This is a genomic window from Actinomadura soli, assembly GCF_005889715.1.
Taxonomy (GTDB): Bacteria; Actinomycetota; Actinomycetes; order Streptosporangiales; family Streptosporangiaceae; genus Spirillospora; species Spirillospora soli.
In genome coordinates this window covers 1-45,789 of sequence record NZ_VCKW01000039.1, presented here as the reverse complement: position 1 = coordinate 45,789, position 45,789 = coordinate 1, and the positions used below count along the sequence as shown (strand labels likewise).

Genomic DNA, 45,789 nt, shown 5'->3' with positions numbered 1-45,789 from the left:
GGGAATGGGTCCGTGCGGAACGCACCTGGCGGGCCGTCGCGGACGGCTACCGGTCCGCATACGCCATCACCTAGGCATACGGCGCCGCCGAGGCGCGTGCGCCCTCACATAGATGCTGGAAGGGAGCCTCCGGCGTGGATCTGGTGGTCATCGGACTCGGCTACGTGGGACTGCCGCTCGTGCGGGAGGCCTGCCGGGCCGGCCTGCGGGTCGCCGGTCTCGACCGCGACGCGCGCGTGGTCGCCGGGCTCAAGGCCGGGCTGTCGCACATCGACGACGTCTCGCCCGCCGAGATAGAGGAGATGCTGGAGACCGGGTTCGTCCCGAGCCTGCAGGAGGACGTCCTGGACGGCGCCCGCACCGTGGTCATCTGCGTGCCGACGCCGCTGTCGCCCGAGGGCGGCCCCGACCTCACCGCCGTGCGCGGCGCGTCCGAGACCGTCGCCCGGCACCTGGAGCCGGGCGCGCTCGTGGTCCTGGAGTCGACGACCTACCCGGGCACGACGGAGGAGGTCGTCCGGCCGATCCTGGAGACGTCCGGCCTGGTCGCGGGCGAGGAGTTCCACCTGGCGTTCTCGCCGGAGCGGATCGACCCGGGCAACCCGGTGTACGGGGTGCGCAACACGCCGAAGATCGTCGGCGGGCTGAGCGCGGCGTGCGCGTCGGCCGCGTCGGCGTTCTACGGCAAGTTCGTCGAGCGGGTCGTGCTGGCCAGGGGCACCCGCGAGGCGGAGATGGCCAAGCTGCTGGAGAACACCTACCGGCACGTGAACATCGCGCTGGTCAACGAGATGGCGGTGTTCTGCAACGAATTGGGCATCGACCTGTGGGACGCGATCGACTGCGCGGCCACGAAGCCGTTCGGGTTCCAGGCGTTCCGGCCGGGCCCCGGCGTCGGCGGGCACTGCATCCCGATCGACCCGAACTACCTGTCGTACAAGGTCCGCTCGCTGGGCTACCCGTTCCGGTTCGTGGAGCTGGCCCAGGAGATCAACGACCGGATGCCGCGCTACGTCGCCGAACGCGCGCAGCTGCTGCTCAACCGGGAGGGACGCGCGCTGAAGGGCGCCAAGGTCCTGCTCCTCGGCGTCACCTACAAGGCCGACATCGCCGACCAGCGCGAGTCGCCGGCCCGTCCGGTGGCGCGGCGGCTGGCCCGGCTCGGCGCCGACCTGTCGTTCCACGACCCGTTCGTCGAGTCCTGGGACGTCGACGGGACGGCCGTCCCGAACGCGGGCGGCGACCTGCGCGCGGCGCTGGAGGCGGCCGATCTGGCGATCGTCCTGGCCGACCACGCCGCCTACGACGCGGCCACGCTGACCCGGCACGCGCCGCTGCTGTTCGACACCCGCGGCCGGACGCGGAACACCCCCGCGGACACCGTGGAACTGCTCTGAGCGCGCGTCGTGGCGCGGTGCCCTGGCACACGCGGCGCCCTGACACAGGTGCCCTAGCACAGGGGACGGATTGGCCCGGCATCGTCCACGCCATGGACAGCGGGAATTCATCGGCAATTTCCATCGACGCCCAAGACTCGGCCCAAAGGGCATGATTCGGCGTCCGAGTCTTTTTCGTCCGGCCCGGTGCGGGAACCCGCACGGTACGGCCGCCGAGGGCGAAAGGGACTCGCTACGGAGTGAGTGATAATGCGGGTCTGTGTATGCACGGTCGTGCACCATCCCGAGGACGCGCGCATTCTGCACCGGCAGATACGCGCGCTGCTCGATGCCGGCCATGAAGTCACATATATCGCTCCATTTCGGGCATGTAATGCGACCCCGTGGCGGGAGATCAGCCCGGTGGACGTGCCGCGCGCCACCGGACGGCGCCGCATCCGTGCCTTGCGCGCGGCCCACCGGGCCCTCGCCGAGCACGCCGCGTACGCCGACGTGATCCTGCTGCACGACCCCGAGCTGCTGGTGTCGCTCCCGCGCGAGGTGCGCAGGCGCACCGTCGTGTGGGACGTCCACGAGGACACCGCCGCCGCGCTCAGCGCCAAGGGGTGGTTGCCGGGCCCGGCGCGTCCCGTGCTGCGGCCCGCCGTCCGCCACCTGGAGCGGCGCAGCGAGCGGCGGCACCGGCTGCTGCTCGCCGAGCACGGCTACCGGTCCCGGTTCAGCGAAGATCATCCCGTTGTCCCCAACACCACCTACGTCTCCGACAGCCGGCCCCCGGAGCCGGACGGCCGCCGCGCCGTCTACGTCGGGCAGCTCTCCCGGGCGCGCGGCGCGCTCGACATGATCGAGATGTCCCGCCCGCTGGCCGCCGAGGGCGTGCTGGTCGAGCTGATCGGGGCGGCGGACGCCGACGTCCGGGACCCGCTGCGGGCCGCGCAGCGCGAGGGGATCCTGCGCTGGTACGGGTTCGTCCCGAACGACCGGGCGCTGCGCATCGCCGAGGGCGCGATGGCCGGGCTGGCGCTGCTGCACGACGAGCCGAACTACCGGCACTCGATGCCGACCAAGGTCGTGGAGTACATGGCCCGCGGCGTCCCGGTGATCACCACGCCGAACCCGCCGGCCGTGGACATCGTGGAGCCCGCCGACTGCGGGCTGGTCGTCCCGTTCGGCGACCCGGAGGCCGCCGCGAAGGCCGTCCTGCGGCTGCGCGACGACCCGGGCCTGCGCACCGGCCTCGGCGAGCGCGGCTACCTGGCCGCCCGGGCGCGGTTCCACTGGCCCGTCCACGCCGAGCGCTTCGTCGCCCAGCTGGAGGCGTGGGCGGGGCGCTCCCCCGCTCAGGCCCCGGAGCACGAACCCGAGCCGGAGCCCGAACCGGAACCGGGCCCGAAGCCCGTCCCCGAGTACTGACCCCGGCGGGCCCGTCTCAGGACGGGTTGTTCAGCCGGTACGCGATGGACCGGGCGAGGCGCGCCGCCGCGCCCGCCGGCCGCTCCGCCTCCACCACCACAACGTACCGGCGGACGCGCAGCGCGATCATGCCCGCGGTCGGGCCGATCTCGTACGCCTCGTCGGCGCGGATGTCGCGGCGCCGCCGGGCCTGGGCCTGCGTGGCCTGCAGCGCGTCCAGCATCCGTGAGGCGGCGTGGTCCGTCCGGGCGACCCAGCGGACGCTGACGGTGATGCTCCCCACGGCCGTGTCCGGCCCGGTCGTGCCCACCGGGCCGGCGGTGCCCGCCGGACCGGTCGCGCTCGGCGTCGCCGACGCCGAGGACGACGGAGACGCCGAACCGGGCGACCCGGTCGGCCCGGGTTCGGGCGGGTTCCTCCGCTTCCCCTCGGGATCCTTCGGCTCGCCCTTGGACGGCTTGCCCTTGGACGGCTTGTACGTGCAGGACACCGCGCGCGGAAGCCGGACCGTTCCCGCATTGGCGCGGACGGGTTCGGCGACATGGCCCGCCATGTGCGCCGCCGCCAGGTCGGCCTTCTCCAGCAGGGAGCAGGCGTCCGGCCAGTCGCCCGCGGGGACGCCGTCCAGCTCGGCCGGTCCGGCGCCGGTGAGCCCGCCGCGGAGCGCGACCAGCCGTGCGGCGCCGTCCGGGCGCGGCGCGGCCTGCGGGACGCCCGCGTACAGCAGCCCGCCCGCCGCCGCCAGCCACGGCCGCGCGCCCGGCAGGTCGGTGTTCAGCGCGAACGGCGCGGGCGCGGTCGTGATGGTCCCGCCGCCGGGTTCGACGATGTCGACGCCCGCGGGCAGCAGCCGCTCCGACAGCCGGGGGCGCAGCGCGAACACGCGGCCGCCCGCCTGCGCGAGCGCCGCGTACGCGGGCACGTCCCGCTCCCATTCGACCTTCCCGGACGGGACCCGCCGCGCCTCCATGCGGGTCACGCTCCGCCTCTCCCCGTCCGGGTGGTAGACGATCATGAGCCGTCCGGCCGTCAGGACGGCCTGGCACATCGCGTCGCCGCACACGCCGTCGCCCTTCCACTCGGCGAACGCCCCGCCGCGGTCGTCGAACGCGCGCAGCGCCGTGCCGTCGGACGCCAGCGTCACGCCGTCCAGCATCGACACCTCGGGTGACTCCGGGGAGCCGAGCGGCCGGTTCCAGCGGACGGAGCCGGTCGCCGGCGCGACCGCGAGGAGCCGGCTGTGGCGGTCGCCTCCGGCGCACTCCAGGGCCAGCGCCGCGAGGGACTCCCGCCCGTCGGACGGGCGCGCGCCGCCCTCGAACAGCCGGCAGCCGCGCGGCAGCGCCAGCCGCCACACCCGCTTGCCGGACACCGCCGAGACCCCGAACAGCGTCCGGCGGGGCTCGTCGGTGGTGAGCAGCACGTCCGAGCCCGCGGGCCAGCGCAGCGTCGCCCGGGACACCGCCGCCGGGCGTTCGCCCTCCCGCCGCCACAGCAGCCCGCCCGACAGCGCGTCGAACGCGACGAGCAGCCGGTCGGTGCGGTCGCCGTCCCGCTGGAAGTGGGCGACCAGCCGGGACCGGGTGGACGCCCAGCCGAGCAGCGTCCACCCGGAGCGGCGGTAGCTCCAGCGGGGCGCGCCGGTCCGCGCGTCGCGGACGTCGAGGCCGTGCCCGGACGCCGTCACGACCTGGCCCTGCGCGACCGCGTAGGCGACGCCGTCATGCCCGGCGACGGCCCCGTGGTGCGTGCGGGTCGTCTGCTCCCAGCTCACGGCGAGCGGGCCGGGCGGCGGGCCCGTCTCGCTCTGCGGCGTGACGGGCTCGGCGGTCACGGTGTGCCGGACCTGCCACCATTCCGCGCCCAGCACGAACCGGTCGACGAGGACGGCGCACAGCGCGATGGCCACCGCTCCGGAGACCAGGCCGAGAGCGACGCGGACACCGCCCACGGACTCCGGCCGTCCACCGGGCCGCTGCCGGCTCGCGACCACGACCGCGCCGCCTCCCTCCGCGTACTGTGCCTGCAAGACGACACCCACCATGCCCTGTGGCGGGCGTCGGCGCGACAGAACGGAGCGGAACGTGAAGGTCTTCACCCATTGGCGAACCTGGGACGAGGCCCGGACCTCCCTCGCCGGGGGCGAGATCGACGTGGACGCTCTCGCCAGGGCCGCCGCCGCAGCGGAGCGCTGGCACGGCGACCAGCTCCGTCCGACCGGCGACCCGTACGTCCAGCACCTGCTGGAGGCGCTGGAGGTGCTGGTCAGCGGGCCGGGCGTGACCGATCCCGACGTCCTGTCCGCCGCGCTGCTGCACGACGTGGTCGAGGACACCCCGGCCACCCTCGCGGACGTGGAGGCCGGGTTCGGGCCCGTGGTGACGGAGCTGGTCGACTGGGTGACCAAGCCGCCGTCCACGGGCACGGGCCGCCAGGCGAAGCGCGCCGCCCGTGCCGCCTACCTGCGCCGTCTCGGCGAGGCGCCGCGGGAGGCCGTGCTGGTGAAGCTCGCCGACCGCGCCAGCAACGTCCAGACCCTCGACCGGATGCCGCCCGACTTCCAGCGCCGCTACTACGCCGAGACCGTGACCTACATCGTCCCGCTGGCCGAGTCCGACCCCTGGTTCAAGGACTGGTACGCGTCCTGGCGCCGCCATTTCGCCCACCTGATGTGACCGGACGGTCATGGAGTGGGAGAATCCCGCGCATGGAGCGGGAGTGGGTCGTTGAGGAGAGCGTGGCCGTCGAGGCCGAGGCCAGAACGGTGTACGCGGCGGTCGCCGACCTGCGCCGAATGCGCGAGTGGAGCCCGGAGCTGTTCGCCACCTGGATCCGCGGCCGGAGGATCGCGCCGGGCACGAAGTTCGTCGGCTTCAACCGGATCGGCTGGCGCGTCTGGTTCACGACCTGCCAGGTGACGGTCGCGGTGCCGGGCGAGGCGTTCGCGTTCCGCGTGTCCACCTTCGGGATGCCGGTCGCGCTGTGGGGCTACCGCATCGAGGACATCGCGGACGACCCGTCCGCCCCCCGGACGCGGCTCACCGAGTACTGGGAGGACCTGCGGCGCGACCGCCGGAGCGCCGCGGTCACCTCGCTGCTCGGCAAGGTCTTCACCGGCGTCCCCGCCGAGCGGCGCGCCGCGGCGAACCGCGAGAGCATGCGCGCCACCCTCGCCCGCATCGGGAAGGCCGCCGAGATCGCACGGCGATGAACACCGATTAGGCTGTTTCCTTCGGCCCTTCGGGGTACCGGGGGGACGTCCCCGGCGTCACATACGTGCGAGGAGCAGCCTGCATGTCGTCCCAGGTCACGGGGCTCACGACCGGTTCCGGCGGCACGGTGAAGGATCAGGAGATCGCCGCCGAGCAGCGCTATGTCGACATCGCGTACGCGCGGCTGGAGGAGATGCGCGCCGACGCCCAGGCCATGATCCGCGAGGGCTACCGGCAGTCGCTCGCGGGCACCAAGGGCTCGCTCGTGGACCGGGACGCGATGGTCCACCAGGCGGCGCTGCGCGCCCGGGCGCTGGACATCGCCGACGACGGCCTGGTCTTCGGACGCCTCGACCTGGCCCGCGCCGACCACGACCCCGCCGAGCACGCGTCCGGGGAGGTCCGCTACATCGGCCGCGTCGGCGTCCGGACCAGCGAGCACGACTCCCTGGTGATCGACTGGCGGGCGCCCGCCGCCGAGGACTTCTACCGCGCCACCCCGGAGGATCCGCGCGGCGTCGTCCGGCGGCGCGTCCTGCACTCGCGCGGGCACACGGTCGTCGACCTGGAGGACGACCTCCTCGACCCGGACGCGGCGGACGGCATGACGGTCGTCGGCGACGGCGCGTTCCTCGCCTCGCTGGCCCGCACTCGCGAGGGCGCGATGCGCGACATCGTCGCGACGATCCAGCGGGAGCAGGACGAGGTGATCCGCGCGCCCGCCGACGGGACGATCCTCGTCCGCGGCGCCCCCGGCACCGGCAAGACGGCGGTCGCGCTGCACCGCGTCGCGTACCTGCTGTTCCGGCACCGGCGCCGGTTCGGCTCCCGGGGCGTGCTGGTCATCGGGCCGAACCGCCGGTTCACCGCGTACATCGAGCGGGTGCTGCCCTCGCTCGGCGAGGGCTCGGCGACGCTGCGCTCGCTCGGCGACCTGGTGGACGGCGTGACCGCGACCGTCCACGACGCGCCCCGCCTCGCCCGGCTCAAGGGCGCGGACGAGATGGCGGCCGTGCTGCGCCGCGCCGTGACCGACCACGCGCCCGGCGCCCCGGACGAGCTGCGCGTCGTGTTCAAGGGCGTCGTCGTGACGCTCGACCGCGCCCGGCTCGACCGGGTCAGGAACGAGGTCCACCGGCGCAGCCGCGGCAGCGTCAACGCCGCCCGGGGCCGCGCCGCCGAGCTCCTCCTGGACGCCCTCTGGGAGCGGTTCACCGACGTCGGCGGCCAGGAGGCGGCCGAGGCGGCGGAGGGCGCCGAAGCGGGGCTGTGGAACGCGATCCTGGCCGCGGACGGCCTCGCCGCGCTCGACGACCCCCTCGACCAGGCGTCCGGGCGCGAGAACGGGAGCGGGCGCGAGAACGGGAGCGGCGACCCCAAGCGCACCCGGTTCGAGACGCGCGTCCGCGAGCAGCGCGCGTTCACCGACTTCCTCGTCGCCTGGTGGCCGATCCGCCGACCGCTGGACGTGCTGCGCTCGCTCGGCGACCCGTCCCGGCTGCGCCGCGCCGCCGGACGCGACCTCGACCGCGCCGGCCTCGACGCCCTGGCCGCCTCCTGGAAGGGCGAGAACGCGCCGCTCAGCTACCAGGACGTCGCCCTCCTGGACGAGATCGACGCGCTGCTCGGCTCGCCGCCCCGCCCGTCCCGGCGCAAGCCCGCCCCCGCCGACGACGACCCGTTCGTCGTGGACGGCGTCAACATCCTCACCGGCGAGGACGTCGTGGACGACACGTGGGAGCCGGAGATGCAGGAGCTGACGACGTCCATCGAGCGGCTGGAACGCTCGCGGCGCGTCGACGACGGCGTGGTCGAGGAGCGCCCCGAGTACGCGCACATCGTCGTGGACGAGGCGCAGGACCTCTCGCCCATGCAGTGGCGGATGCTCGGCCGCCGCGGCCGCCAGGCCAGCTGGACCATCGTCGAGGACCCGGCCCAGAGCGCCTGGGAGGATCTGGACGCCGCCCGCCAGGCCATGGAGGTCGCGCTCGGTGGCGAGCGGCCCGCGTCCAGGTCCCGGGGCCGGGGCAGGGGCCGCCGCGGGCGCGGCGGCGCCGCGCGCAAGCCCGCCCCCGCTCGCGTGCGGCACGAGTACGAGCTCACCACCAACTACCGCAACTCGACCGAGATCGCCGCCGTGTCCGCGCGGGTGCTGGCCGTCGCGCTGCCGGAGGCCCGCCCGGCGCGCGCCGTCCGCACGTCCGGCATCGAGCCGGTGGCGCGGGTCGTCCCGGAGCCCGGCCTGCCCGCCGCCGCGCGGGAGGCGGCGGAGGAGCTGCTCGGCCAGGTGGAGGGCACCATCGGCGTCATCGTCCCGCTGTCCCTCGACCAGTCCGGCGCGCAGGCGAGCCTGTTCGACGAGCCCGTCACCGCCTGGACGGCGTCCGACCGGGACCGGCTCGCCGAGAGCCTGCCGGACCGCGTCCAGGTCCTGGACGTCCTTGAGGCCAAGGGCCTGGAGTTCGACGCGGCGGTGATCGTCGCGCCGGAGACGGTGGCCGCGCAGTCCCCGCGCGGGCTGCGCGTGCTGTACGTGGCCGTGTCGCGGGCGACGCAGCGGCTGACCGTCCTCACCGCCGACCCGGACTGGCGCGACCGGCTCTTCGAGGACTGACCTCCGCGCGTCCGCGCAGCTCAGAGAGGCCGCGTCCGTCCGGCCGTGAAAAGCGCCCGGGCGCGCGGGTTAGGCTGACGCTGCCCCATTCGGACGGGTGGACGGAGATCGATGAGCGGTCGGAATCCCGCCCCCAGGCGGAGCTACGGCGGCCGGTCCGCCGAGGAGCGCCGCGCCGAACGGCGGGAGCGCCTGCTGGCGGCCGGCCTCGAACTGTTCGGCACGCGCGGCTACGCGGCCACGTCCATCGAACGGCTGTGCGCGACCGCGAGCGTGTCGACCCGCAACTTCTACGAGGAGTTCTCCGGGCGCGAGGAACTGCTCACCGCCCTGCACCGGACCATCAACGAGCGCGCCTCGCGGGCGCTGTCCACCGCGTTCGCCGAGGCCGCGGGCGCCGCCCTCGCGACCCGGGTGGAGCGCGCCGTCCGCGCGTTCGTGACCGTCACCGCCAGCGACCCGCGCTGGGCCCGCATCGCGTTCGTCGAGGTCATCGGCGTGAGCGCGAACCTGGAGCGGCACCGGCTGAACTGGCACGGCCAGTGGGAGGACGCGCTGCTCGCGATGACCCGCGAGGCCGTCCGGCGCGGCGAGGCCGTCGACCGCGACCACCGGCTCACCATGATCGCGATCATCGGCGCCGCCAACAACCTCGTCCACCACTGGTCCGCCCGCGACCAGGACATCCCCGTGGACGACATCACCGCCGAGCTGACCCGCCTGGTCCTCGCCGCCGTCACACGCCCCTAGATGATCGGGGGCCGTCCGGTGCGGGTCATGCGCCAGGCGGTCCGGTACGAGATGGGGCGGCGCGGGCCCGCCGGTTTGCGCCAGCCTTCCGTGAAGCCCCTGAACCAGGGCTTGAGGGCGCTCGGCCTGCGTTCGCGGACGACGGTCATGCCGACCCACACGGCGAGGTAGGTGAGGGCGAGGGGCCACGGGAGGTTGCGGCGGGCCAGCCAGACGCGGTTGCGGGCGTTGTAGCGGTAGAACATGTCGTGCCGCGTCGGCAGGACGGCCGGGTGGAACATGACCGCGGACGAGTCGTAGACGATCCGGTACCCGGCGTTGAGGATCTGCCAGGCGAGGTCGGTCTCCTCGTGCGCGTAGAAGAAGTCCTCCGGGAGGCCGCCGCCGGCGTCGAACGCGGCGCGGCGGATCGCGCAGGCGCCGCCGAGGAACGTCGTCACCGCGGAGGACCGTTCCGGGTCGCCGGCGCGCAGCCGCGGCACGTGCCGGCGCTCGCCGCGCCCGCCCTCGGGATCGCGGACGCGGAACGAGATGACGCCGAGATCGGGCTCGGCGGAGAACCGGTCGCGCAGGTACGTGCCGAGGCGGGTGGAGCGGTACCAGCCGTCGTCGTCCAGGAAGAGGACGACGTCGCCGCAGGACGCCGCCACGCCCCGGTTGCGCCCGGCGGGGATGCCGACGTTCTTCGGAAGGGCGAGGGTCTTGACGCGCTCGTCGTCGAACGGGGCGACGTCCGCCTTGCCGCCGAGGGGGTCGACGCCGTTGCCGACGAGGACGACCTCGACGTCCACGTGGTCCTGCTCCAGGGCGCTGCGGACGGCGCGGGCCAGCTCGTCCGGACGGTTGCCCATGGTCAGCACGACGACGGAGAGTTTCACTTCAGCCTCCGCGAGGCCAGGATGCTGACCAGGTGAAGGAGCGTCTGCAGGACGGCGACCGCCGCGACGGTGACCATCAGCACCCGCACCGCGACGGGGCCGTCGGCGCCGAAGACGGAGTCGAGCAGGGCGGCGGCGAGGATCAGCAGCGACAGCTCGACCGCGCCGATGATGCGGTGGAAGCGCAGCGTGGACGCGGCCTGCCGGGCGAGGGCGATGCCCGTCGAGCGGGGGCGCAGCGCGCGGTCGCCACCGGACGGGTCGGCGGGCAGGCCCGACTTGGCCCGCGCGACGACGACGTTGTCGGTCTCCGCCTTGATCAGCGCTGCCCCGAGCGCGGCGACGAGGCCGAGCTCGGCCCAGCCGCCGTTCTCCCAGCCGCCCTGCGCCATGAAGCCGAGCCCGATGAGCAGCGACACCTCGGATAGGTAGTGGCCGATGCGGTCGAGGAACACCCCCGCCACGGACGTCTGCCTGAGGTAGCGGGCGACCTCGCCGTCCACGCAGTCGAGCAGCAGGTAGATCTGGATGAGGACGGCGCCGGCGACTGCCGTCCACACCGGGGAGGCGGGCAGCGACACCACGACGCCCGCGGCGACGCCGCTCAGCATCATCAGATAGGTGAGCTGGTTGGGGCTGAACCCGAGGCGCAGCGCGATCCACGCGAAGTACGGGGACAGGGCGCGCATGTAGAGGCGGCCGGCCCAGTGCTCCTCGTTGCGCCGGTCCTTCAGGCCGGGCGGCTGCCCGTACCGGCGGACGTCGGCGACAGCGGCGCCTTTGCGGTGCGGCCGGGGCTCGCCACCGGAGGGCTCACCGCCGGGAGACTCACCACCGGGGGGTCCTGCGTCGCCGGGGGGTTCGGGGGAGCGGCTTCGTCCGGGGATCTCAGCCTCCATGGGCCTGGACATACTCTTCCACCGCCTTGAGGGTCGCGCCCTTGTCGAGGCCGAGGTGTTCCAAGATCGTATAGCGGCCGGGGCGGGTCTGCGGGGCGTGACAGACGGCCTCCGCGAACTGGTCGACCGACAGCCCGATATCGCTCGGCAGGCGCGGCAGGCCGTGCCGGCCGAGGCACGTGAGGATCTCGGCCAGCCGGTCCGCGCCGGAGCCGAGATGGGTGGCGCGCAGGTGGTAGCAGAACGCGGCGCCGATCCCGGCCAGCTCGCCGTGGTTGGCGGTGCCGGGGAAGAGCTGGTCGATGGCGTGCAGGATCTCGTGGTCGCCGCCGCTCGCCGGACGGGAGTCGCCGGCGAACGCCATCGCCATCCCGGACAGGACGAGCCCCTCCGCGAGGACGGTCAGGAACCGGTCCGACTCGATCGACGCGGGCTGGTGCAGCAGCGCCTCCGCGGCGGTGCGGGCCACGGTGAGCGCCATCCGGTCGACGCGCTCGCCGCATTCGTCGGCGGCGAGCAGCCAGTCGTCCACGGCGGAGAAGTTGCTCACCACGTCGCCGATCCCGGCGCGGACGAGGCGGGGCGGCGCGGCGTGCACGTAGTCGAGGTCGACGATCATCGCCAGCGGCATCACCACGCCGAACGAGCCCTTGCCCTTGTCGTGGACGAGCGAGGCCACCGGGGAGCAGATCCCGTCGTGGGACAGGTTCGTCGCGACCGACACCATCGGGATGCCGGACAGCGTCGCCGCGTACTTGGTGGCGTCGATCGTCCGGCCGCCGCCGATCCCGACGACGGCCTCGTACGACCCGGCGCGCAGCTTGGCGCCGAGGCCGACGGCGGCGTCGACGCTGCCGTCCTCGACCCGGTACACCTCGCAGGCCGACAGGGAGTGCCGGACGTGCTCGGCGATCTGGTCGCCCTGCCCGGGGCCGACCGCGATCGCGACCCGCCCCTCGGTGGCGATCCGCTTGTCGGCGAGCAACTCGCCGAGGCCCGCGACGGCGCCGCGCCGCACGTCGATGGACAGCGGCGCGTTCAGCATCCGCGTCAGCAGGGGCATGAGCCTCCTCGCTCGGGTCGTCCCGTGCTTCCGGTCAGTGGCCCTTGTCAGTAGCCCTTGGCGATCCGGCGGGCCTTCTCCAGGTCGTCGTGGTCGTCGACCTCGACCCACTCGATGTCGCCGATCGGGGCCACGCCGATGCGGCCGCCCCGGTTCACGTGCTCCTGGTAGCCGTCCTCGTAGTAGAGGTCGGGGTTCCGCTCCCAGGTGGCCTTGAGGGCGTCGGCGAGCGGCTCGGCGGCGGCGGGCTCGATGAGGGTGGCGCCGATGTACTCGCCGTTGGCGGTGGAGGGGTCCATCAGCTTGGTGATGGTCTTCAGGTGCCCCGCGTCGTCGAGGATGATCTTCATCTCCTCGTCAGCCAGAGTTTTCACATCGTCCACGGCGAGGAGGATGTCAGGCCCGCGGTTCGCCAATAGTGTCTTTTCGACGCTCACCGGATGGACCGTGTCCCCGTTCACCATGAGGACGCCCTTGGAGAAGTGATCCCGAGCCAGCCACATGGAGTAGGCGTTGTTCCACTCCTCGGCCTTGTCGTTGTGGACGAGCGTGATGGACACGCCGTACCGCTCCTCCAGCCCGGCCTGGCGCTCCTCGACCGCGCCGGCGCGGTAGCCGACGACGATGACGACGTCGGTCAGCCCGACCTCGGCGAAGTTGCCGAGCGCGATGTCGAGGACGGTCGTCGCGCCGTCCGCGTTCTCGACCACGGGGACGAGGGCCTTGGGGAGGGTGTCGGTGTACGGCCGCAGCCTCCGGCCCGCGCCCGCCGCCAGCACCATGCCGATCATGCTTTGCCTCTCTCTTCATTGTGGGGGCCGCCCCCCACACCCCCGGACCAGTGCTCCCGCGAGTCGACGATCACATCAGCGTCACGGCCGCGATCGCGCCGCGTCCACGTGAGGACGCTCTCACTGCCGAACAACACGCCAAGGTAGGCGGCCAGCGCCGCGTACGCGAACGGGAGGGACCCGGACAGGCCCGCGAGAGCCACGAGCAGCATCCGGCCCTCCCAGCCGAGCCCGGCGAGGACGACCCACTCCTGCGGCCGGGCCCCCCGGCGGACACGGCACATGGTGTCGTAGTGATGGAGCGCGAGCACCGCGATCAGCACGTAGACGAGCGGTGCCGACACGGAGTGCGCGAACCCCAACACGGCGAGGTAACCATACTCGATCCCGCGGAATATGGGCGGTGCGAGCCAGTCCAGCCGCCCGCTGTGCGGGTGCGCGGAGGACGGCCCGGTCAGCAGCAGGACGACGACCGGGGCGAACAGCGCCGGAGCCGGTCCGCCGTCAGCGCGCAGCGCCGGGAGCACGCCCGTCACGGCGGCGGCGAGGACGGCGGCGGGCAGCGGCGGGAGCCGTCCGGCGGCCATCCGGCCGAGCGCGCGGGACGCCGGGCCGTCGTCCCGGAAGGCCCACAGCGTCCTGGTGGTCAGGGCGGCCCTCATCGCACGAGAGACCTTGCCGCGCGTCCGGCGAGGACGACGGTGGACGCGGCCGAGGCCCACGCGAGGAGCACGGCGAACGTCGGCCGGGCGCCCGCGACGGCGGCCGTGACCGAGACCAGCGCGAGCCGCTCGCCGGGCGGCAGCCCGAGGCCCTTCCCGACCCGCCGCAGCACGCCGCCCCAGCCGGTCGCGCCCTGGCCGGACGGCTCCCAGTGGCCGGGCCGGGTCGCCGCGTAGGACGCGTCCATCATGTCCCGGACGGACAGCAGCGCCACCGCGCCCGTCGCCGCCCACCACAGGTTCGCGCCGGGCACGGCCGCTCCGGCGGCTCCGACCGCCCCGGCCGCGCCGGCCGTCAGGCCCGCGTACACGGCGAACTCACCGGCCCGGTCGAGGACGCCGCCGTCCGGCCGGAAGGCCCCGAGGACGACCGAGGCGCACAGCAGCAGCGCCCCGGCGACCAGGCCGCCGCGCGTGCCGTCCGAGAACCACACCGCGGCGAGCACCGCGAAGGCCAGGGAGATCGCCGATACGGTGTCCGGCGTGAGGTCGTCCACGGCATCGGCCGCCTCTCGGTCTGGGCGGATGGTCGCGGGGCGTGCGCCGGGCGGAGCCCGGCGGTACGTTGAGCGTGACCGGCCGAACGCGCGGGGACGCCTGGAGCATCGGGCCTCCGGCCGGTCGGAACGACTATGGGCAGGTGCACAGCGTAGTGGCCCGATGACCGGGTGTCGCGGGAAATCGAGGAGAGATGGGGACGCGGACGGTCGCGGTGGTGCTCGCCGGCGGGGTCGGCGCGCGCATGGGCGCCGGGCGCCCCAAGCAGCTCGTGGAGGTCGGCGGGCGGCCGATCCTGGCGCACGCGGTCGGCGCGTTCGACGCGCATCCGGGCGTCGGCGAGGTGGTGGTCGTGATGGCGGCCGGGCACCTTCGCGCGGCGGCCGCGATCGCCGCGCCGTTCCGGAAGACGGCGGCCGTGATCGAGGGCGGCGACACCCGGACCGCGTCCACGGTCGCGGCGCTGCGCGCGCTGGACGGCCGTCCCGACGACACCCGGGTGCTGTTCCACGACGCGGCCCGGCCGTTCGTGGACGCCCCGGTGATCGACCGCGTCCTGGACGCGCTGGACGCCCATGACGCCGTCGCGGTGGGCGTGCCCTCGTCCGACACGATCGTGGTGGTCGAGGACGGCCTGATCGCCTCCATGCCGCCGCGCGAGACGATGAGCCGGTTCCAGACCCCGCAGGGGTTCCGGCTCGGCACGATCCGCAAGGCGTACGAGCTGGCCCTCGCCGATCCGGAGCTGCGCGCGACCGACGACTGCGGGATCGTGCACCGCTACCTGCCGGACGTCCCGATCCGGGTCGTCGCGGGCAGCGAGCGCAACCTCAAGGTCACCCAGCCTCTCGACGCCGTCGTCGCCGAGCATCTCGCCACCGGCCATCCCACCACAGGCCATCCCACCACCGGGGACATCCCTTGATCTTCGAGAGCACGCCCACCGTCATCGGCCACCGCGGCTACGGGTCGGGCGACCTCACGCCGCCGGGCGCGCGGGCGCCCGTCGCCGAGAACACGCTGCCGTCGATGCTCGCCGCCGTGGAGGCGGGGCTGGCCTGGATCGAGATCGACGTGACGCGGACGGCCGACGACGATCTCGTCCTGCGGCACGACCCGACGACGTCCGAGGGCGACCACGTGGTGGACCTGCCGGCCACGGCGAGCGGCCTGCCCCGGCTCGCGGACGTCTTCGACGCGCTGCCCCCGGACGTGGCCGTCGACGTGGACGTCAAGACCGTCCTGGAGGACGCGGTGGACGACCCGTCACGCCGCACCGGCGCGCTGCTGCTGCCGGTGCTGAAGCGGGAGGCGAAGCGGCGCAGGCTGCTCGTCACGTCGTTCGACCCGTCGCTGCTGGCGTTCCTGCGGGACGGGCTGCCCGGCGTCCCGCTGGGCCTGCTGACGTGGCTGCGGTTCCCGCTGTGGCACGCCGTCCCGGCCGCGGCCGGTCTCGGGCTGGACGCCGTCGGCGTGCACACCGGGTCGTGCGGCATCGACCATCCCGACACGCGGCTGCGTCCGCTGGAGCACTGCGTGGACGTCGCGCACAAGGCGGGCCTGGAGACCGTCGTCTGGTGCCCGACCGCCGAGACCGCCCCGGACTACGCGGCCGCCGGGTTCGACGCGATGGTGGTCAACGACGTCCCCGGCGTGCTCGCGGCGCTCTGAGCGTCAGCGGCGCTGAGCGTCAGCGGTTGCCGCCGTACATGCGCGTCCACTCGCCCGGCTCGTCGTCATCGTCCGACCCGGGTCCTGAGGACGGCTTGGGCCTCTCGGACGCGGGCGGCAGCGGAGGCGGGTTGGACGCGGCGGGCGCATGGCCGTACTGGGGCGTCCCCTGCCAGGGCGGCGAACTCTGTCCCGGCGCCTGCGGTGCTTGCGGTGCCTGATGCGGCTGGTGCGGCTGGTGCGGCTGGTGCGGCTGGTGCGCCCCCATGGGCGGCGGGGCGCCGTGCATGGGGGGCGGCCCCATCGGCGCGGGCGGCGGCGCTCCGTACCGAGGCGCGGCGCCCATCCCGGCACGCGCCTGCCAGCGGGACGGCGCGACGGACGCCACCACGAGCGCCACGCCGAGCACCAGGAAGAGACCGAGGGGGCCGAGCGTCAGGTACCCGTAGCGGAGGTCCTTGGGGAGCACGTCGCGTCCGGCGTGCTCGAAGCTCCAGCGCGGAGCCAGGACCCAGAGAAGGCCGACGACCCCGTAGACGGCGCCGGGGATCAGCGAGGCCAGCGGCGACACCCGCGAGCCCGCGACCAGCCCGATGAGCACGGCCGCGAGCAGCATCACGCCCGCTCCGATCCACCGGTCGTCTCCGTGGAGGGAGAAGGTCCGCATGAAAGAGCTGAGCCTCATCGTCCCGTACATCAGGCAGGCGGCGATGATCGGCGTCACGACCAGGCCGACCATCGCACCTAGGCCGTGGCGTGCTCCGTTGGACATGGCCACCCTCCAAACCGGGTCGGCGGGCGAGATCCCGCCAAACCTAACCCTGAGACGGGCGCGAAGGCACGCGGGTTCGGAGGTCGATTTGGGTTTTCTGCCCGTTACTGCACTGACTCGCCCGGTTTGACCGGAGATGGCTGGCCGAGCCGCGGCGGGCTCGTCAGGAAGCCGACGCCCCAGGTCACGTGCATGGTGGCGTACACGAGCGGCAGGCGCGCCCAGGCGGACGGCGGCAGCCCGCGCCCCTCCACCACCGCCCCGGCGATCATCGCGGCCGCGTACCCGCCGGGCACGATCCAGCCGGGCCAGAACCCGAACGCGCCGGCGACCGCGCCGGCGGCCATCGCCACCACGGCGATCGGCGGCGCCAGGTAGCGCAGGTTCAGCGTGCCCTGGTGCTCGCGCCCGACGACGCGCCGCCAGCGGCCCGTGTGGAAGTACTGCTTGGCGAGGGCCCGCAGGTTGGGGCGCGGACGGTAGGTGACCCGCATCCGCGGCGTGAAGAACACCCGGCCGCCGGTCTGCCGGATGCGGTGGTTCATCTCCCAGTCCTGCGCGCGGGTGAACGTCTCGTCGTAGCCGCCGACGCGGTCCAGCGCGCTGCGGCGGAACGTCCCGAGGTACACGGTCTCGACGTCGCCCGCCTCGCCGCCGGTGTGGAAGCGGGCGTTCCCGACGCCCAGCTTGGACGTCATCGCCCGCGCGACGGCCTTCTCGAACGCGGTGACGCCCTCGGCCGCCATGATCCCGCCGACGTTGTCGGCGCCGGTCTCCTCCATCGTCTCCACGCCGGCGCGGACGTAGTCGGCCGGGAGCAGCGAGTGCCCGTCCACCCGGACGATGATCGAGTACTGCGACGCCTTGATCGCGATGTTGAGGCCCTGCGGGGTGCGGCCGGTCGGGTTCGCGACCACCAGGACGCGCGGGTCCTCGGCGGCGAGCTTGCGGGCGATCTCCTCGGTCCGGTCGCGGGACGGCCCGACCGCGAGGACGAGTTCGAGCTCGCCCGGGTAGTCCTGGGTCAGGATGCCGCGGACGGCGTCGGCCAGATGCCGCTGCTCGTTGAGGACCGGCATCACCACCGACACCGCCGGCCAGGTGCGTTCACCGGAATCGCTGCGGGGTTTCACGGCGTGCTGTGTTTCCTGCTTCGTTTCCTGCTGCGTGGCGCTCTGGGCATGGGGAGACGGGTTCATATGTGCTCGCGGGGCGCAGAGTGGGCAAGACGGCGCCACGTTACTGCACGGACACGATGTCCAGGTAGCGAACGGACGGGTGTCCCCCACTTTAGAGTGGTGGGGATTCGCGTCAGAACGACGTCTTCGGGAGGCGGCGGCCGGCATGGCAGACGGGTACGACTCGGGTCGCGGCGCGGGCGACCCGCCGGACGCCGACCCGCTGGAGCGCTATTTCCGGCCGCGTCCGGGCGCGCAGGGGGCGGCGGGCCCCGCGGCGGACGGCGACATCGAGGGCGTGACCATCGAGGGGATGCCCGCGCCGCGCGTCTCGGTGGAGGGCCCGCGCGGCCCGCGCCGTCCCGGCCGCGGGCTGAGCCCGCGGGCGGCGATGAGCGCGCGGCGGCAGAAGCGGTTCCTCACGCTCACCGGGACGATGTCGGTGGTCGTCCTGCTGACCTCGGGCGGCGCGTGGGCGTTCCAGAACTACGTGACCGGCCTGATCGACGAGGTGTCGGTCGGCGGGCTCGGCCGCGGCAAGGACGCCCCGAAGGGCGCGATGACGATCCTGGTCGCCGGGGTCGACCGCCGCGACGGGCTGACGAGGGAACAGCAGAAGGCGGCGAAGCTCGGGCACCAGCCCGGCGAGCGGTCCGACACGATGATGCTGGTCCACATCTCCCGCGACCACGACAGCGTGTCGGTCGTGAACCTGCCCCGCGACTCGTACGTGACGATCCCGGCGCACAAATCGAACGGCTCGGAGGGCGCCAAGGGGGCGCGGATCCCGGCCCGTCCGGGCAAGCTGACCTGGGCGTACCAGTTCGGCGGGCCCGACCTCACGGTCAGCACCGTCAAGCGCGCGACGGGCGTGTCCATCGACCACTACGTCGAGGTGAACTTCTTCGGGTTCGTGCGCATGGTGGACGCGCTCGGCGGCGTGGACGTGTGCACCGAGGTGCCGGTCAACGACCCGAAGAGCGGGCTCCGGCTCCCCGCAGGGAAGTCGCACGTGGACGGCCTGAAGGCCCTCTCGTTCACCCGCGCCCGCTACACGCTGTCGGACGGCAGCGACCTCGGCCGCATCGACCGGCAGCAGCAGTTCATGGCGTCGATGATGAAGCAGGCGCTGTCGACGAAGACGCTCAGCGACCCGGTGAAGTCGACAAGGTTCCTGAAGGCGTCGCTGAAGTCGCTGCGCGTCGACTCGGAGCTGGCCGACAACCTGCCGGAACTCGCCGAGCAGATGAAGGACCTGAAGACCGACGACCTGACGTTCGCGAAGATCCCGCTCGCGAATCCCGGGTACAACGCCGTCCTGTGGAACACGCCGGCGCCGCAGTCGGTCGTCCAGTGGAACCAGGACAGGGCGCGCGACCTGTTCACCAGGATCCGGCGGGACCAGCCGCTGGACGAGCACACGAAGAAGCCGAGCGCGCCGCCCACGCAGAAGCCCGAGGACCGGCTCACCGTGCCGCCGGACGACATCTCCGTCCGGGTCCTGAACGCGGTCGGCACGCAGGGCCTGGCGACGAGGGCGGGCGGGCAGCTGCGGGAGCAGGGCTTCCGCACCACGGTCGTGCCCGGCGTGGCGCGCCGCGGCCTGCAGACGACGCAGATCCAGTACGGACCGGCGGGCGCGGAGTCCGCGAAGACCCTGGCCGCCGCGATCCCGGGCGCCAAGCTGAAGCGCATCGACGCGCTCGGGTCGAGGCTGCAGGTCCTGGTCGGCGCGAACTGGTCCGGCACGCGAAAGGTCGAGGCGGGCGGCGCGTCGCCGAGCGCCTCCCCCACCGCGGGCATCGACACCGACACCGCCACCCAGAAACTCTGCGGCTGACCCTGATCTAGAATGATGTTCTAGACGCGAAGGGAGCCCCATGAGCGACGCACCCGGCGAGGCTGAGCCCGGCGAAAGCCCGCCCGGCGAGATGTTCTACGAGCCGCTCGGCGGCGGGCGCTTCGCCGCCACCCCGGCCACGGCGGGACCGTGGTCGCCGGACCTCCAGCACGGCGGGCCGGTGTCGGGCCTGATGGGACGGGCCTTCGAGCGGCACGAGCCCGTCCCCGGGACGCGGGTCGCGCGGGTGACGATCGAGATCCTCAGCCCCGTACCGGTGGCGACGCTGGACGTCACGGTCCGCGTCGTCCGTCCCGGCAGGCGCGTCGCGTACCTCGAAGGGGAGATCAGCCACGAGGGCCGCCCGGTCGTCCGCGCCGGCGCGTGGCGGATCATGGGGGCGCCGTCCCACCTGGAGCCCGTCGTCCACGCGCCCGCGCCGCCGCCCCGCCCCGAGGTCACTCCCCCGTTCGAGCAGTGGCAGGACCTGCACGTGCACGGCTACCTCGCGGCGATGGAATGGCGTCCCGTCCGCGGCTCCTTCGGCGAGCCGGGGCCCGGCGCGGCGTGGGCGCGGTCCCGGATCCCGCTGGTCGCCGGCGAGTCCGACACGCCGCTGGTGCGCGCGCTGACGCTGGCCGACAGCGCGTCCGGGGTCGGCAGCCAGCTCGACTTCGGCAAGTGGCTGATCATCAACACGGACCTGACGGTGGCCCTGCACCGCGACCCGGTGGGCGAGTGGCTGTGCATGGACGCGTCGCTGGACGCGAGCCCCGGCGGAAGCGCCCTCTGCGGCGCGTCGCTGGCCGATTCGTCCGGTGAGTTCGGTCGCGTCCTGCAGACACTTCTTGTGGACGAACGTCCGCTTGCGTAGAAAACCCGCGGCGACACGCCGCATCACGGCGTGTTCTTGATCGAACACTGTGGGTAACAATCGGTGTTGACAGAGAGTAGTCACTCGTCAGGAGCTCACAGAATGTCGACAAGGAAACTCGGCCTGCTCACGACGACCGCCGCGCTGGCGCTGACCGCCTCCATCGGCACCGCCAGCGCCGCCCTCGCCGCACCGCCGCCGTCTCCGCCGGACGCCACCAGCGCGTCCAACTCCGACCCCGTGCCGAACCTGGAAGCGGCACCAGAGGAACAGACGCAACCTAACGACCAGAGTCCGACGGACGAGCAAGCACCGCCGGACGCCCAAGCACAGCCGAACGCGCAGGACCAGCCTGAGGCGCAGAACCAGCCGAACGCGCAGGACCAGCCGCAGGCGCAAGACCAGCCGCAGGCGCAAGACCAGCCGCAGGCGCAAGACCAGCCGCAGGCGCAAGACCAGCCGCAGGCGCAAGACCAGCCGCAGGCACAGGACCAGCCCAACGCTCAGAACCAGCCGCAGGCACAGGACCAGCCCAACGCTCAGAACCAGCCGCAGGCACAGGACCAGCCCAACGCTCAGAACCAGCCGCAGGCGCAGAACCAGGCCAAGCCCGCCAAGCCGGCCGCGAAGCCCGCCAAGCCCGTCGCCAAGGACGGCACCAATCTGCAGGCGTGCGCGGACGGGAAGTGTGAGGTCCAGGTCAGGGACGGCCAGGAGATCCCGCTCGACAGGAAGTACGGCATGGGCCCGATCCAGATCGGCGTCGAGGGAAGCCAGGTGACCTTCACCGTCAGGAAGGGCAACTCGGAGTCGAAGACGTCCGCCAACGCGGCCCAGCCGGGCTCGATGGCGTCGTACGACGGCCTGATGCTGAGCCCGCGCATGGCGCCGGACGGCAGCATCGTCCTCAAGGTCTCCCGCGCCTGACGGAGACCGAGGAAGACAGCACTGACAGGGTGGTGGCCGCCGGCCACCACCCTGTCGGCTGTCGCCGTACGATTCGAGCAGGTGCACCGCTCCCGTTTACCGGCCAGTACACTGCCGCGGTCGATGTACCGACCCGCCCAGAGTGGGCACCTGTTCAGAGAGGCCGCTAGTCGGCGACAGCGAAGCGAGAGGAGCCAGGCCTTGTCCTACCGGCTGACGGTCATCGGAACCGGTTACCTCGGCGCCACCCACGCGGCCTGCATGGCGGATCTGGGCTTCGAGGTCCTGGGGCTCGACGTGGACGAGGAGCGCATCGCCCGCCTCGCGGCCGGTGACCTGCCCTTCTACGAGCCGGGGCTGGAGCCTGTGCTGCGCCGCGGGCTGGAGAGCGGGCGGCTGCGGTTCACCTCGTCGTACGCGGATGCGGCGGAGTTCGGCGACGTCCACTTCCTGTGCGTCGGCACCCCGCAGAAGGCCGGGGAGTACGCGGCCGACCTCTCCTACGTGGACGCCGCGATCGGCTCGCTCGCGCCGCTGCTGCTGCGGCCGTGCCTGATCGTCGGGAAGTCGACCGTGCCGGTCGGGACGGCCGCGCGGCTCGCCGAGACGCTCGCGAAGACGGCCCCGGCGGGCGGCGACGCCGTCCTCGCGTGGAACCCCGAGTTCCTGCGCGAGGGCTTCGCCGTCCAGGACACCCTGCACCCGGACCGGATCGTCGCCGGGCTGCCCGCCGACCAGGGCGCCGCCGAGCACGCCGAGAAGGCGCTGCGCGAGATCTACCGGACGATGATCGCGGCCGGCACCCCGTTCATCACCAGCGACTACGCGACCGCGGAGCTGGTCAAGGTGTCCGCGAACGCTTTCCTCGCCACCAAGATCTCCTTCATCAACGCGATGGCGGAGGTGTGCGAGGCCGCGCACGCCGACGTGACGAAGCTCTCCGAGGCGCTTTCCTACGACGACCGGATCGGCGGCAAGTTCCTCGGCCCGGGCCTCGGGTTCGGCGGCGGCTGCCTGCCGAAGGACATCCGCGCGTTCATGGCCCGCGCCGGCGAGCTCGGCGCCGACCAGGCGCTCTCCTTCCTGCGCGAGGTCGACGAGATCAACATCCGGCGGCGGATCCGGATGGTGGACCTCGCCCGCAAGCTGCTCGGCGGCTCGTTCGCCGGACGGACGGTCGGGGTGCTCGGCGCCGCGTTCAAGCCGAACTCCGACGACGTCCGCGACTCGCCCGCGCTGGACGTGGCCGCCTCGATCCGCGCCCAGGGCGCGACGGTGACGGTGTACGACCCGCAGGCGATGCGGAACGCGCGCCGCGCCCAGCCGTCCCTGGAGTACGGCGACTCGGCCCTGTCCGCGGCGCGCGACGCCCATGTGGTGCTGCTGCTGACCGAGTGGGCGGAGTTCCGCGACATGGACCCGTCCGCGCTCGCCGAGGTCGTCGCCGAACGCAACATCGTGGACGGGCGCAACGCGCTCGACCCCGAGCGGTGGCGCGCCGCCGGCTGGAACTACCGGGCGCTGGGACGTCCCTGAGGGCGTCCCTGAAGGGGAAGTAAAGGGCCGCGAAGGCTGTTGTCGTGGTCATGGTTGATGCCTTCGCCGACCAGGACGTGATCCGGCGGCTGCTGAACGAGTCGAAGACGTGGGCGTTCGTCGGGCTCGGCGACAATCCCGACCGCGAGGTCTATACCCAGGCCAGGCTGCTGCAGGAGCGCGGCAAGCGGATCATCCCCGTCCACCCGGCGGCCCGGGAGGTGCTGGGCGAGCGGGGGTACGCGTCGCTGGCCGAGGTCCCGGACGTGGCTGACGTGGACGTCGTGGGCGTCTACCGGCGCGCCGAGCACGCCGGGCAGGCGGTGGACGAGGCGATCGCGGCCGGCGCGAAGGCGGTGTGGCTGCCGCTCCAGGTGATCGACGAGGCGGCGGCGCGGCGGGCGAAGGACGCCGGGCTCGACGTCGTCATGAACCGGTGCCCGGCCGTCGAGTGGGCCCTGCGCCGCTGACCTGCGAATCTACAGCCTGCGGACCTGCGGCTTCGCGGGTGGCCCCGAGGTCGCCGTGACGCCTGGGCGGCGCTCAGAGCCTTTCTCGGAGCCGCGTGCCCTTCGCCTTGGCCTGGCCGTAGAGGTCGCGCTGGAAGACCTTCATCTTGGCGCGCAGATCCTCGTCGGACGCGGCCAGGATGCGGACGGCCAGCAGCCCCGCGTTGCGGGCGCCGGCGACCGAGACGGTCGCGACGGGCACGCCGGCGGGCATCTGCACGATCGACAGCAGCGAGTCCATCCCGTCGAGGTACTTCAGCGGGACGGGCACGCCGATCACCGGCAGCGGTGTCACCGAGGCCAGCATGCCGGGCAGGTGCGCCGCCCCGCCCGCGCCCGCGATGATCACGCGGAGGCCGCGGGCCGCCGCGTCCTCCCCGTAGGTGATCATGTCGCGCGGCATCCGGTGCGCGGACACCACGTCGGCCTCGTACGGGACGCCGAACTCGGCGAGCGCCTGGGCCGCGTCCTGCATCACCGGCCAGTCCGAGTCGCTGCCCATCACCACGCCGACCAGCGGCTCCGGCTCGGTCATCGCCGTTCCTCCCGCTCTTTCATCCGGGTGCCCCACCGCAGGTAGCCGGCGGCGTGGCGGGCGCGCTCGCGGACGTCCGCGAGATCGTCGCCGAGCGCGGTCACATGGCCGATCTTGCGGCCGGGGCGCGGCTCCTTGCCGTACATGTGCACCTTGACGGCCGGGTCGTGCGCCATCACGTGGATGTAGCGGGAGTAGACGTCCGGGTCGTCGCCGCCGAGCACGTTGGCCATGACCGTGTACGGGGCGGTCGGCTCGGTGGACCCGAGCGGCAGGTCGAGGACGGCGCGCAGGTGCTGCTCGAACTGCGACGTCCGGGCGCCCTCGATCGTCCAGTGGCCGGAGTTGTGCGGGCGCATCGCCAGCTCGTTCACCAGCAGGCCGGCCCGGGTCTCGAACAGCTCGACCGCGAGGAGGCCGACGACGTCCAGCTCGGCGGCGACGGCCAGGGCCAGGCGCTGCGCCTCGGCGGCCGCGCCGGCGGGCAGGCCGGGCGCGGGCGAGATCACCTCGACGCAGATCCCGCCCTCCTGGACGGTCTCCACGACCGGGTACGCGGCGCCCTGCCCGTACGGGGAGCGCGCGACGACCGCGGCCAGCTCCCGCGTGAACGGCACGTGCTCCTCGACCATCAGGTCGACGCCCTGGGACAGCAGCTCGTCGATCAGCCCGGCGGCCGCGCCGTCGAGGGCGTCGAGCACCCACACGCCCTTGCCGTCGTAGCCGCCGCGGGTGGCCTTGATCACAAGCGGGAACCCGTGGTCACGGGCGAAGTCCTCCAGCGTCCGCAACGGCGCGGACTTCGGCACGTGCACGTACGCGGGGCACGGGACGTCCATGGCGGTGAGGCGCTCGCGCATCACGAGCTTGTCCTGCGCGTGGGCCAGCGCGGCCGAACCGGGACGGCACGGGACGCCCGACGACTCCAGCTTCTGGATGTGCGACCCTGGGACGTGCTCGTGGTCGAAGGTCACGACGTCGCAGCCCCTGGCGAACGACAGGAGGTCGTCGAGGGAGCGGTCGTCGCCGATCCGGGCGCGGGAGACGACCTTGGCCGCCGAATCGTCCGCGGAACCGGCGAGCACGCGCAGCGACACGCCGAGGCCGATCGCGGCCTGCTGCGTCATCCGGGCCAGCTGGCCGCCGCCCGCCATTCCCACCACGGGTTTGTCGGCTGGATTCGTCACGTCAGCAGGTTATCGGCCGAATGGGGCGAACGAACCGTCCGGGCGCCGCGTCGAACCTGGGTGTGTGGGGGACGCGGTTATGGGCATGGAACGCTCGGACGGCGTGAAACGTTCATGTTCCGACGTCCCACGGGCCGCATGCGTCTATCCTCGTGATGCTCCCGCAGTCGCCGCCGCGCCGGACGTGGCGCACAGACGAAGTCCGGAAGGACGGTTCCCCTTCGTGAGCCTGGTCGCCAAGATCCATCGGCAGTTCGCGCACCTCGTGCGGGAGCTGGCCAAGTTCGGCAGCGTGGGCGCGATCGCGTTCGTCATCACCGTCGCGATCGGCAACGGCCTGCACACCGGCCTTGGGGTGGGGCCGCTGACGTCCAACGGCGTGGCGACGGTGATCGCGACGACGTTCTCGTACCTGGCCAACCGCTACTGGACGTTCCGGCACCGCGACCGCACCGGCCTCGGCCGCGAGTACGTCCTGTTCTTCGGCCTGAACGGCGTCGGGCTGGTCATCACGGAGCTGTTCATCGGGTTCACCCACTACGTCCTCAAGCTGGACGGCCCGATCTCCTACAACGCCGCCCTCGTCGTCGGGACGGGCGTGGCGACGCTGTTCCGCTTCTGGTCGTACAAGAAGTGGGTGTTCCTGCCGGCGAGCGCGCCGCAGGTCGACCCGGCGTCCGGGCTGCCGGAGGCGCCGTCCGCCGACCCCGCCGACCCCGTCGCGGAAGGTGCGGGCGCGCACCGCGCGAGCGGCGACCGCCCCGCGCCCTCCCCGCGGCTCGGCCACCCCCTCGACCGCGCCGCCGAGGACTACGCCGAGATCTAGGCGGCCCCCGCGATGGTCTGAGCGGCCCCGCGATGATCGGCGGGCCCGCCGTTCACGCCGGGCCCATCACCACCCGCTCGGCGGCCAGCCGGGCCTCCGCGGCCTGGCGGAGGAACACGCCGAACACGGCGGGACGCGACTGGATCAGTTCGAGCCGCCCGCCGTCCACGATCGCGAGGGAACGGGCCAGGTAGAGCCCGAGCCCGGTGCCGCGGCCGCCGCTGACGCTCCGTTCGAAGATCCGGGGCTCCAGCTCGGGCGGGATGCCGGCGCCCTCGTCACCGACCTCGACGACCACCCCGCTCGCGCCCGGCTTGGTGTGGATGGTCACGGTCCCGGCGCCGTGCATCAGCGAGTTGTCCAGGAGCGTGGCGACGATCTGGGAGAGGCCCTCGGGGTTGGTCATCCCGACGAGGCCCTGCTCGCCGACGATCCGCACGTCGCGTCCGTCCCGCCGGAAGATGGGCCGCCACTCCTCGACCTGCTGCGCGATGATCTCGTCGATGGGCGAGGCGACCGCGCCGCCGGTGCGGTCGTGCCGGGCGCGGGCGAGCAGCTGCTCGACGACCGCGACGAGCCGTTCGGCCTGCGTGACGGCGGCGGCGCCCTCCTCCCGGACGACGTCGGGATAGTCGGCGGCCTCGATCATCTCCTCCAGCCGCATGGACAGCGCGGTCAGCGGCGTGCGGAGCTGGTGGCTGGCGTCGGACGCGAACTCGCGGCTGGACGCGACCAGATCGGCGATGCGGACCGCGCTGCGGTCTAACACCTCCGCGACCCGGTCGACCTCCGGGACGCCGTAGCGGCGCCGGCGCGGCCGGGCGTTGCCGGTGCCGAGCCGGTCGGCGGTCTCGGCGAGGTCGATCAGCGGCAGCGTCAGCTTGCGGGCCTGGACCATCGCCAGGCCGACGGTGACGGCGACGCCGAGCAGCGCGAGGCTGCCGATGAGCAGCATCAGCCGCAGCGCGTCGGCGCGGATCTCCGCCTCCGGCCGCGACACCCGGACGCGCACCGCGCCTTCCGTCTGCGTGGCGGTGAGGACGGGCCCGCGCCGCGGTGGTCCCGCGGTGAGCGTCCGGCCGTCCGGCAGGGTGATCGAGATGTGCCGGCCCGGGTACTCCCGCGCGATCATCTCGCCGGTGACGGGACGGCGCGTCTCCAGGCTGAAGCCGACGCCGCCGGCGATGGAGGACGCCTCGCGGTACAGCGACCGGCCGGCCTCCTCGTAGACGAGCTTGTGGGCGGCGTAGGCGAGGGGTATGCCGAGCGACAGGATCGCGACCACCGCCACCGCGAGCGTCGACAGGAGGAGTCGGCGCCTCATCAGGGGCTCCTTCGAGGGTGGGGCCGCGGAGCGTGCGGCACGTCATTCCGGGGGCCTCTCGGGAAGGCCCCCGGCGTCCCGCACGACCGCGGCGGCCGGTGCTAGTCGCCGCGCTCGAACCGGAAGCCGACGCCCCGCACCGTCGTGATGTAGCGGGGGCTGCCGGCGTCGTCGCCGAGCTTGCGGCGCAGCCAGGAAATGTGCATGTCGAGCGTCTTCGTGGAACCCCACCAGTTGGTGTCCCACACTTCGCGCATGATCTGTTCGCGGGTCACGACCTTGCCCGCGTCGCGGACGAGGACGCGCAGCAGGTCGAACTCCTTCGTGGTGAGCTGCAGCTCCTGGTCGCCCATCCAGGCGCGGCGCGACTCGGCGTCGATCCGCACCCCCTGGACGATCGGAGTCTCGGTGCTGCCCCGGCGCAGCAGTGCCCGCACCCGTGCGAGCAGTTCGGCCAGCCGGAACGGCTTGGTCACGTAGTCGTCGGCGCCCGCGTCCAGTCCGACGACGGTGTCGACCTCGTCGGCACGGGCGGTCAGGATCAGGATGGGCACGCCATGTCCTTCGGCCCGTACCCTGCGGGCCACCTCAAGGCCGTCCAGCTCGGGTAGGCCGAGATCAAGGACGATCAGGTCCACACCACCGCCGAGCGCCCGCTCCAGCGCCTGCGGGCCGTCCGGGCTGACTTCGACGGTGTACCCCTCGCGACGCAGCGCACGGGCGAGAGGCTCGGAGATGGACGTGTCGTCCTCGGCGAGCAGTACTGAGGTCATGAACCGATCGTATGACCATTCTTGAACATTGCCCCGCTGCCGCCGCGCTCTTGACCTGCGGTTTGCCACTCATAGTACATCCTCGAACACCGCATATCCGGTGGAATCTGGATGCACCCGGCATTCGACCACCCGGGCGTGGCGCGGCATCAGGCCAGGACGGCGGCCGACGCGCCGGGCAGTTCGACGAATGCCGTTTCGGAATCGCCGAATTTGTCGGCGTCGAGGCGAATAGCCGGGTCTGAGGCGAGCAGGAGGCGGGGCCGGGGCGCTCCGGGGGCGGCCGCGGGCAGCACGACGGGCTGCCCGCCGAGGTTCGCCGCGACGCACACCCGGCCGCGCCGCATCATCAGCCAGCGGGCGGTGTCGTCGTCCACCTCGACGGTCGTCTCGGTCAGGCGCGGGTCGTTCAGCTCGGGCCACGAGCGGCGCAGCGCGAGCAGCGACCGGTGCCATTCGAGCAGGTCGCGGTGGTGCGGGCGGTCGGGTTCGGTCCAGTCGAGGACGGAGCGCCGGAAAGTTTCCACAGCCTGTGGATCGGGCACCGCGTGGGTCCAGCCGTGCCGGGCGAATTCCCGGCGGCGTCCCTCGCTGACGGCGCGCGCGAGTTCCGGGTCCTGGTGGTCGGTGAAATAGCACCACGGGGTGGACGCGCCCCATTCCTCGCCCATGAACAGCATCGGCGTGAACGGCGCGAGCAGCACGAGCGCCGCGCCCGCCTTGAGCATGGACGGGGATATCCCGGAGGACGCCAGGACGGCTCCGATCCGGTCGCCCGCCGCGCGATTCCCCACCTGGTCGTGGTTCTGCAGGAACCCGAGGAACCGGTGCGCGGGCGTCTTCTGGACGTCGACCGGACGCCCATGGCGCCGCCCCCGGTACGTCGACCAGTTCCCGTCGTGGACGAAGACGTTCGTCAGCGCTTTCTTGAGCGTCTCAAGGGGCCCGAAGTCGCAGTAGTAGCCCTGCCGCTCGCCGGTCAGCGCGGCGTGCAGCGCATGATGGAAATCGTCGCTCCACTGGGCGTCCAGCCCGTACCCGCCCGCTTCCCAGGACGTCACCAGGCGCGGGTCGTTCAGGTCGGATTCGGCGATGAGGAACAGTTCACGTCCAAGGTGCGCCGACAAGCAGGCCACAGCGCACGACAGGTCCTCCAGAATGTGGACGGCGCTGTGGTCGGTGATGGCATGGACGGCGTCCAGGCGGAGCCCGTCGAAGTGGTAGTCGCGCAGCCACATCAGCGCGTTCTGCACGACGAAGGCGCGGACTTCCTCCGAGCCCTCCTGGTCGAAATTCACCGCGTCGCCCCAGGGCGTGGGATGGACGTCCGTGAAATACGGGCCGTAGGCGGCTAGTCGGTTACCGTCCGGGCCCAGGTGGTTGTAGACGACGTCCAGGACGACGGCGAGGCCGCGCGCATGGGCGGCGTCCACAAAACGCTTCAATCCGTCGGGACCGCCATACGGCTCGTGCGGCGCCCACAGGTGAACGCCGTCGTAACCCCATCCGTGGCGGCCGGGAAATGCGGCGACGGGCAGAAGTTCCACGGCGTCTATGCCCAGGGCGACGAGATGGTCGAGTTGCTCGGCCGCCGCGTCGAACGTCCCTTCCGGCGTGAACGTGCCCACGTGCATTTCGTAGAGGACGCTTCCGGGGAGCGGCCGTCCATGCCAGTGCTGGTCCGTCCAGGCGAACCGGTCGTGGTCGTAGACGCGGCTCGGCCCATGGACGCCGCCCGGCTGCCATGGCGAACGCGGGTCGGGGAGCAGTTCGTCGCCGCCGTCCAGGACGAAGCCGTAATCCGTTCCGTGGGCGGCGTCTGGGATCTCGGTGCGCCACCAGCCGGAATCCACTGCGGTCATGGGGCTGCGCACAGCCCCGCCGGTCACGACCCCGGTGACGACGTCCACGCGGTCGGTGCGGGGCGCCCACACCTCGAACCGGGTGCTCACCGGTTCATCTCCCTGGGGACGAGCAGCGCCACGGGCAGGTGCTCGAAGATCCGGGCGGCGTCCAGGAACGGGCCCATGTGCGTGCAGCCCGTGAGGACGTCCCGCCAGCCCTGGCGGCGGACGTCCACCCGCGTCCGGCCCCAGCCGCCGCGCCGCTCCAGGCCGACGGGCAGGCGGGTGGCGAGCGCGACGGCGTCGCCGCGGGCGAACCCGATGACGTGCTCGGCGGCGGGACCGCGGGACGCGATCGGCTCGTGCCCGGCGCCCGGGCCGAACCATTCGGGGTGCGACCGGCGCAGCCGCAGCGCCCGCGACGTCACGAGCAGCTTCTCGTCGTCCACCTCCTTCGGCTGCCGGCCCGTGTCGAGGCGGAAGAGGTGCTCGCGGCGCCGCCCGTAGTCGACCGGCCGCCGGTTGTCGGGGTCGACCAGCGACAGCCCCGTCAGCTCGCAGCCCTGGTACACGTCCGGGACGCCCGGCATCGCAAGCTGGACGAGCTTCTGCCCGAGCGTGTTCACGCGCGCATAGGGAGCGAGCCTGCTGACGAACGAGGTCATGTCGGTGACCAGGTCGGGATCGGCCAGGACGCCCCGCGCGTACTCCAGGACCGCCTCCTCGTAGGCGGGATCTCGGTCGAGCCAGGACGTGCGGGTCTTGGCCTCGCGCATCGCCTTGACGAGGAACTCTTCCAGCCGTCCGGAGGTGAGGGGCCATGCGCCGACGAGCGTCTGCCAGAGCAGGTATTCAAGGTCCGGTTCCAGCGGGGATGGGGCGGAACCCCAGTTTCGCCAGCGCTCCACTTCCTCCGCCCACTCGCCCGGCAGCTCCGACAGCACGGACAGCCAGGCCCGTACGTCCTCCTCCCGCTTCGTGTCGTGCGTGGACAGCGTCGTCATCGTGGACGGCCAGTCGCGCGCCAGCCTCCTGCAATGCGAATGGAACTCTTCGGCGCTGACGGAGAACCGTCCCGGGTCGCCGCCGACCTCGTTCAGCGCGGCCATGCGGTTCCACCGGTAGAACGCCGTGTCCTCAACGCCTTTGGCCGCGAGCGGGGCCGACGTCTGCTGGAACCGGACGATGAACTCGGCGTCGGTGCGTTCGCCGCGTCCGAGGGCCAGGTCCACGACCGTCTCAAGGTCCGCGTGCAGTTCCTCTGGCAGATGCGCGCGTGCACGGCGAGCGGCCTCGTCCAGGACGTTCACGGCCTGCTGCGGCGCGTCCTCCCCAGGGACGACGTACGCGCGGTAGACGGGCATGGCGACGAGCAGCTCGACCAGTGCCCGCTCCAAACCGGGCCTCTGCTCGCCCACGACCCGCCGCAGGACGCGCAGAAGCCGGTCGATCTCCGGTCTGAGGCCGTGCGACGCGGCATGGTGGCGGGAGTCGCGCTCGACCTCGTCGAAGTCGCGCGGGCCGCCCGTCAGCGCCACGTAGTACTCGGTGAGCGGCTTCTCTCCCGCCGGGTCGACGAACAGGCCGCCGATCATGCCGAGCGAGTCGTAGCCGGTGGTGCCCGCGCACGGCCAGTCCGGCGGCAGCCGCTCCTCCCCCTCGGTGATCTTCTCGACCAGCACCCAGGCGTCCGGGGCCGCGTCCGCCAGCCGCCGCAGGTACCCGCGCGGGTCGGCGAGCCCGTCCGGGTGGTCGACGCGCAGGCCGTCCACCAGGCCCTCCTCGACCAGGCTCAGCAGCAGCGCGTGCGTCCGCTCGAACACCTCCGGGTCCTCCTGGCGGAGCCCGATGAGGCCGTCGATGTCGAAGAACCGCCGGTAGTTGGGTTCGCCCTCGTCGCGGAGGACGAGCCGGCCGCCGCCCGCCTCCCAGTCGACGTCGAACCACTTCGCGAACGGCGACCCGGCCCCGTCCGGCCCGTCCGCGAGGACGGCGGCGAGCGGCAGGTTCAGCTCGTGCGGCACCGGGACCGCCATGTGGTTCGGGACGACGTCCACCAGCACCTTCAGCCCGTGCGCGCGGAACCGGGCCGCCATGGCGCCGAACGCCTCGGACCCGCCCAGCTCGTCCGCCAGCCGGGAATGGTCGATCACGTCGTAGCCGTGCGCGGACCCGGGCGCGGCCTGCAGGATCGGCGACAGGTGCACGTGCGACACGCCCAGGGACGCCAGGTAGGGGGCCAGCGCCGCCGCCTCGGCGAATCCGAAGCGCCTTTCCGCCGTCCCGCGGAGCTGGAGCCGGTACGTCCCGGACGGCGGCGCGGCGGTCTCGTCCTCCGCCGGGTCGGCCCTGTTGTCTTCGGTCAGGTTCTCTTCGGCCAGGTGGTCCTCGGACACGGTCTCCTCATCGGGGGGTTCGTCGCCGGGGAGCGGTTCCTCGGGAGCGGGTTCGGCGTACATGGCGTCGACGTGCATGGGCAGGACCTTCACGTGCATGGCTCAGCCGCGGCGCAGGACCTGGACCGAGCGCGCGCCGACCTGGACGGTCTCCCGGGCCTTCACGGCGGGCGACTCGTCCTCGGCGAGCAGGGGGTCGGCGGTGTCGAGGGTCTTCATCCACATCTCCCCGTAGGCGGCGGGCGGCAGCGTGAACGCCAGGTCCCCGTCGTGGGCGTTGAACAGCAGCAGGAACGAGTCGTCCGCGACCCGCCTGCCCCGCCGGTCGGGCTCGGAGATCGCGTCGCCGTTCAGGAACACCGCCAGGGACTTGTTGAACCCGGCCGACCAGTCCGTGCCCGCCATCTCCGCGCCGCCGGGGGTGAACCAGACGAGGTCGGGCAGTTCCTCCGGTCGCGCGGCGGCGCGGGTCTTCTTCGTCCGCCGGTCGCCGAGGAAGAAGCGGCGCCGCCGGAACACCGGATGCTCGGTGCGCAGCCTGGACAGCCGCCGGACGAAGTCGAGCAGCGTGCCCTGCTCGGCGAGCGTCCGGTCCGTCCAGTCGACCCATGAGAGCTCGTTGTCCTGGCAGTAGGCGTTGTTGTTGCCGCGCTGCGTCCGGCCGATCTCGTCGCCGTGCAGCAGCATCGGGACGCCCTGGGACAGGAACAGCGTGGTCAGGAGGTTGCGTTTCTGCCGTTCGCGCAGCGCGACGACGTCCCGGTCGCCGGTCGGGCCCTCGCGGCCGCAGTTCCACGACCGGTTGTCGTCGGTGCCGTCCCGGCCGCCCTCGCCGTTGGCGTCGTTGTGCTTGCGGTCGTAGGAGACGAGGTCGTCCAGCGTGAAACCGTCGTGGCACGTCACGAAGTTGATCGAGGCGCTCGGGCGGCGGCCGTCGTCGGCGTACAGGTCGGACGAGCCCGTCAGCCTGGAGGCGAACTCGGGCATCGCGCCCGGCTCGCCGCGCCAGTAGTCGCGCATCGTGTCGCGGTACTTGCCGTTCCACTCCGTCCAGAGCGGCGGGAAGTTGCCGACCTGGTAGCCGCCCTCCCCCACGTCCCACGGCTCGGCGATCAGCTTCACCTGCGAGACGACGGGGTCCTGCTGGACGAGGTCGAAGAACGCCGACAGCCGGTCCACCTCGTGCAGGTCGCGGGCCAGCGTCGCCGCGAGGTCGAAGCGGAACCCGTCCACGTGCATGTCCGTCACCCAGTACCGCAGCGAATCCATGATCAGCTGCAGGACGTGCGGGCTGCGCATCAGCAGGCTGTTCCCCGTGCCCGTCGTGTCGGCGTAGAAGCGGGGGTCGTCGTCGGCGAGCCGGTAGTAGGCGGGGTTGTCGATGCCGCGGAACGACAGCGTAGGCCCGCGGTGGTCGCCCTCGGCGGTGTGGTTGTAGACGACGTCGAGGATCACCTCGATCCCGGCCTCGTGCAGCGCCTTCACCATCGCCTTGAACTCAAGGACCTGCTCGCCCCGCCGCCCGGACGACGCGTACTCGTCGTGCGGCGCGAAGAACCCGATCGTGTTGTAGCCCCAGTAGTTGCGCAGGCCGCGGCCGATCAGCGCGTCGTCGTGGACGAACTGGTGCACGGGCATCAGCTCCACCGCCGTCACCCCGATCGACCGCAGATGATCGACGATCACCGGATGGGCGAGGCCCGCGTACGTGCCGCGCAGCGCCCGCGGGACGTCCGGATGCCGGGCGGTGAGGCCCTTCACGTGCGCCTCGTAGATCACCGTCTCGTGGTAGGGGATGCGCGGCGGCCGGTCGTCGCCCCAGTCGAAGTACGGGCTGACGACCACCGAGCGCATCGTGTGGGCCGCCGAGTCGGCGTCGTTGCGGGAGGACGGGTCGCCGAAGTCGTACCCGAAGCAGGACTCGTCCCAGTCGACGGCGCCCTCGACGGCCAGCGCGTACGGGTCGAGGAGCAGTTTCGCCGGGTTGCAGCGCAGGCCCCGGCGCGGCTCGTACGGGCCGTGCACCCGGAACCCGTAGCGGCGTCCGGGCATGACGCCGGGCAGGTACCCGTGCCAGACGAAGGCGTCCACCTCGGGGAGCGTGAGCCTCGTCTCACGGCCGCCGCCCCTGCCATTGCCGTCGCCGCCGCCCGGCGGGTCGTCGAACAGGCACAGCTCCACCCGCTCGGCCGCCTCGGAGTAGACGGCGAAGTTCGTGCCCGCCCCGTCGAACCGGGCGCCGAGGGGGTAGGCGTCGCCCGGCCAAACCTGAGCCACTGTCCCGCCCTCCCGTCCCGCGGCCCGCGAGTCTCGCGCGACGCGCGCCCGCACCGCCGCGCGCGCGTGGGAAGCCCTTCCCCGTGAGGGGTGGATCACACCGATTAGGGGAGCTCTGGCCAGAACGAACGAACCTGAGTTACTTTAGGGGAGCCTAACCTTAATGAGGGTGCCCTAAGCTCTCCTGGTCAGGCTGTGGAGGACACGCGAACCGCACGGAAGGTCCGTCGACCGAATGTACGTCTGCATCTGCAACGCCGTCACGGAGGACGACGTTCACGGCTGCATGGCACGCGGTTGCCGGACGGCCAAGGAGGTCAAGGCCGCCTGCGGCTTCAAACCTGCCTGCGGGACGTGCACCAAGCGCATCCACACCATGGTCAGCCAGTACCGCACCGCCAGTGAGCTCGCCGACGCCCTGACCGGCGGACCGGCCGGGCTGTCGGCCGTCCCCGAGCAGGCTCCCGAGCAGATCGTCGCCGGTCCCTCCGGGGCCGTCGAGACCGTCGAAGGAGGCGCCGCTCCGCCGACCGCAGCCTGAGCCTTCCGGGCCCCGCACGGCCCCGCCCGCGAAGGGCGGACACGCGCCTTGCGGGGGTTAGTGCTGTCCCCATACCCCCCGTCATGGAAGCATGGAGGTCATGGAAGGCGACAAGGACATCATCGCGCTGCTGAACGACCAGCTCACCGCGGAACTGACGGCGATCAACCAGTACTTCCTGCACTCCAAGATGCAGGCGAACTGGGGCTTCACCCGCATCGCCGAGCACACCCGCGACGAGTCCTTCGACGAGATGAAGCACGCGGAGCGGCTGACCGACCGGATCCTGTTCCTGGAGGGCCTGCCGAACTACCAGAAGCTCGGCACCCTGCGGATCGGGCAGAACATCGTCGAGCAGCTTGAGGCGGACCTCGCCGTCGAGATGGAGGCCGTGGCCCGGCTGCGGCCCGGCATCGACCTGATGCGCTCGCGCGGGGACGTGACCTCCGCCCGGATCTTCGAGGACATCCTCGCGGACGAGGAGGAGCACATCGACTACCTGGAGACCGAGCTGAGCCTCGTCCAGGCGCTCGGCGAGCAGAACTACCTGCAGCGCCTCACCGACGCCCCCGGCGAAGACTCGATCAAGCCCGTCTGAGCAGGGCCCTCCGGCCGGCGGCCACGGTCATGGCGCGTCCAGGGCCGGGGGCTGCGTGCCGGGGGTGCGGCGCAGCACGTACGGCTGGATGATGCCGAGCCCCCGGACCGGACGGCGCACCAGCCGCGTCACCTCGTACGCCCGGCTCGACTCCAACTGGGCGGCCAGCTCGCCGTCGATCACGACGGAGCCGGGCCGGGCGAGGGACGTCAGCCGGGCCGCGAGGTTCACCGTGGTGCCGAACAGATCGCCCATCACCGGCACGACGGGCCCGTGCGCGACGCCGACCCGCACGTCCGGGACCTCGGTCTCGTCCTGGATCGCGGCCGCCACCGTCAGCGCGATCTCCGCGCCGATCTCCGGCGTCTCCGCGCTGAACAGCACCTCGTCGCCGAGCGTCTTCACCAGGCGGCCGCCGCAGGAGGCGATGATGTCGGCGGCGGTCTCCTCGAACCACTCCACGATCCGGGCCAGCTCGATCTCCTCCAGCTCCCGGCTGACCTGCGTGAACGACACCATGTCCGCGAACCCGACGGTGGCCGGGGTGCGGCCCGCCGGGTCGCCGTTGTCCCGGGTCGCCGCGGCGGCGAGGGCGCGCGTCCCGGCCGCGGCGAGCTGCCGCCGCCAGGCGTGCACGACCAGCGGCTCGAACTCGCCGATGTGCTTTTCCGCCACGTCCACGATCGTCTGGACGGCCTCGGCGGACGGCGTGTCGTGCGGATCCTGCGTCAGCATGCTGTGCAGCAGGCTGACCTGCCATTCCGCGAGGCGGGTCATGGTCTGCCCGAACGCCCGGACGAGCCGGATCACGCCCTCCTCGTCGAGGACGCCGTCGTCCATCAGGCGGCGGATGCGGTCCAGGGCGGCGATGTCGCCCTCGGTGTAGGCGACCGTCTCGTCCGGCATCGACGGGTAGCCGAACGCGCGCCACACCCGTCCGGAGAACTCTCGGGAGACCCCCGCCAGGCGCACGGCGTCGACGCGGTTGTACCGCAGCTCGCCCCCGAGGAGGAGCTCTTCGATCTCCTTCGGATCCGGCATTCCGGCCGCCATCTTCCGCCCCTCAGTCGGCCGCCGCCATGGGCCGCGGCGACGGCGTCGTGAATCGGTATCCGGACATATCGTCGCAGATCAGCAACTGATTCATGGCGTTGACCGCCGATGGCCTCCGCTTATTCACCAGAGAGGCACACCTCACCGGTGCGGCACCCCCGGTCTCACGTGCACCCCTCACCGGACGTGCACCCCTCGTCGCAGGCGCGCCCCTCATCGCACGTGCACGACGTCGCCGGCGCTGATCGCGCTGTCTCCGCCCGGGCCGGCGACGATCAGCCGTCCCGCGCCGTCGACGTCCCGGGCCGTGCCGGAAAACCGTTCGTCGCCGGGCAGTTCCACCCGCACCTCCCGGCCGAGGGTGGCGCACAGGTCCTTGTACGCGGTGCGGAGCCCGCTGGTCTCAGGGTCGCCGTCGAGCGCCGTCCACTCCCGGTACCAGGTCGCGAACTCGCGCAGGATCGCGCGCAGCAGCGGCGCCCGGTCGCTGAGCGGCGCGCCCTCGATCGCGAGGGACGTCGCCGTCTTCACCGGAAGCTCGTCCTCGCGCAGGCCGACGTTCAGGCCGACGCCGACGACGAGCCCGTCCGCGGCCTTCTCCACGAGGATCCCGGCCAGCTTCCGGTCGCCGGCGAGCAGGTCGTTCGGCCACTTGAGCCGGACGTCCACGGCCACGTCGCCGTCCCCGGCGCCGCCGAGGAAGCGCTCCCCGGTCTCCGACCAGGCCGTCATCCGGCGGACGGCGGTCGCGACGGCGACGCCGGTCAGCAGGGGCGCCCAACCGAGCATCGGCACCGGCACCCGCGGGCGCAGCAGCATCGAGAACGTCAGCCCCGAGCGGGCAGGGGCGGTCCAGACCCGGCCCAGGCGGCCGCGGCCCGCCGTCTGCAGCTCGGTGACCAGGACGGTGCCCTCGGGCGCCCCGTCCGCGGCCCGCGCCGCGAGGTCGGCGTTGGTGGAGCCCGTCTCGGGCACGACCCGCACGTCCCGCCACAGGCCGCCGTCCCGGACGAGAGCGCGCCGCAACGCCGCCTCATGCAGCGGCGGCCGGTCGAGATCGCCATAAGGTGAGTCGCTCACCCGACCCATCCAACCCCACGTGTATGACGATCGTTAGGGTGCCCTTCATGGATGGTGTGGCGTTGCGGCGCGACGGGCATGTCGCGGAGATCGTGCTGGACCGGCCCGAGGCGCTCAACGCGCTGTCCACGGCGATGGCGCGGCGGCTCGCGGCGGTCTGCGCGGAGGTGGCGGCGGACGCGTCCGTCCGCGCGGTCGTGCTGGGCGCGGCCGGGGAGAAGGCGTTCTGCGTCGGCGCCGACCTCAAGGAGCGCAACGCGATGACCGACGCCGAGATCATCGCGCAGCGGCCGGTGTTCCGGGCCGCGTTCGGCGGCGTCCTCGGCCTGCCGCAGCCGGTCATCGCGGCCGTGCACGGGTTCGCGCTCGGCGGCGGCTGCGAGTTCGCGCTGTCCGCCGACCTGATCGTCGCGGACGAGACGGCCGTGTTCGGGCTGCCTGAGGTGGGCGTCGGGCTCGTCCCCGGCGGCGGCGGGACACAGCTCGCGCTGCGCCGCCTCGGCCCCGGCAGGGCCGCCGACCTGGTGTTCACCGGCCGCCGCCTCGCGGTCGACGAGGCCCTGGAGTACGGCCTCGCCGACCGGAAGGTGCCCGCCGGAAAGGCCCGCGAGGAGGCGCTGGCGGTCGCCGGCGTGATCGCGGGGAACTCGCCGGTCGCCGTCCGCGCCGCCAAGCGGGCCCTCCGCCTCGGCGGCGGCGTGAGCCTGGAGGCCGGGCTCGACCTGGAGGAGAACGCCTGGCGGACCGTCGCGTTCTCCGCCGACCGCCGCGAGGGCATCGCGGCGTTCAACGAGAAGCGAAAGCCCGTCTGGCCGTCCTGACCCCGTGGCCGTCGCGCGGCCGCAGCCCGAACCAGACCAGGACGACGGTGACGAGCGTCATGGCCACGATCACGCCGAGCGCGAGGTGGATGCCGGCCAGCCCCGCCCCCTGGGTCGCGGCGACCGAAGCCATGATCGGGATGCCGACGGTCAGGGCCACCTGCTGGGTCATCGAGGTCAGGCCCGTCGCCAGGCCCTGCTGCTCGTCGGGCAGGCCCGACGTCGCGGTCACCGTGAACGCCACGATGGCGCTGACATGCCCGAAGAACCCGATGAACAGGGCGGGGATCAGGACGGCCAGCGCCGCCCGGTCCGCGCCGAGGAAGATCAGCGGGACGGTCGCCAGGCCCTGCACGGCCAGCCCCGCGACGAGGACCTTGCGGCTGCCGAGCCGCCCGACGACCCGTCCGGCGATCACCCCCGCGGCCACCGACGCCAGCCCGGGGACACCGAAGATCAGCCCGGTGACCAGCGGCGAGAAGTCCAGGCTCCGCTGCAGGTAGAGCGTCATCAGGAAGATCATGGCGGGCTCCAGAGCGAAGATCATGAACCCGGCGTAGTTGCCCCACTTCACCGTGGGCCGCCTGAGGATGTGCACCGGGGCGAGCGGCGCGGGCGAGCGGAGCTCGATCACCCAGAACGCGGCCAGGAGCAGCACGCCGGCCACGGCGGCCGGGACGCTCCGCTCGATGACCGCGTAGATCACGGCCAGCAGTCCGCCGGACACGGTGACCGCCCCCGGCAGGTCCAGCCGCGTCCGTCCCGGCGCCCTGCTCTCGCTGATCAGGATGGGCGTCGCCACCAGGATGGCCACGGCGACGGGGACGTTCACGAAGAACGCCGCCCGCCAGCCCAGCAGGCCGACCAGGGTGCCGCCGACCAGCGCGCCGGCGGTGAAGCCGCCCGACAGCAGCGCCCCGTTGAGGCCGAGGACGCGCTCGCGCAGCGCGCCCTCGGCGAACGTGGTGGTGAGCAGCGACAGCGTCGCGGGGATCGACATCGCGGTGGCGAACCCCTGCAGCGCCCGCGCGGTCAGCAGCATCTCCGGGTTGACGGCGAAGCCGCCGAGCAGCGAGGACCCGACGAGCAGGACCATCCCGGCGACGAACAGCCTGCGGCGGCCGAACAGGTCCGCCAGGCGGCCGAACACGAGCGCGAAGCCCGCGGCGGGCAGCGCGTACGCCGAGGCGATCCAGGGCAGGCCGGTCAGCCCAAGCCCGACGCCCGCGCCGACCTCCGGCAGCGCGACGTTCAGGATCGAGAAGTCGACGGCCATCGTGAACCCCGCCCCCAGCAGGACGAGCAGCACCATCCGCTCCCTGCCGGTGAAACGCGGCGCCGCGACCGCCTTCGTCCCGGCGCTCGTCCGGACACCGGGCTCGGCGCTCGTCCCGGCGCCGGTCTCGGCGCTCGTCTCGGCGGTCATGAGGCGGTGCCGAGGTCGTCGGAGTGCCCGGCTTCCAGGCGGGGCCATTGGGAGGCGGGACGTCCATTGATGCGGAAGAACCCGCCGTCGATCGAGCCGTCGTGCGGCCAGCCCGCGGGCGAGTCCTCCCATTCCTCCTGGCGTCCGTAGACGGTCATGTCCATGAGCGGGTAGCTGTTGTCCAGGGCCTCGACGCCGCGGCCGGTCGTCCAGTAGGTCTCGAAGACGCGGTCGCCGTCCCGCAGGTAGCAGACCAGGTGGAACATGCCGACCTGGCGTCCGACCAGCAGGGTCTCCGCGGAGTCCTGGGCCGAGTACCAGGGCATGTCCCAGCCCATGAAGTCGCGGTACCGGACGCTCTCCTCGTACGGCCCCTGGCAGAGCGTGGCATAGGTGATGTTCGCGGCGTGCAGGTAGGACAGCTCGCGGACCTTGCCGTTGTAGTACGTGCAGCCCTCGCACTGCTCGGCGGCCGGACGGCCCGTGTACCACATCATGTAGTAGGCGATCAGATGGCGGCGGCCCTCGAACGCGTCCAGCAGCGTGACCGGGCCGTCCGGGCCGATCAGCGGCGTGGTGGCGTCCACCTCCACCATCGGGAGGCGGCGGCGGGCGGCCGCGATCGCGTCACCCTCGCGCGTGTGCGCCTTCTCCCGCACCCGCAGATCGTCCAGCTGGGCCTGCCAGGTGGCACGGTCGGTGATCTCGGGCAGCGGAGGTGTCGTGTCGGTGCTCATCGGGTGTTCCTTCCTCTCGGTTGGACTTTCGCCCCACCGACGAAGGACACCCGCCCGGGATCGACATCCCCGGCAAATTCTTGGTTCAGAGTTCGCGGAGGCGCCCGGCGAGGTAGCGGCGGTCGGCCTCGGTCGGCGCGAGCGTCAGCGCCTCCTCGTACGCCGCCCTGGCCTCGGCGGCCCGGCCGTCGCGGCGGAGCAGGTCGGCGCGGGTCGCGGGCAGCAGGTGGTACCCGTCGAGCCGCCCGGACGCCGTGAGCTCGTCGACCAGCTTCAGCCCGGCCTGGATGCCGTCCGCCATCGCGACCGCGACGGCGCGGTTGAGGTCCACGACCGGGGACGGCGCCATCCGGCCCAGATCGGCGTACAGGTCGGCGATCCGCGGCCAGTCCGTGCTCGCCGCGTCGGGCGCGGTGGCGTGGCAGGCGGCGATGGCCGCCTGCAGCTGGTAGGGCCCGGCCCGCCGCGCGGCCAGCGCCCCGTCGAGCACCGCGACCCCCTCGGCGATCAGTTCCCGGTCCCACCGGGACCGGTCCTGGTTCTCCAGCGTGACGAGCACGCCGCCCTGCTTGCGGGTCGCGCGCCGCGCCTCGTGCAGCAGCATCAGCGCGAGCAGCCCGCGCGGCTCCGGCTCGCCCGGCATCAGCCGGACGAGGACCCTGGTCAGCCGGATGGCCTCGGCCGTCAGCGCCCGGCGCTCGTCCTCCTCGTCGTAGCCCTCGTTGAAGATCAGGTAGAGCACCGCGAGGACGGCCGCGAGCCGCTGCGGAAGGAGATCGGCGGGCGGGACCCGGTACGGGATCCCGGCGTTCTGGATCTTGCGCTTCGCCCGGACGAGCCGCTGCGCCATCGTCGGCTCGGCGGTCAGGAAGGCCCTGGCGATCTCGGCGGTGCTCAGCCCGGCCAGCGTGCGCAGGGTGAGCGCGACCCGCGCCGGGAACGGCAGCGCCGGATGGCAGCAGGTGAAGATCAGCCGCAGCCGCTCGTCCGGGATGTCCTCCGCGGGCTGATCGCCCGGGTCGCGGGCCAGCACGGCGAGCTGCCGCAGCTTGGCCGCGCCCGCGGCGTCCCGGCGCAGCCGGTCGATCGCACGGTTGCGGGCCGCCGTCGTCAGCCACGCCCCCGGACGGCGCGGGACGCCGTCGCGCGGCCAGCTCGCCAGCGCGAGGGCGAACGCGTCCTGCGCGCAGTCCTCGGCGAGGTCCCAGTCGCCGGTCATGCCGATCAGCGTCGCGACGACCTGACCCCACTCGTCCCGGTAGGCCGCGTCGACCGCCTCCCGGACGGAGTCGCCCGGCGTCGTCATTCCCAGACGGGACGGATCTCGATGCCGCCCCGTCGCGCGTAGGGATGGCCGGCCGCGATCTCGATGGCCTCGTCCAGGTTCGCGCAGTCCACGATCACCACGCCGCCGACGAAGTCCTTCGTCTCGGCGAACGGCCCGTCCGAGACGAGGGTCTCCCCCTCACGAACGGTGACCGTGGTCGCGTCCACCACCGGACGCAATCGCATGCCGACGATCTCCGCCCCGCGCCGCTCCAGGTCGGCCTCCCACGCCTGGTGCACCGGGTCGGCGGCCATCTCTTCGTTGCTCGGCGCGTCCGTCTCGTCATCGCAGATCAGCAGCACATACCTCACACCCCCGATTCTGCCCGACCCCCACGACATCCGGACGGAACGATCAGAGCGCTACGTGAGGGGCTTGGTCATGTGGACGATGGTGCGGCCGCCGATGTCCTCGCGGGCGGTCTCGTGGTAGCCGAGGGACGTGTACAGCGCGATGTTCCGGGTCATCAGCTCGTTGGTGTAGAGGCGCAGGCGCGGGAGGGCCAGCGAGCGGGCGTGCTGCTCGGCGAAGGCCAGGAGAGCGCGGCCGATGCCCTGGCCGTGGCGGTCGGGGGCCACGGCGACGTTCTCGATCAGGAGCACGCCGTCCTCGGGGATGAGGACGATCAGCCCGTCCGGGCCCTCCCCGGTCACGAACACGTGGCCGGCCTCGATGAACGCGGCGTAGTCGGCGTCCATGGGGATCGGGCGGGCGCCGATGAGCTCCGCCCAGGGCGTGTATGCGGCTTCGACGATCTCTTCGATGCGCGGCCGGTCGGCCGCGGCGGCCGGTCTGATCATCACTCAGCCGGTGTTCTGGAGGCCGGCGGCGACGCCGTTGACGGACAGCAGGAGCAGGGCTTCCAGGTGGGCGCGTTCGTCGTCGTTCGCGACGCCCTTGCGGAGGGCCTTGAGGGCGCGGAGTTGCAGGTGGGAGAGGGCGTCCACGTACGGGTTGCGGAGTTCGACGGCTCGGGAGAGGACGCGGCGGTTCTCCAGGAGGCGTTCATGACCGGTCACCGCCAGGACGAGGCGGCGGGTGCGGTCGTACTCGGTGAGGACGGCCTCGGAGAGCCCGGGACGCTCGCCCAGGGCCAGGTAGCGCTCGGCGATGGCGCGGTCTGACTTGGCGAGGCTCATCTCGGCGTTGTCGAGGAGGGTGTTGAACAGCGGCCACGCCTCGTACGCCTCGCGGAGTTCGGCGACGTCGCGGCCGTCGCCGGAGACGGCGGCGAGGCCGCTGCCCAGGCCGTACCAGCCGGGGAGGTTGACGCGGGTCTGCGTCCAGGCGAACACCCAGGGGATGGCGCGCAGGTCCTCCAGGCCGCGGGCGGCCTTGCGGCGGGCCGGACGGGAGCCGATGCGCAGTTCGGCGATCTCCTCCAGGGGGCTGACGCGGGCGAACCACGCGGCGAAGCCGTCGGTCTCGATAAGGGAGCGGAACGCCGTCTGCGCGGCTTCGCTGATCTTGTCGGCCAGGGGGCGGAAGCGGGCGGCGGCCCGGCGGGCCCGGTCCTGGACGGCGTCCGTGGAGGCGAGGAGGATGGCGCTGGTCACCTGCTCGACATGCCGCTTGGCGATCTCGCCGTGGCCGTAGCGGGCGAAGATGACCTCGCCCTGCTCGGTGACCTTGAAGCGGCCCGCGACCGAGCCGGGCGCCTGGGCCAGGATGGCGCGGTTGGCGGGGCCGCCGCCGCGGCCGAGCGAGCCGCCGCGGCCGTGGAACAGGGTGAGCGCGATGCCGTTGCGCGCCGCCCACGCGGCCAGGGCCTCCTGGGTGTCGTAGAGGCGGAGGGTGGCGCTGGTGGGGCCGAGCTGCTTCGCCGAGTCGGAGTAGCCGAGCATGACCTCCAGGCGGCGGCCGGTGGCGTCCAGGCGGTTCCGGACGGCCGGGATCTCCAGCATGCCGTCCAGCACGGACGGGGCGCGCTCCAGGTCCTCGCCCGTCTCGAAGAGCGGGATGACGTCGAGGACGGGCGCGCCGTCGCCCAGCGAGGCGGCGAGGGCGTGCACGTTGGCGATGTCGTCGGCGGAGCGCGTGAACGACACGATGTAGCGGTGGCAGGCGCGGACGCCGAAGCGCCCCTGGATCCAGGCCACGACGCGGAGGGTCTCCAGGATCTCCTCGGTCATCTCGGACGGCGGGCCGCCCGCGGCGACCTCCTTCAGGGCCTGCTCGTGGAGCTCGGAATGCTGCCGGATCTCCAGTTCGGCCAGGTGGAAGCCGAACGTCTCGACCTGCCAGATCAGGTGCTGGACGCGTCCGTACGCCTGCCGGGGCGCGCCCGCGCCCGCGAGGGACTCCTGGACGGTGCGCAGCTCGGCGAGGAGGTCGTCCGCGGACGCGTAGGCCAGCTCGGCGTCGCGCTCGCGGGTCGCGGCGACACGGGCCGCGGCGTGCAGGAGGAACTGGCGGTGCGGCTCCCCGGGCGAGCGCTTGGCGATCTCGTCGATCAGCCCGGGATGCGCGGTGCGCGCGGCGGCGAGGGCGGTGCGGAGGTCCTTCGACGCGGGCGTCGTGTCCTCGTGGACGGTCAGCTCGCGGCCGATCCGCGCGCAGGCCGCCTCCAGCGCCCGCAGGACGTGATCGGCCTGGATCATGACCGCGTCCCGGGTGACCTGCGCGGTGACGTACGGGTTGCCGTCGCGGTCGCCGCCGATCCAGCTGCCGAACCGCAGGTACGGGCGGGCCTTCGGGGGACGGGTGCCGGAGTTCCCGAGCGCGCGGTCGAGGGCCCGGTAGACGTGCGGGACGGCCCGGAAGATCGTCTCGTCGAACGCGGCCATCGCGGTGCGGACCTCGTCCAGGGGGTCCATCTGCGCGGCGCGGCGCAGCGCCGTCCGCCAGAGCAGGTCGATCTCCTCGCGCAGGCTCCGCTCGATCTCCTCCCGCTCGGTGGCGCCGGGCGCGCCGTTCAGCCGCGTCATCAGGTCGCTGATCCGCTGGATGGCGGTGACGACGGCGCGGCGGCGGGCCTCGGTCGGGTGGGCGGTGAAGACGGGACGGAACTCCAGGCCGTCGACGAGATCGTCCAGGCGGCCGTCGCCCGCCTGGACCTGCTGGACGGCGGCGGCCACCGACCCGGGGACGGTGTCGCCGGTATCGCGGTCCCGCAGCGTCCGGATGCGGTGGTGCTCCTCCGCCAGGTTCGTCAGGTGGAAGTACACGGTGAACGCGCGGGCGACCTGCTCGGCACGTTCCAGCGTCCAGCCGTCGACGAGGGCCGCGACCTCCTCGCCGCCGATCTCGCCGCGGCGGGCCGCGATCACCGCGTGCCGGAGCCGTTCGACGTCGTCCAGCAGGCCGGGGCCGCCGTACTCCACCAGGCCGTCGCCGAGCATCGCACCGAGCAGGCGGACGTCGCGGCGGAGCGGTTCGGGCATGTCCTGCCGGAACGTGTCGCGTGTCTTCGTGGCCACCCGCCCAAGCGTAACGACTCCCCCGGTCACGGCCCCGCCGCCTCCCTGTGGGGGGACGACCCCCCACACCCCCCGTTGAAG

General features: G+C 72.9%; 41 protein-coding genes. 17 read left to right on the top strand and 24 right to left on the bottom strand.

The window, feature by feature from the left end; genetic code table 11:
* Nucleotides 1-134: 134 nt before the first annotated feature.
* Complete coding sequence (locus ETD83_RS10490) at nt 135-1,397, top strand: nucleotide sugar dehydrogenase (protein WP_138644875.1); 1,263 nt, start codon at nt 135-137, stop codon at nt 1,395-1,397.
* Nucleotides 1,398-1,646: 249 nt separating this feature from the next.
* Nucleotides 1,647-2,810 carry a glycosyltransferase family 4 protein gene (locus ETD83_RS10485; protein ID WP_138644874.1) on the top strand — a complete coding sequence of 388 codons (1,164 nt, stop codon included), beginning with the start codon at nt 1,647-1,649 and terminating at the stop codon, nt 2,808-2,810.
* Nucleotides 2,811-2,826: 16 nt separating this feature from the next.
* Here the strand turns inward: ETD83_RS10485 and ETD83_RS10480 are convergent, their stop codons facing one another.
* On the bottom strand, nt 2,827-4,839 hold the full coding sequence (locus ETD83_RS10480; protein WP_138644873.1) for an outer membrane protein assembly factor BamB family protein: 2,013 nt from the start codon (nt 4,837-4,839) through the stop codon (nt 2,827-2,829).
* 55 nt (nt 4,840-4,894) lie between these two features.
* On the opposite strand from ETD83_RS10480, the gene ETD83_RS10475 reads away from it, so the two are divergent.
* From ETD83_RS10475 to ETD83_RS10460, 4 genes are all read left to right on the top strand, one after another.
* Nucleotides 4,895-5,485 (top strand): HD domain-containing protein, encoded by a 591-nt coding sequence (locus tag ETD83_RS10475; RefSeq protein WP_138644872.1) that lies wholly within the window; start codon nt 4,895-4,897, stop codon nt 5,483-5,485.
* A gap of 32 nt (nt 5,486-5,517) precedes the next feature.
* On the top strand, nt 5,518-6,021 hold the full coding sequence (locus ETD83_RS10470) for an SRPBCC family protein (RefSeq protein WP_138644871.1): 504 nt from the start codon (nt 5,518-5,520) through the stop codon (nt 6,019-6,021).
* Between the two features lie 83 nt (nt 6,022-6,104).
* Nucleotides 6,105-8,636: a HelD family protein gene (locus ETD83_RS10465; RefSeq protein ID WP_138644870.1), complete on the top strand. Its 2,532-nt coding sequence runs from the start codon at nt 6,105-6,107 to the stop codon at nt 8,634-8,636.
* Nucleotides 8,637-8,747: 111 nt separating this feature from the next.
* Nucleotides 8,748-9,386 (top strand): TetR/AcrR family transcriptional regulator, encoded by a 639-nt coding sequence (locus ETD83_RS10460; RefSeq protein ID WP_138644869.1) that lies wholly within the window; start codon nt 8,748-8,750, stop codon nt 9,384-9,386.
* On the opposite strand, the gene ETD83_RS10455 is transcribed toward ETD83_RS10460, so the two are convergent.
* From ETD83_RS10455 to ETD83_RS45670, 6 genes are all read right to left on the bottom strand, one after another.
* Nucleotides 9,383-10,237, bottom strand: coding sequence for a glycosyltransferase family 2 protein (locus tag ETD83_RS10455; RefSeq protein ID WP_138644883.1), 855 nt, complete (start codon nt 10,235-10,237; stop codon nt 9,383-9,385). The two genes, ETD83_RS10460 and ETD83_RS10455, sit on opposite strands and share 4 nt — an antisense overlap.
* A gap of 23 nt (nt 10,238-10,260) precedes the next feature.
* Nucleotides 10,261-11,163, bottom strand: a complete 903-nt coding sequence (locus tag ETD83_RS10450; RefSeq protein WP_230420814.1) for a CDP-alcohol phosphatidyltransferase family protein — start codon at nt 11,161-11,163, stop codon at nt 10,261-10,263.
* Nucleotides 11,153-12,208, bottom strand: coding sequence for an iron-containing alcohol dehydrogenase family protein (locus ETD83_RS10445; RefSeq protein WP_171064123.1), 1,056 nt, complete (start codon nt 12,206-12,208; stop codon nt 11,153-11,155). Before ETD83_RS10445 ends, ETD83_RS10450 begins: the two co-directional genes overlap by 11 nt.
* A gap of 65 nt (nt 12,209-12,273) precedes the next feature.
* Nucleotides 12,274-13,017, bottom strand: coding sequence for a phosphocholine cytidylyltransferase family protein (locus ETD83_RS10440; protein ID WP_138644866.1), 744 nt, complete (start codon nt 13,015-13,017; stop codon nt 12,274-12,276).
* Nucleotides 13,014-13,679 carry a DUF5941 domain-containing protein gene (locus ETD83_RS10435; RefSeq protein ID WP_205717588.1) on the bottom strand — a complete coding sequence of 222 codons (666 nt, stop codon included), beginning with the start codon at nt 13,677-13,679 and terminating at the stop codon, nt 13,014-13,016. The genes ETD83_RS10440 and ETD83_RS10435 overlap by 4 nt, the downstream gene beginning before the upstream one ends.
* A complete protein-coding gene (locus ETD83_RS45670) occupies nt 13,676-14,236 on the bottom strand; it encodes a DUF5941 domain-containing protein (RefSeq protein WP_138644865.1) in 561 nt (186 codons plus the stop codon). The genes ETD83_RS10435 and ETD83_RS45670 overlap by 4 nt, the downstream gene beginning before the upstream one ends.
* A gap of 194 nt (nt 14,237-14,430) precedes the next feature.
* On the opposite strand from ETD83_RS45670, the gene ispD reads away from it, so the two are divergent.
* Nucleotides 14,431-15,162: a 2-C-methyl-D-erythritol 4-phosphate cytidylyltransferase gene (gene ispD, locus ETD83_RS10425; protein WP_138644864.1), complete on the top strand. Its 732-nt coding sequence runs from the start codon at nt 14,431-14,433 to the stop codon at nt 15,160-15,162.
* Nucleotides 15,159-15,908 carry a glycerophosphodiester phosphodiesterase gene (locus ETD83_RS10420; RefSeq protein ID WP_138644863.1) on the top strand — a complete coding sequence of 250 codons (750 nt, stop codon included), beginning with the start codon at nt 15,159-15,161 and terminating at the stop codon, nt 15,906-15,908. The genes ispD and ETD83_RS10420 overlap by 4 nt, the downstream gene beginning before the upstream one ends.
* A 19-nt stretch (nt 15,909-15,927) precedes the next feature.
* Here ETD83_RS10420 and ETD83_RS10415 read toward each other — a convergent pair whose 3' ends face one another.
* Complete coding sequence (locus ETD83_RS10415; protein WP_138644862.1) at nt 15,928-16,680, bottom strand: hypothetical protein; 753 nt, start codon at nt 16,678-16,680, stop codon at nt 15,928-15,930.
* A 104-nt stretch (nt 16,681-16,784) separates the two neighbouring features.
* The gene (locus ETD83_RS10410; protein WP_138644861.1) at nt 16,785-17,879 is read right to left on the bottom strand and encodes a glycosyltransferase family 2 protein; all 1,095 of its coding nucleotides are present in this window, start codon (nt 17,877-17,879) and stop codon (nt 16,785-16,787) included.
* A gap of 145 nt (nt 17,880-18,024) precedes the next feature.
* On the opposite strand from ETD83_RS10410, the gene ETD83_RS10405 reads away from it, so the two are divergent.
* The 5 genes from ETD83_RS10405 (at nt 18,025) to ETD83_RS10385 (ending at nt 23,505) form a co-directional block, all read left to right on the top strand.
* A complete protein-coding gene (locus ETD83_RS10405) occupies nt 18,025-19,698 on the top strand; it encodes an LCP family protein (protein ID WP_138644860.1) in 1,674 nt (557 codons plus the stop codon).
* A 40-nt stretch (nt 19,699-19,738) separates the two neighbouring features.
* On the top strand, nt 19,739-20,572 hold the full coding sequence (locus ETD83_RS10400) for a thioesterase family protein (protein ID WP_230420813.1): 834 nt from the start codon (nt 19,739-19,741) through the stop codon (nt 20,570-20,572).
* Nucleotides 20,573-20,674: 102 nt separating this feature from the next.
* A complete protein-coding gene (locus ETD83_RS10395) occupies nt 20,675-21,499 on the top strand; it encodes a hypothetical protein (protein ID WP_138644859.1) in 825 nt (274 codons plus the stop codon).
* A gap of 201 nt (nt 21,500-21,700) precedes the next feature.
* A complete protein-coding gene (locus tag ETD83_RS10390; protein ID WP_138644858.1) occupies nt 21,701-23,035 on the top strand; it encodes a UDP-glucose dehydrogenase family protein in 1,335 nt (444 codons plus the stop codon).
* 50 nt (nt 23,036-23,085) lie between these two features.
* Nucleotides 23,086-23,505, top strand: a complete 420-nt coding sequence (locus ETD83_RS10385) for a CoA-binding protein (RefSeq protein ID WP_138644857.1) — start codon at nt 23,086-23,088, stop codon at nt 23,503-23,505.
* 73 nt (nt 23,506-23,578) lie between these two features.
* Here ETD83_RS10385 and purE read toward each other — a convergent pair whose 3' ends face one another.
* The gene (gene purE, locus ETD83_RS10380) at nt 23,579-24,079 is read right to left on the bottom strand and encodes a 5-(carboxyamino)imidazole ribonucleotide mutase (protein WP_138644856.1); all 501 of its coding nucleotides are present in this window, start codon (nt 24,077-24,079) and stop codon (nt 23,579-23,581) included.
* On the bottom strand, nt 24,076-25,266 hold the full coding sequence (locus ETD83_RS10375; RefSeq protein WP_268920437.1) for a 5-(carboxyamino)imidazole ribonucleotide synthase: 1,191 nt from the start codon (nt 25,264-25,266) through the stop codon (nt 24,076-24,078). Before ETD83_RS10375 ends, purE begins: the two co-directional genes overlap by 4 nt.
* Before the next feature lie 223 nt (nt 25,267-25,489).
* Between ETD83_RS10375 and ETD83_RS10370 the strand changes: the two genes are divergently transcribed.
* Nucleotides 25,490-26,092, top strand: a complete 603-nt coding sequence (locus tag ETD83_RS10370; protein ID WP_230420812.1) for a GtrA family protein — start codon at nt 25,490-25,492, stop codon at nt 26,090-26,092.
* A 52-nt stretch (nt 26,093-26,144) separates the two neighbouring features.
* Here ETD83_RS10370 and ETD83_RS10365 read toward each other — a convergent pair whose 3' ends face one another.
* The 5 genes from ETD83_RS10365 to glgX form a co-directional block, all read right to left on the bottom strand.
* On the bottom strand, nt 26,145-27,416 hold the full coding sequence (locus ETD83_RS10365; protein WP_138644855.1) for an ATP-binding protein: 1,272 nt from the start codon (nt 27,414-27,416) through the stop codon (nt 26,145-26,147).
* A 101-nt stretch (nt 27,417-27,517) separates the two neighbouring features.
* On the bottom strand, nt 27,518-28,189 hold the full coding sequence (locus ETD83_RS10360; RefSeq protein WP_019629095.1) for a response regulator transcription factor: 672 nt from the start codon (nt 28,187-28,189) through the stop codon (nt 27,518-27,520).
* A 149-nt stretch (nt 28,190-28,338) separates the two neighbouring features.
* Complete coding sequence (gene treZ / locus ETD83_RS10355) at nt 28,339-30,141, bottom strand: malto-oligosyltrehalose trehalohydrolase (RefSeq protein WP_138644854.1); 1,803 nt, start codon at nt 30,139-30,141, stop codon at nt 28,339-28,341.
* Nucleotides 30,138-32,528, bottom strand: a complete 2,391-nt coding sequence (gene treY / locus ETD83_RS44325) for a malto-oligosyltrehalose synthase (RefSeq protein WP_230420811.1) — start codon at nt 32,526-32,528, stop codon at nt 30,138-30,140. Before treY ends, treZ begins: the two co-directional genes overlap by 4 nt.
* Before the next feature lie 3 nt (nt 32,529-32,531).
* Nucleotides 32,532-34,706, bottom strand: a complete 2,175-nt coding sequence (glgX, locus tag ETD83_RS10345) for a glycogen debranching protein GlgX (protein WP_138644853.1) — start codon at nt 34,704-34,706, stop codon at nt 32,532-32,534.
* 235 nt (nt 34,707-34,941) lie between these two features.
* Here glgX and ETD83_RS10340 point away from each other — a divergent pair, with 235 nt between their 5' ends.
* Both ETD83_RS10340 and bfr read left to right on the top strand, forming a co-directional pair.
* Complete coding sequence (locus ETD83_RS10340; RefSeq protein WP_138644852.1) at nt 34,942-35,247, top strand: (2Fe-2S)-binding protein; 306 nt, start codon at nt 34,942-34,944, stop codon at nt 35,245-35,247.
* 100 nt (nt 35,248-35,347) lie between these two features.
* Entirely contained in the window at nt 35,348-35,845 is a 498-nt protein-coding gene (gene bfr, locus ETD83_RS10335; protein WP_138644878.1) for a bacterioferritin, read from the top strand.
* 27 nt (nt 35,846-35,872) lie between these two features.
* Here bfr and ETD83_RS10330 read toward each other — a convergent pair whose 3' ends face one another.
* Together ETD83_RS10330 and ETD83_RS10325 are read right to left on the bottom strand one after the other, a co-directional pair.
* Entirely contained in the window at nt 35,873-36,886 is a 1,014-nt protein-coding gene (locus ETD83_RS10330; RefSeq protein ID WP_138644851.1) for an adenylate/guanylate cyclase domain-containing protein, read from the bottom strand.
* Nucleotides 36,887-37,111: 225 nt separating this feature from the next.
* On the bottom strand, nt 37,112-37,978 hold the full coding sequence (locus tag ETD83_RS10325) for a biotin--[acetyl-CoA-carboxylase] ligase (RefSeq protein ID WP_205717587.1): 867 nt from the start codon (nt 37,976-37,978) through the stop codon (nt 37,112-37,114).
* Nucleotides 37,979-38,025: 47 nt separating this feature from the next.
* On the opposite strand from ETD83_RS10325, the gene ETD83_RS10320 reads away from it, so the two are divergent.
* Nucleotides 38,026-38,799, top strand: a complete 774-nt coding sequence (locus ETD83_RS10320) for an enoyl-CoA hydratase/isomerase family protein (protein WP_230420810.1) — start codon at nt 38,026-38,028, stop codon at nt 38,797-38,799.
* On the opposite strand, the gene ETD83_RS10315 is transcribed toward ETD83_RS10320, so the two are convergent.
* The 6 genes from ETD83_RS10315 to ETD83_RS10290 all read right to left on the bottom strand — a co-directional run bounded on the left by ETD83_RS10315 (nt 38,765) and on the right by ETD83_RS10290 (nt 45,672).
* Nucleotides 38,765-40,225, bottom strand: coding sequence for an MFS transporter (locus tag ETD83_RS10315; protein ID WP_205717586.1), 1,461 nt, complete (start codon nt 40,223-40,225; stop codon nt 38,765-38,767). The two genes, ETD83_RS10320 and ETD83_RS10315, sit on opposite strands and share 35 nt — an antisense overlap.
* The gene (locus tag ETD83_RS10310) at nt 40,222-40,962 is read right to left on the bottom strand and encodes a DUF899 family protein (protein WP_138644848.1); all 741 of its coding nucleotides are present in this window, start codon (nt 40,960-40,962) and stop codon (nt 40,222-40,224) included. Before ETD83_RS10310 ends, ETD83_RS10315 begins: the two co-directional genes overlap by 4 nt.
* An 85-nt stretch (nt 40,963-41,047) precedes the next feature.
* Nucleotides 41,048-42,268, bottom strand: coding sequence for an RNA polymerase sigma factor (locus ETD83_RS10305; protein WP_138644847.1), 1,221 nt, complete (start codon nt 42,266-42,268; stop codon nt 41,048-41,050).
* On the bottom strand, nt 42,265-42,600 hold the full coding sequence (locus ETD83_RS10300; RefSeq protein ID WP_138644846.1) for a YciI family protein: 336 nt from the start codon (nt 42,598-42,600) through the stop codon (nt 42,265-42,267). Before ETD83_RS10300 ends, ETD83_RS10305 begins: the two co-directional genes overlap by 4 nt.
* A 51-nt stretch (nt 42,601-42,651) precedes the next feature.
* Nucleotides 42,652-43,089 carry a GNAT family N-acetyltransferase gene (locus ETD83_RS10295; protein WP_138644845.1) on the bottom strand — a complete coding sequence of 146 codons (438 nt, stop codon included), beginning with the start codon at nt 43,087-43,089 and terminating at the stop codon, nt 42,652-42,654.
* A gap of 3 nt (nt 43,090-43,092) precedes the next feature.
* Nucleotides 43,093-45,672: a phosphoenolpyruvate carboxylase gene (locus ETD83_RS10290; RefSeq protein ID WP_138644876.1), complete on the bottom strand. Its 2,580-nt coding sequence runs from the start codon at nt 45,670-45,672 to the stop codon at nt 43,093-43,095.
* Between the last annotated feature and the right edge of the window lie 117 nt (nt 45,673-45,789).

Excerpts from the sequence above, each read along its gene's own strand:
- ETD83_RS10485 (WP_138644874.1), top strand. The coding sequence starts at position 1,647 with ATGCGGGTCTGTGTATGCACGGTCGTGCACCATCCCGAGGACGCGCGC.
- ETD83_RS10470 (WP_138644871.1), top strand. The coding sequence starts at position 5,518 with ATGGAGCGGGAGTGGGTCGTTGAGGAGAGCGTGGCCGTCGAGGCCGAG.
- ETD83_RS10465 (WP_138644870.1), top strand. The coding sequence starts at position 6,105 with ATGTCGTCCCAGGTCACGGGGCTCACGACCGGTTCCGGCGGCACGGTG.
- ETD83_RS10460 (WP_138644869.1), top strand. The coding sequence starts at position 8,748 with ATGAGCGGTCGGAATCCCGCCCCCAGGCGGAGCTACGGCGGCCGGTCC.
- ETD83_RS10455 (WP_138644883.1), bottom strand. The coding sequence starts at position 10,237 with ATGGGCAACCGTCCGGACGAGCTGGCCCGCGCCGTCCGCAGCGCCCTG.
- ETD83_RS10450 (WP_230420814.1), bottom strand. The coding sequence starts at position 11,163 with ATGGAGGCTGAGATCCCCGGACGAAGCCGCTCCCCCGAACCCCCCGGC.
- ETD83_RS10445 (WP_171064123.1), bottom strand. The coding sequence starts at position 12,208 with ATGCTGAACGCGCCGCTGTCCATCGACGTGCGGCGCGGCGCCGTCGCG.
- ETD83_RS10440 (WP_138644866.1), bottom strand. The coding sequence starts at position 13,017 with ATGATCGGCATGGTGCTGGCGGCGGGCGCGGGCCGGAGGCTGCGGCCG.
- ETD83_RS10435 (WP_205717588.1), bottom strand. The coding sequence starts at position 13,679 with ATGAGGGCCGCCCTGACCACCAGGACGCTGTGGGCCTTCCGGGACGAC.
- ispD (WP_138644864.1), top strand. The coding sequence starts at position 14,431 with ATGGGGACGCGGACGGTCGCGGTGGTGCTCGCCGGCGGGGTCGGCGCG.
- ETD83_RS10415 (WP_138644862.1), bottom strand. The coding sequence starts at position 16,680 with ATGTCCAACGGAGCACGCCACGGCCTAGGTGCGATGGTCGGCCTGGTC.
- ETD83_RS10410 (WP_138644861.1), bottom strand. The coding sequence starts at position 17,879 with ATGAACCCGTCTCCCCATGCCCAGAGCGCCACGCAGCAGGAAACGAAG.
- ETD83_RS10405 (WP_138644860.1), top strand. The coding sequence starts at position 18,025 with ATGGCAGACGGGTACGACTCGGGTCGCGGCGCGGGCGACCCGCCGGAC.
- ETD83_RS10400 (WP_230420813.1), top strand. The coding sequence starts at position 19,739 with ATGAGCGACGCACCCGGCGAGGCTGAGCCCGGCGAAAGCCCGCCCGGC.
- ETD83_RS10395 (WP_138644859.1), top strand. The coding sequence starts at position 20,675 with ATGTCGACAAGGAAACTCGGCCTGCTCACGACGACCGCCGCGCTGGCG.
- ETD83_RS10385 (WP_138644857.1), top strand. The coding sequence starts at position 23,086 with ATGGTTGATGCCTTCGCCGACCAGGACGTGATCCGGCGGCTGCTGAAC.
- purE (WP_138644856.1), bottom strand. The coding sequence starts at position 24,079 with ATGACCGAGCCGGAGCCGCTGGTCGGCGTGGTGATGGGCAGCGACTCG.
- ETD83_RS10365 (WP_138644855.1), bottom strand. The coding sequence starts at position 27,416 with ATGAGGCGCCGACTCCTCCTGTCGACGCTCGCGGTGGCGGTGGTCGCG.
- ETD83_RS10360 (WP_019629095.1), bottom strand. The coding sequence starts at position 28,189 with ATGACCTCAGTACTGCTCGCCGAGGACGACACGTCCATCTCCGAGCCT.
- treY (WP_230420811.1), bottom strand. The coding sequence starts at position 32,528 with ATGCACGTGAAGGTCCTGCCCATGCACGTCGACGCCATGTACGCCGAA.
- ETD83_RS10340 (WP_138644852.1), top strand. The coding sequence starts at position 34,942 with ATGTACGTCTGCATCTGCAACGCCGTCACGGAGGACGACGTTCACGGC.
- bfr (WP_138644878.1), top strand. The coding sequence starts at position 35,348 with ATGGAAGGCGACAAGGACATCATCGCGCTGCTGAACGACCAGCTCACC.
- ETD83_RS10330 (WP_138644851.1), bottom strand. The coding sequence starts at position 36,886 with ATGCCGGATCCGAAGGAGATCGAAGAGCTCCTCCTCGGGGGCGAGCTG.
- ETD83_RS10320 (WP_230420810.1), top strand. The coding sequence starts at position 38,026 with ATGGATGGTGTGGCGTTGCGGCGCGACGGGCATGTCGCGGAGATCGTG.
- ETD83_RS10315 (WP_205717586.1), bottom strand. The coding sequence starts at position 40,225 with ATGACCGCCGAGACGAGCGCCGAGACCGGCGCCGGGACGAGCGCCGAG.
- ETD83_RS10310 (WP_138644848.1), bottom strand. The coding sequence starts at position 40,962 with ATGAGCACCGACACGACACCTCCGCTGCCCGAGATCACCGACCGTGCC.
- ETD83_RS10305 (WP_138644847.1), bottom strand. The coding sequence starts at position 42,268 with ATGACGACGCCGGGCGACTCCGTCCGGGAGGCGGTCGACGCGGCCTAC.
- ETD83_RS10295 (WP_138644845.1), bottom strand. The coding sequence starts at position 43,089 with ATGATCAGACCGGCCGCCGCGGCCGACCGGCCGCGCATCGAAGAGATC.
- ETD83_RS10290 (WP_138644876.1), bottom strand. The coding sequence starts at position 45,672 with ATGCCCGAACCGCTCCGCCGCGACGTCCGCCTGCTCGGTGCGATGCTC.